We start from the raw sequence: 56,627 nt of genomic DNA, 5'->3' as shown, positions 1-56,627 counted from the left end.
GGGTGCACGGCCTGTTCGTGCTCGGCTCGACCTCCGAGGCGGCGTATCTGACGGACGCGCAGCGCAGGCTGGTGGTCGAGTCGGTCACGGCCCACGCGGGCGGGCAACTCCCGGTACTGGCCGGGGCGATCGACATGACGACGGCCAGGGTCGTGGACCATGTCGCGGCGGTGACGGCGGCGGGCGCGGACGCGGTCGTCGTCACCGCCCCGTTCTACGCCCGCACCCACCCGGCGGAGATCACCCGCCACTACCGCGCGGTCGCCGCCGCGAGCCCGGTCCCGGTGGTCGCCTACGACATTCCCGTCGCCGTCCACACGAAGCTGCCCGCGGACGTGGTCCTGGAGCTGGCCGCCGACGGTGTCCTGGCCGCGCTCAAGGACTCCAGCGGCGACCTGGCCGCCTTCCGCCAGGTCGTGACCGGGGCCAAGGCCCACCCGGGCATCAGCGGCTTCAGCGTGCTGACCGGCTCCGAGCTGATCGTCGACGCGGCGCTCGCTGTCGGCGCGGACGGCACCGTGCCCGGCCTCGGCAACGTCGACCCGCACGGCTACACCCGCCTGGACCGCCTGTGCCGCGCCGGGGAGTGGAAGGAGGCCCGTGCCGAACAGGAGCGGCTGTGCGCCCTGTTCGGCCTGGCCGGCGTCGGTGACCCGGCCCGCATGGGTCCCGGCTCCTCGGCGATCGGCGCCTTCAAGGCCGCGCTGCACCTGCGGGGCGTGATCGACTGCCCGGTCACGGCGGAGCCGCAGGTGCCGTTGTCACGGGACGAGGTGGAGCGGGTCGGCGAGTACCTGGCAGCGGCGGGGCTGCTCTAGAGGGGTCCGCAAAGAGCCGGTGTTGTAGGCCTCCTTGGAGTTCTCCTGCCACCAGTCGGCGAATCTCGCCTCGGTGGACTACCCGGTTGAACTCCTTGCGCAGCGCGGGCAGCGACCACGGCCGCCACGGCGTCAACTCCTCTTCACCGATGCCATGGGTGGCTTCGGCCTGGCGCTGCCACCACGAGGCGGTCACCCAGGACACGGCCCAGTTGTAGGCGGCACGAGCGGCACCGCAGTGCGAGCGCAGCGCCCGCTCCTGTGCGGCGTTCGGATCGAGAGCGAACCTGTAGGCCTGCACCACGCAACCGGGCTGCGGCCGGAACTTCCCGCTCATTCGGCAGCCTCACCCCCCGGTCGAAGACTCCCTCACCGCACCCAGCGCACAGCGCCCGCAAAGGCCACGCATTCGATGAGGGAACACTCGTTTCCGTCCACGGGGGCAAAGGCCAGGGCCACTACAAGGCAGGGCACGCCATGACGCACGATCCTCGGTCGGAGAGCTTCACGCCGTCACGACACAAGCCGAGAGGGGCTGATACGTACTGATGGATCGCGCGGCAGCCGTCAGCCCCCACTGTTCGGGCTCCCTCCGATCCGTGTCTGGAACGGTCTCCAGACTCCCGGCGCACGGGGGCGGATTCGTCCGGCCCGAGGCCGAGTCGGGGGTTACTGCGCAGGGCGGTTCGGGCGGCGGATTACTCCCCGGGGAGTAACGGCCCCGGGCGGCTGGGGCAGGGGCCCCGCTCTACGACGGCGTACGCGCCGCCGCCGCCAGCAGCCGCGTCACGTCGTCGGGGCAGATGGTGAGCGCCGCTCCCACCGTCGCGAGCACGTCCCGTTCGGCCGGGGTGTACGGCCCGTCCGCCAGGGCGATGCGCGCGCCCTGGAGCAGGATCGATTCGCGGCCGACCGCGGCGAGGTGCGGGGCGAGCGGGTCCAGCGCCTCGTGCAGCTCTATGGCCAGTCCGGCACCGCAGGGCTCCCCGGTGATCCGGCCGGTGTCCGCCTCCAGCGCCTCCACGAGGGCGGCCAGCTGTTCCTCCGTGCAGTCGTCGAAGCCGGCCACGCGCACGGCGAGCACCGCGGACTCCAGCGCCGTACGGGAACCGGCGCCGCCCGCGGCCAGCACGGCGAGGGCGACGGTGTGCACGGCGTCGCGGAGCATCGCGGAGAAGCGGGTGGTGGTCGGGTGGTCGAGGACGTCCGTGCCGAAGTGGCGGCGGCAGGCGGCGCACTCCACGACCGGGCCGGTCTCGCCGCGCGGCAGCACGGGCAGGCCGAGCAGGGTGAAGCGGCGTTGTCCGGTCAGCCGCTGGTAGTTGCGGTCGCCGCCGCAGCCGGGGCAGAAGAACTCCCCGTCACCCGCGGGCGTCCACGCGGTACGGGTGCCCAGGATGCTCGAGAACCTGGCGGCACGGCCGTTTCGTACCCGTCCTGGCAGCACGTCGCACCTCCGTCACGCCGCACGGCAGCGTCGCCGCGCTTGCGTGATGTTAGCCACATCCGTGAGGAGGAGTCAGTACCCCGGAGGAGACCTTTCCGTGACCCTCACAGGGATTGGCCGGTATGCGACGGGGCTCCGACCGCCGGACATCAGCGGACGGAGCCCTCAAATCGCCTACAGGGCTGGTCAGCGCGTCGCGCGGTTGACGGCCGAGACGACCGCCTTCAGCGAGGCCCGCGTGGTGTTCGCGTCGATTCCGATCCCCCACAGGACCTTGTCGTCGATCGCGCATTCGATGTAGGAGGCGGCCTGCGCGGAGGCGCCCTCGCTCATGGTGTGCTCCTGGTAGTCCAGCAGGCGTACGTCGATGCCGATGGACTGCAGCGCGTCGAAGAAGGCCGAGATCGGGCCGTTGCCCGAGCCGGTCAGGACGGTGTCCTGGCCGTCGACCGTGGCCTCCACCGTCAGCGTGTCCACGCCGTCGGTGTCGGTCGTCGACTGGTTGTTCTTGACCTGGATCCGGCCCCACGGGTTCTCGGGGTTGGGCAGGTACTCGTCCCGGAAGGCCGCCCAGATGTCCTTCGGCGTGACCTCGCCGCCCTCGGCGTCTGTCTTCGCCTGAATGATCTTCGAGAACTCGATCTGCATCCGGCGCGGCAGGTCCAGCTTGTGGTCGTTCTTCAGGACGTACGCGATACCGCCCTTGCCGGACTGCGAGTTGACCCGGATGACCGCCTCGTAGGAGCGGCCCACGTCCTTGGGGTCGATCGGCAGGTAGGGGACGGCCCACTCGATGTCGTCGACGGTGACGCCCTTGGCGGCCGCGTCGGCCTCCATCGCGTCGAAGCCCTTCTTGATGGCGTCCTGGTGGGAGCCGGAGAAGGACGTGTAGACCAGGTCGCCCACGTACGGGTGGCGCGGGTGGACCTCCATCTGGTTGCAGTACTCCCACGTGCGACGGATCTCGTCGATGTCGGAGAAGTCGATCTGCGGGTCGACACCCTGGGAGAAGAGGTTCATGCCCAGGGTGACCAGGTCGACGTTGCCGGTGCGCTCGCCCTGCCCGAACAGGCAGCCCTCGACACGGTCCGCGCCGGCCATCAGCGCCAGCTCGGCGGCGGCGACGGCCGTGCCGCGGTCGTTGTGCGGGTGGATCGACAGGCAGACGTGCTCGCGGCGGGAGAGGTTGCGGCCCATCCACTCGAAGCGGTCCGCGTGGGTCGAGGGGGTCGAACGCTCCACGGTGGCGGGCAGGTTGAGGATGATCTCGCGGCCCGGGCCGGGCTGCCAGACATCCATGACCGCCTCGCAGACCTCCAGCGCGAAGTCCAGCTCGGTGTCGGTGAAGATCTCCGGCGAGTACTGGTAGCCGAACTCCGTCTCAGGGCCCAGCAGCTTCTCCGCGTACTCCATCACCAGCCGCGTGCCGTCCACGGCGATCTGCTTGATGTCGTCCTTGGAGCCCCGGAAGACGACCCGGCGGAAGACGGGCGCGGTGGCGTTGTAGAGGTGGACGGTCGCGCGCTTGGCGCCCTTCAGCGACTCCACCGTGCGCTCGATCAGGTCCTCGCGGGCCTGGGTCAGTACGGAGATGGTGACGTCGTCGGGGATGGCCCCGGGCTCTTCGATGATGGAGCGTACGAAGTCGAAGTCGGTCTGGCCGGAGGCCGGGAAGCCGACCTCGATCTCCTTGTAGCCCATCTTGACCAGCAGGTCGAACATCGCGCGCTTGCGGGCGGGCGACATGGGGTCGATCAGGGCCTGGTTGCCGTCGCGCAGGTCCGTGGAGAGCCAGCGGGGGGCGGTGGTGATGCGCTGGTTGGGCCAGGTGCGGTCCGGGATGTCGACCTGCTCGTAGCGGCCGTACTTGTGGATCGGCATGGAACTGGGCTGCTGGCGGTTCGCCATGATGCTGTGGGCTCCTCAGAGGGTGTCCGGAAGGACGGCCGACGACGCAGCACCAAGCTCCGCGGGGAGGGAGTCGGCCTCGACTACAGGCCCTCGCCGCGGCAGCTAAGGAGAAGCAGCCCGAAACGCATGATGCGCAGCATGCTAGCCGAGGCCCTCCGGGGTGCGCGGGTCCGTATCAGTATGCGGGACCGGGCGCGCATACGGGACAAAAAGTGCCCTATACCACTTCGCCACGGAGCGTGAGGGCCCTTGTCCCGGTATTTCACCAATCATGGTGGCGACTAGTGACAGTAACGTCACGCAGTGCAAGGGTGCCGGGCATGACGACTCACGGGGGCTTCGAGCCCGTCTTCTGCACCATCGTTCCACCTCATGTCCTCGACAAGCTCGCCCAGGCCGGGGATCCCGCGCTCGCCGGACCCGCTCGCCGGACCCTGGAGCGCGACGCCCTGGAGCGCACTCACCGCCGGCTGACCACGGTCGTCGGCGCCCCGTCCGTGGCCCCGACCGCCGGGGCCGAGCCCGCCCGGCCGCACCGCACGGTCCACGACGCCCGGCACGGCACCGACCTGCCCGGACACAAGGTCCGCAGCGAGGGCGACAAGCCCGGCAAGGACGCCACCGTCAACCGCGCCTACGCCGGCCTCGGCGCCACCTTCGAGCTGCTCCTGAAGGCTTACCAGCGCGACTCGATCGACGGCAACGGCCTTCCGCTGGTCGCGACCGTGCACTACGACCGCGAGTACAACAACGCCTTCTGGAACGGCGAGCAGATGGTCTTCGGCGACGGGGACGGCGAGATCTTCCTCGACTTCACCCTCCCGATCGACGTCATCGGCCACGAACTCGTCCACGGCGTCACGCAGTACACCGCCAACCTCACCTACTTCGGCCAGCCCGGAGCGCTGAACGAGTCCGTGTCGGACGTCTTCGGCTCGCTGATCAAGCAGTACACGCTCGGCCAGACCGCCGCCGAGGCCGACTGGCTGATCGGCGCGGGCCTGCTCGCCCCACGGGTGACGGGCAAGGCACTGCGCTCCATGAAGGAGCCGGGCACGGCGTACGACGACGACGTCCTGGGCAAGGACCCGCAGCCGGCGACGATGGACGACTACGTGCGCACCGGCCGCGACAACGGCGGTGTCCACATCAACTCGGGCATCCCGAACCACGCCTTCTACCTGGCGGCCACGGCCCTCGGCGGCCACGCCTGGGAGCGCGCGGGGCTGATCTGGTACGACGTGCTGACCGGCGGCGAACTGAAGCAGCAGGCGATGTTCGCCGACTTCGCCACGCTCACCGTCAAGGCGGCCCGGGAGCGGTTCGGCGACGGGGAGGAACTGGACGCCGTGTCGAAGGCCTGGGAGCAGGTCGGGGTGCGGACCCTGTAGTTCCGTACTAGACAGGTGCCATGCGTATTCAGGTGAGGCGCACGGGCGGGTTCGCGGGCATCGAGCGGCATGCCGAGGTGGACACCTCCGGCCGCCCCGATGCCCCCGAATGGCACGCCCTGGCCGAGAAGGCGTTCGCCGCCGGCCGGCACACGCCGCCGATCGGGGTCCCGGACGGGTTCAGCTACCAGATCACCGTGGACGGGAAGACGGTGTACGCGGCCGACCCGCGACTGACGGACGAACAGCGGAAGCTGATCTCGCGCGTGCTGAAGGAAGGTGCGTAACAGGTCTTCCGCGGCGGCCTGTTGACTTCCGTTACCGGCGGTACGGATGATCCAGCGCATGGCGACTGACGCAGGCAATCCGATCCCCCGCTTCCCGGCCGGCTTCCTCTGGGGCGTGTCGACCTCGGCGCACCAGATCGAGGGGGCCGCGGACGAGCGCGAGCCGTCCGTGTGGGACGCCTTCACCGCCGGGCCGGGCCGGGTGAAGGACGGCTCGACGGCGGCGGTGGCCTGCGACCACTACCACCGCCACCGCGAGGACGTGGCCCTGCTGGCCGGCCTCGGCGTGAACGCCTACCGCTTCTCGGTCTCCTGGCCGCGGGTGCGCTCCGAGAAGGGCCTGGACTTCTACGACCGGCTGGTGGACGACCTGTGCGCGGCGGGCGTCCGCCCGGTGCCGACCCTGTTCCACTGGGACCTGCCGGCGGACCTCGACTGGCTGGAGCGGGACACGGCCGCGCGCTTCGCCGAGTACGTCTCGGTGGTCGCCGGCCGCCTCGGGGACCGGGTGACGAAGTGGATCACGCTGAACGAGCCCGCCGAACACACCCTGCTGGGCCACGCCCTGGGCGTGCACGCACCGGGCAGGCAGCTGCTGTTCGACGCGCTCCCCGCCGCCCACCACCAGCTGCTGGCCCACGGCCTGGCCGTACGCGCCCTGCGCGCCTCGGGCGCCACGGACATCGGCATCGCCAACTCGCACGGCCCGACCTGGGCGGCGTCGACCGAGGCGGAGGACGTGGAGGCGGCCGAGTTCTACGACGTGCTGCTGAACCGCCTGTTCGCGGACCCGCTGTTGCTGGGCCGGTACCCGGACGGCATCGGCGAGCTGATGCCCGGGGACGTCGAGGCCGACCTGAAGGTGATCGCCGAGCCGCTCGACTGGTACGGCGTCAACTACTACGCGCCGACGCGGGTGGGCGCCCCGCAGGGCACCGACATCACGTTCGGCGGTGTCGCCATGCCCGCCGAACTCCCCTTCGCGGTCCGGGAGATCACGGGCCACCCGGTCACCGACTTCGGCTGGCCGGTCGTGCCCGAGGGCCTGACCGAGATCCTCACCGCCTTCCAGGACCGCTACGGCGACCGGCTCCCGCCCGTCGTCATCACCGAGAACGGCTGCTCGTACCCGGACGTCGACGACCAGGACCGCATCGCCTACCTGGACGGCCACCTGAGGGCCCTGCACCGGGCGCTGGAGGCGGGCGTCGACGTGCGCGGCTACTTCGTGTGGTCCCTGCTCGACAACTTCGAGTGGGCGGAGGGCTACGCACGCCGTTTCGGCCTGGTCCACGTCGACTTCGAGACGCTTCGGCGGACCCCGAAGTCGTCGTACGGCTGGTACCGGGAGGTGCTGCGGGCCCAGGGGACTACGGCTTGATGCCCACCCCGGTCCACAGGCTGACCTCGGCGTCCGTCGGGGCGTCGCCGCCGGTGGCGTCGGGCCGCCAGCGGTGGCCGACGGTGACGCCGGGGTCGAGCAGTTCCAGGCCGTCGAAGAAGCGGGCGACGTCCGCCCGGGAGCGGAACTGTACGGGTGTCCCGGCCGAGGTGTAGATGTCGGTGACCTTCTGCCAGGTGGCCGGGTCGAAGTCGGGCGTGCAGTGGCTCAGCGCCAGGGCGCTGCCGGAGGGCAGGACGTCCAGCAGCCGGCGCACGATGCCGTACGGGTCCTGGGCGTCGGTGACGAAGTGCATCAGGGCGTTGAGGGAGAGCGCGACCGGGCGGCTCAGGTCCAGGACCTCGGCCAGCTCGGGTGCGGTCAGCAGCGCCTGGGGGTCGTTGACGTCCGCCTCCATGTACGTCGTACGGCCCTCGGACGTGCTGCGCATCAGGCGCTCGGCGTACTTGAGGACGAGCGGGTCGTTGTCGGCGTAGACCACACGGGCGTCGGGGACCACGGACTGGGCCACCTGGTGCAGGTTGGGCTCGGTGGGGATGCCGGTGCCGATGTCCAGCCACTGGCGGATGCCGTGCTCGCGGGCGAGGACGCGCGTGGCGCGGTGCATGAAGGCCCGGTTCTCGCGGGCGCAGACGAAGATGGCGGGGTAGGCCTCGGCGACCCGCTCGGCCGCCTGCTTGTCGACCTCGAAGTGGTCCTTGCCGCCGAGGTAGTAGTCGTACATGCGGGCGGAGTGCGGCCTGCTGGTGTCGATGTCGCGCGGGGCCTGCGAGTTGCTCATGGGGGGGTGCCTCTCGTGGGGGGGTGGTGGTGCGCGTTCGGCTCGGTGGGGCTCAGTGGGCCGAGTGGGCCGAGTGGGCCGTGAGGTGGTCGGCGAGGCCCTGCTTGACCCCCGCGACGAACGCGGTGATCTCCTCGGGCGTGTAGATCAGGGCGGGACCGGCGGGATCGGCCGACTGCCGAACCGCCACACGGCCGTCGGCCAGTTGCTTGGTCTCCACGCACTGGCCCCCGTTGGGGCCGCTCCACGGCCGCTCCCAGCCCTGTTCCCCGAGGTCCGACGCGGGCATTCCGTTGTAGACGGCGCCCTCGGCGATGGTCATGAGTACTCCTTCCGCATGCGGTTCAACAGCGCCTTGCTGTCCGCGGACGAGGTCTTCAGCGACAGCCGGTTGTGGGCCTCCAGATGGGCCACGACGTCGGCGCGCTGGTCGAGGTAGACGGACGCGGAGAGGATCTCGCTGTAGACGATGTCGGGCAGCTCCCGCTCCTCGAACCGGAAGTAGGTGAAGGGCGCGCACGCCCCGACGTGGGCGCCCGCGTCGAACGGCACGATGTCGACGCTGACGTGGTCCAGCTCGGACGCCTCCAGGAGCCGGTCGATCTGCTCGCGCATCACCTCGGGGCCGCCCACCACCCGGTGCAGCACGGCCTCCTCCATCACCACCCACAGCGTGGGCGCGTCCGGCTTCGTGAGCAGGTTCTGGCGGCGCAGCCGCAGCTCCACGCGCCGCTGGAGGTCCTCGTCGTTGTCGTTCGGGAAGCCTCCGCGCAGCACGGCACGCGCGTACCCGGGTGTCTGGAGCAGGCCCGTGACGTACTGCGGCTCATAGGTGCGCAGTGTTCTGGCGCCGGTCTCCAGGCTCACGTAGGCGGTGAACCAGGACGGCATCACATCGCGGTACGGGTGCCACCAGCCGGGCTCGTTGGCCCGCTCGGCCAGGGTGACGAACTCGTCGATCTCCTGCCGGCCGGCCCCGTAGGTCTGGAGCAGCTTCTCGACGTAGAGGATCTTCAGGCCGACCTCGGCCTTCTCCAGGCGGCGGATGGTCAGCGGTGTGACGCGCAGGGCCTTGGCGGCGTCGTCGAGGGAGAGGCCCGCGGTCTGCCGGGCCTCCTGAAGGCGACGTCCCAGGATCATGCGGAGAACGGTGGGCGCGCCGGCGCCGGTGCCTGATCGCGCGTCGCTCACGCCGTGCCTCCCGAGGGGTCGTCACCGGCGCAAGCCTGACAGGGAGTTGATCGTTCCACCAAGCGGCCCGGAGCAGCGATACCTTCCTCCTGAAATTATCAGGCAGATGGTTGCAGCGTGAACTGCTCTGCGAGCATAGTTACTTGTGCGAACAAGGCACCGGAACCCCCAACTCCCCTTTCGGCTGGTCCGATTCGCGCCTCGCCCCTTCCCTGACTGCGCCCACCCACCACGGAAGGCGAACGCCGTGTCCCCCCACACGACTTCCACCCCCCGGTTCCTGGACGCGGTGCGCCCGGGCCGCACGCACTGGCTGGAACTGCCGTCCCACCGGACCAGCGTCAGAGTCGCCCGTCATGCCACGCAGGCGCGGCTGGCCTCGTGGCAGGTGCCCGACGAGGTGTGCGCGAACGCCGTCCTGCTGGTGTCCGAGCTGGTGACCAACGCCGTTCTGCACACGCCCGGCGCCTGGGTCCTGTGCGGCGTCGGCCGCAGGACGGAGAGGCTTTTCCGGCTGGAGGTGCACGACGGCGACCTCACGGGCCGGGGCATCCCCGACCACTGCCCCGGCCTCGACGACGAGGGCGGCCGCGGCCTGCTGCTCGTCCGCGAGATAGCCGACAGCTGGGGAGTCACGCGCTCGCCCCTCACCGGCGGCAACGCGGTCTGGGCGAGCCTGGCGACGGCGTCATAGCGCGCCCTGGAACCTCAGAACCCCAGCTTGCGCAACTGCCTCGGATCCCGCTGCCAGTCCTTCGCCACCTTCACATGCAGGTCCAGGCTGCATCGATATGCGGCTACCGCCGCGCGGCCGGCGTGCCCAACTGCGCCCTCGCCCCCGCCTGGCGACGGCGTCATAACGCCCGGGAGCCTCAGAACCCCAGCTTGCGCAACTGCCGCGGATCCCGCTGCCAGTCCTTGGCGACCTTCACGTGGAGGTCCAAGAACACCGGGGTGCCCAGCAGGGCCTCGATCTGCTTGCGGGACTTGATGCCGACCTCCTTCAGGCGCTTGCCCTTGGGGCCGATGATGATGCCCTTCTGGCTGGGGCGCTCGATGTACACGAAGGCGTGGATGTCGAGCAGGGGCTTGTCGGCGGGGCGGTCCTCGCGGGGGAGCATCTCCTCGACGACCACGGCGATGGAGTGCGGGAGCTCGTCGCGGACACCCTCCAGCGCGGCCTCCCGGATCAGCTCCGCGATCATGACCTGCTCGGGCTCGTCGGTGAGGTCGCCCTCGGGATAGAGCGCCGGGCCCTCCGGGAGAAGCGGGACGAGCAGGTCGGCCAGCAGATCCACCTGCTGGTCGCCGACCGCCGACACCGGGACGATCTCCGCCCACTCGAAGCCCAGCTCCTTGCCGAGCTGGTCGATCGCGATGAGCTGCTCGGCGAGCGTCTTGCTGTCCACCAGGTCGGTCTTGGTGACAATGGCGATCTTCGGCGTCTTCTTGATGGACGCCAGTTCCTTCGCGATGAAGCGGTCGCCGGGGCCGAGCTTCTCGTTCGCCGGCAGGCAGAAGCCGATCACGTCCACCTCGGCCCACGTCGTGCGCACGACGTCGTTCAGCCGCTCGCCCAGCAGCGTGCGCGGCTTGTGCAGCCCCGGGGTGTCGACCAGGATCAGCTGGGCGTCCGGGCGGTGCACGATGCCCCGCACGGTGTGCCGCGTCGTCTGCGGCTGATTCGCCGTGATCGCCACCTTCTGGCCGACCAGAGCATTCGTGAGGGTGGACTTGCCCGCGTTGGGACGGCCCACGAAGCAGGCGAAGCCGGCCCTGTGGACAGCCTCGGCCGGCTCTTCGGATGACTGGGTACGAACGCTCATGGCGCCCATTCTCCCTGATCCACGGAGCCCCGCCGCACAGACGCCCGAACACCGCCGGCACCGTGAGGTTCACGAAACCCGCAAGCAACGAAACGTCACGGAAACACACCCGTACGCAACCGGAAACGCAGGACGGTGAACCTCTGACGAGCCCCCGGATCCCCACCTCGTTGGAGACACCGTGCCTCTGGCCGCCGCAAGCGCCGACACCGGCGACACCGCCTGGCTGCTCGCCGCCACCGCTCTCGTCCTGCTGATGACCCCGGGCCTGGCCCTGTTCTACGGCGGCATGGTCCGCACGAAGAGCGTGCTCAACATGCTGATGATGAGCTTCGTGTCGATCGCCCTGGTGACCGTGGTGTGGCTGGCCGCCGGGTACTCCCTCGCCTTCGGCGAGGACACCGCGGGCGGGCTCATCGGCGGGCTCGGCCACGCGGGCATGAGCGGCCTCGGGCCGGACAGCCTCCAGGGCACGGTCCCCACCCTGCTCTTCGCCACCTTCCAGCTCACCTTCGCGATCATCACCGCCGCCCTGGTCAGCGGCGCGGTCGCCGACCGGGCGAAGTTCGGGGCGTGGCTGGTCTTCGTGCCGGTGTGGGCGCTGCTCGTATACGTTCCGGTCGCGCACTGGGTCTGGGGCCCGGGCGGCTGGATCCTGGAGAGGCTCGGTGCCCTCGACTTCGCCGGCGGACTGCCCGTGGAGATCGTCTCCGGCGCCTCCGGGCTCGCGTTGTGCCTGGTCCTGGGCCCGCGGCTGGGCTTCAAGAAGGACGCCATGCGCCCGCACAACCTGCCCATGGTGATGCTCGGCGCCGGCCTGCTCTGGTTCGGCTGGTTCGGCTTCAACGCCGGCTCCGCCCTCGGCGCCAACGGCCTCGCGGCCGCCGCGTTCCTCAACACCCTCGCCGCGGGCTGCACCGGCCTGCTCGGCTGGCTCTTCGTCGAGCAGAAGCGCGACGGCCACCCCACCACCCTGGGCGCCGCGTCCGGCGCGGTCGCCGGCCTGGTCGCCATCACCCCGTCCTGCGGCTCGGTCTCCCTGCTCGGCGCCCTGGTCGTCGGCCTGACCGCCGGGGCCGTCTGCTCGTACGCCGTGAGCTGGAAGTTCAAGCTCGACTACGACGACTCCCTCGACGTCGTCGGCGTCCACCTGGTCGGCGGGATCATCGGCACGCTCCTCATCGGCGTCTTCGCCGTGGAGTCGATGACCGGCGGCGCCGAGGGCCTCCTCTACGGCGGCGGCCTGGGCCAGCTCGGCAAGCAGCTGCTGGCCGTGGTCGTGGTGGCGGTGTACGCGTTCGGTGTGACGTACGGGATCGGCAGGCTGATCGACGCCACGCTGGGCTTCCGCGCGAGCGAGGAGCAGGAGCAGACCGGCCTGGACCTTACGGTGCACGCCGAGACGGCCTACGATCACGGGGTCCTGGGCCACGGCGCCCCGGTCTCCTCCTCCGTCGTCCCCTCCGCCCAGAAGGTCACTCCCCAGGCATGAAGCTCATCACCGCGATCGTCAAGCCGTACCGCCTCGACGAGATCAAGGACGCCTTGCAGGAACTCGGCGTGCAGGGCCTGACCGTGAGCGAGGCCAGCGGCTACGGCCGGCAGCGCGGCCACACCGAGGTGTACCGCGGCGCCGAGTACCAGGTCGACCTGGTGCCGAAGGTCCGGATCGAGGTCGTCGTCGAGGACGCGGACGCCGAGGCCGTCATCGACGCGGTCGTGAGGGCCGCGCACACCGGCAAGATCGGCGACGGCAAGGTGTGGGCGCTGCCCGTGGACACGATCGTGCGAGTGCGGACGGGCGAGCGCGGGCCGGACGCGCTGTAGCCCGCGCCCGGCCCGGCCGGGATCAGTCGAACACGAACGGGCCCGGCGACTGCGGCCCGGACGCCGTGCAGGTGATGGTGATGCCGAAGACGGTCATCTTCAGCGAGCCGCCGAAGGCCTCCAGGCTGTCGCCGGAGGCCACGGTGCCGCCGAGGGGGCCGACCTCGACGGGGGCGCCGGCGGCCATCGCCGGGTTCTCCGCGCCGGTGAAGTCGACGGTGCCACCGCCGGCCTTCACCAGGGTGAGGGTGGACGCTATCGAGTCCTCGCCGAGGGCGATCGGCGCCGTGATCGCCGAGGACTTGACGGTGAATGTGGCGGCGGTGCCCTCCTGCGTGGCCGTGAGCGTGGCCTCGCCACTGCCGAAGGTGCCGCAGTCGGCGCTGATCGTCGCCGTCTGTGGGGTGACGGCGAGTGCGGCGGGGGCGAAGGCGAGCCCGGTGACGGCGAGTGCCCCGGCCGCCAGGGCCGCGCCTGCTCCGATTCGCTTGCATCTCATGGGATTCCGGCTCCGTTTCCGTGGGGGGACGCTCGGCACGTGAGTGCGGGCACGCCACACGAGCGCCGAACCTGACGGTCCGTCGGAATGTACGGATCCCATTGATGCGCGGGGGGCAGACGGCGGCAAGGTTGAATTCCCGCCTAATTACCGCCGGTTACAGCGAACTTCAGCCAGCGGTCACGGTCGTCCGCACCGTCCCGTCGGGCCCGGCCACCAACACCGGCGTCTGCGCGCCCCCGAGATCCCGTACCACCGCCCGGTCCTCCTCGGACGCGGACTCCGCCTCCGTCACCACGGCCGCGGCCTCCAGGGACTTCGCGCCCGAGGCCACCGCCATCGCCACGGCCGTCTGGAGGGCACTGAGCTTCAGGGAGTCGAGGGCCACGGTCCCCGCGACATACGTACGTCCGGTCTCGTCGCGCACGGCCGCCCCCTCGGGCACGCCGTTGCGGGCCCGTGCGGAGCGGGCCAGGGTGACGATCTTGCGGTCCTCGGGGTCGAGCGCGCTGCTGTCGGTCATGATGCGAGCATACGTAAGCGTCAGGGCCGGTCGAGGCGGAGGCGGTCCGCTCGCGGCAGGCCCGCGACGACGAGGTCGTACGAGTCCTCGATGAGCTCCCGGACCAGCCGGTCCGGGAGCCCCCCGTCGCACGTGACCGTGTTCCAGTGCCGCTTGTTCATGTGCCAGCCGGGGACGATCAGGCCCTCGTGCTCGCGGCGGAGCCGGATCGCGTCGTCCGGGTCGCACTTGAGGTTGGCCTTCAGGGGACGCGCGTCGAGGTGCGACAGGGCGAAGAGCTTGCCCCGAACCTTGAAGACCGAGATCTCCGGGCTGAACGGGAAGTCCTCGACCGCCGCGTTGAACGACAGGCAGAACGCGCGCAGTTCCTGCGGTGTCATTCCGGCTTCTCCTCCTCGTCCGGTGCAGGATCCGCCGGATCCACCGGCTCCACCAACACCGTCACGATCTTGTTCCGGCGGCCGGCCGCGGCCTCCGCGGTCAGGCGCAGTTCCCGGCCGTCCGGGAGGCCGACGACGGACGAAGCGCCGGCGATGGGAACCCGGCCCAGCGCCTTCGCCAGCAGACCGCCGACCGTCTCGACGTCCTCGTCGTCGAACGCCTCCAGGCCGTACAGCTCGCCCAGGTCGCCGATGTCCAGGCGGGCGGTGACCCGGTAGCGGTCCTTGCCGAGGTCCTCGACCGGCGGCAGTTCGCGGTCGTACTCGTCGGTGATCTCGCCGACGATCTCCTCGAGGATGTCCTCGATGGTGACGATGCCGGCGGTGCCGCCGTACTCGTCGACGGCGACGGCGACGTGGTTGCGTTCCTTCTGCATCTCGCGCAGCAGGTCGCCCGCGTTCTTGGTGTCGGGCACGAAGAACGCCGGGCGCATCGCCGTGGACACCTGCTCGGACTCGGCCTCGCGGCTGATGTGCGTCTTGCGCACCAGGTCCTTCAGATAGACGATCCCGACGATGTCGTCCTCGCTCTCGCCGGTCACCGGGATCCGCGAGAAGCCGGAGCGCAGAGCGAGGGTGAGGGCCTGGCGGATGGTCTTGTAGCGCTCGATGACCACCAGGTCCGTGCGCGGGACCATGACCTCCCGGACCAGGGTGTCGCCCAGCTCGAAGACCGAGTGCACCATGCGGCGCTCCTCGTCCTCGATGAGCGACTCCTTCTCGGCGAGGTCGACCAGTGCCCGCAGCTCGGCCTCGGAGGCGAACGGGCCCCGGCGGAAGCCCTTGCCGGGGGTGAGCGCGTTGCCGATGAGGATGAGCAGCGACGGGATCGGGCCCATGATCCTGGCCAGCGGCACCAGGACGTACGCCGAGACCGTCGCCGTGTTCAGCGGGTGCTGGCGGCCGATGGTGCGCGGGGAGACGCCGACGGCGACGTACGACACGAGGACCATGACCGCGATGGCGATCAGGAGGGCCTCGGTCGTGCCGTCGAACTCCTTGAGGCAGCCGTAGGTGATCAGCGCGGCGGCGGCCATCTCGCAGGCGACGCGGACCAGCAGCGCCACGTTGAGGTAGCGGGTGGGGTCGGCGGCGACCTGGGAGAGCTTGGCGCTGCCCCTGCGGCCGGAGCGCACGGCCTCCTCGGCGCGGAAGCTGGAGACGCGCGCGAGGCCCGCCTCCGCGCAGGCGGCGAGCCAGGCCACGACGACCAGGGCGATCGCGCCCAGGGCGAGTTGCGGACTCATCGGCGGGCTTAGGAGACCGTCGGCGCCGGGGAGGGGCCGGTCAGGCCCCGCTCCGCGCGCCAGCCGTCCACGATGGCCGCCTGGAGGCCGAACATCTCGGCCTTCTCGTCCGGTTCCTCGTGGTCGTAGCCCAGCAGGTGCAGCACCCCGTGGACGGTGAGGAGCTGGAGCTCCTCGTCCATGGAGTGCTGCGTGTCCGCTTCCTTGCCCTGCTTCTCCGCCACCTCGGGGCACAGCACGATGTCGCCGAGGAGCCCCTGCGGCGGCTCGTCGTCGTCCTTGGACGGCGGGCGCAGCTCGTCCATCGGGAAGGACATGACGTCCGTGGGGCCCGGCAGGTCCATCCACTGGATGTGGAGCTGCTCCATGGCGGCGGCGTCCACGACGATCACCGAGAGCTCGGAGAGCGGGTGGATGCGCATCCGCGCGAGCGCGTAGCGGGCGATGTCGAGGATCGCCTGCTCGTCGACCTCGGTACCGGACTCGTTGTTGACGTCGATCGACATGCTGGTGCTCGGTCTACTTCCCCTTGTGCCCGGACTTGCCGCGGCCCTTGTGCGCGCCGTTCTGGGTGCCGTGCTTGGTGTCGTACTGCTCGTACGCGTCGACGATACGGCCCACGAGCTTGTGCCGGACGACGTCGTGGGACGACAGCCGGGAGAAGTGGACGTCCTCGACGCCGTCCAGGATGTCCTGCACCTGCCGCAGACCGCTCTTCGTCCCGTCCGGGAGGTCGACCTGCGTCACGTCACCGGTGATCACGATCTTCGAGTCGAAGCCGAGGCGGGTGAGGAACATCTTCATCTGCTCGGGGCTCGTGTTCTGGGCCTCGTCCAGGATGATGAAGGCGTCGTTGAGCGTGCGGCCGCGCATGTAGGCCAGCGGCGCGACCTCGATCGTGCCCGCCGCCATCAGCCGCGGGATCGAGTCCGGGTCGAGCATGTCGTGCAGCGCGTCGTAGAGCGGGCGCAGATACGGGTCGATCTTCTCGTAGAGCGTGCCCGGGAGGAATCCGAGCCGCTCTCCGGCCTCGACCGCCGGGCGGGTCAGGATGATGCGGTTGACCTGCTTGGACTGCAGGGCCTGCACGGCCTTGGCCATCGCCAGGTACGTCTTGCCGGTGCCCGCCGGGCCGATGCCGAAGACGATCGTGTGCTTGTCGATCGCGTCCACGTAGCGCTTCTGGTTGAGCGTCTTGGGGCGGATCGTGCGGCCTCGCGAGGACAGGATGTTCTGTGTGAGCACCTGGGCCGGGGTCTCCTGGCCGTCGCTCTCCCCGTTCTCGCTCGCCTTGAGCATGGCGATCGAGCGTTCCACTGCGTCCTCCGTCATCGGCTGTCCGGTGCGGAGCACCAGCATCATCTCGTCGAACACGCGGGCGATGAGGGCGACGTCCACGGGGTCGCCGACCGCGCTGATCTCGTTGCCCCGGACGTGGATGTCGGCCGCCGGGAAGGCCTTCTCGATCACGCGCAGGAGGGCGTCGCCGGAACCCAGCACGGTCACCATGGGGTGCTGGGCGGGGACGGTGAACTGCGCTCTAGCCTGCTCCTGCGCGGGGGTGTGAGCTGTGGGTGTCTGAGTCATGGGCCGGCGCTGAAGGCCTGCGGTTCCTCCTCTTCACGGCCGCGTAGCTGAGGGCGGCCTCGCGATTCCCAGGGTACGACGGGGGACTGACAACGCCGTAGGGGTTTTGGGGGCGGGGTTGGAATCCGAGGCGACAGGGCCTCTCGGCCGAGCGATTCGGCCGGGACGGTCACGCCGAGCGCCGGAACCCGATCGTCGGCACGGCACGCCGCAACGGCCAGGGCCTGACCAACTCCTCCGAGACAAGCCCCGCCAGGAACCCGTACCGCTGCAGGGCCTCCGGGGCCTGCCCCGCCACCGACTGCACCCGCCGCCACCACGCCGCGATCTCCGACCACCCCGGCGCCGACAGCGACCCCCCGAACTCCTGCACCGACAGCGCCGCCGTCAGCCCGGCGAAGGCCAGCCGGTCCGCCAGCGGCCAGTTGGCCAGCGTCCCGGTCACGAACCCGGCGACGAACACGTCCCCCGCCCCCGTCGGATCGAGCGCCTCGACCTCGATCGCCGGCACCTCCGCGGTCTCCCCCGTACGCCGGTCCACCGCGTACGCCCCGTCCGCCCCGAGCGTGACCACCGCGAGCGGCACGTAGTCGGTCAGCGCGTGCGCCGCCGCCCTGGGGCAGTCCGCGCCGGTGTACCGCATGGCCTCCTCCGCGTTCGGCAGGAACGCCTCGCAGTGCCGCAGGTCGGGCAGCGCCGCCAGGTCCCACGCGCCGGTGTCGTCCCAGCCGACGTCGCCGAAGACCCGCGTGCCCTTGCCCGCGGCCTGGGCGATCCAGGGCGCGCTCACGCCGGGGGCGAGGGAGGCGACGGCGGCACGCGCGCGGGGCGGGCACTCGGGGGCGGGCTCCTCCGGGGGCGGCTCGTGGCCGTGGGAGACCATCGTGCGCTCCCCCTCGTAGGCCATGGAGACCGTCACCGGGGAGTGCCAGCCGGGCACCGTGCGCGACGGGGAGAGGTCGATGCCCTCGCCGTGTTCCAGGGCGTCCCAGCAGTAGTCGCCGTAGTGGTCGTCGCCGAAGGCCGCCGCGAGGGACGTACGCAGGCCGAGGCGGGCCAGGGCGGTGGCCATGTTGGCGACGCCGCCGGGGCTCGACCCCATCCCGCGCGCCCAGGACTCGGTCCCGCGCACCGGGGCGGAGTCGAGCCCGGTGAAGATGATGTCGAGGAAGACGGTGCCGGTGAGATAGACGTCCCAGGGCGGGTCGTCCGGCGCGCGCAGCGGGGCGAGGGGATCGACCTGGCTCTGGCGGTGCGATCCTTTTCCGGCCGGGCCCTTTCCTGCCGGGGCGGTGGACGCGATCACGATGCGCTCCCTGACGTGGTGCGGATCAGGCCAGTGTGCACCACTCCACCGACAACGTGACGCCGATCACGTCAGGCCCACTCGTTCCGTCAGCTCGCACCGGCCGCCGCGCGCCCCCACGCGACCGGGAGCGGGGGCTACCAGCGGGGCATCGAGGGCGTCACCCACTCCGGGTCGGCGACCCGCATGGCCGCCGCGTCGTCGCGGTCGCACAGCGCACCGTCGTCGTCCAGCCACCGCCGGTGCAGCACGGCCAGCCGCTCACGGTCGAGCTCCACACCGAGCCCCGGCGCGTCGGGCACGGCCACCGTGCCGCCCTCGAAGGTGAGCCGCTCGGTGAGCACGTCCTCCGACTGCCACGGGTAGTGGGAGTCGCAGGCGTGGTGGAGGTTCGGGACGGTGGCCGCCACGTGGGTCATCGCGGCGAGCGAGATGCCCAGGTGGGTGTTGGAGTGCATCGACACGCCGACGCCGAAGGTGCGGCAGATGGCCGCCAGCTGCTGGGTGTTGCGCAGTCCGCCCCAGTAGTGATGGTCGGAGAGCACCACCTGAACGGCGCCCCTGGTGAACGCCTCCTTGATCTCGGCGAAGGTCGTCACGCACATGTTGGTGGCGAGCGGCACCCCGGTCCGCTCGGCGACCTCGGCCATGGCGGGGGTGCCGAGGGTCGGGTCCTCCAGGTACTCCAGGACGTCCCCGAGCTCCCGCGCCACCTTCAGCGAGGTCTCCGGGGACCAGGCGCCGTTGGGGTCGAGCCGCAGCGGGTGCCCGGGGAACGCCTCGGCGAGCGCCCGCACGGCCGCGATCTCCTCGTCGGGCGGGAAGACACCGCCCTTGAGCTTGAAGGAGGTGAAGCCGTACCGCTCGGTGAACCGGCGGGCCTGTGCCACCACTCCGGCCGGGTCGACGGCGGCCCCCCAGTCGTCCTTCTCGCCGGCGACGCCCTCCGGGTGGCCGGCCCACTTGTAGAACAGGTAGGCGCTGTACTCGACGGCGTCGCGCACCTTGCCGCCGAGCAGCGCGTGCACGGGCAGTCCGAGGGCCTTGCCGAGGGCGTCGAGGCACGCGACCTCGAAGCCGGAGACGACGGAGAGACGCAGCTTGTCGGCCGTCTGGACGCCGCGCAGCCCGCCGACGTCCACGGCGTTCTCGACCCGGGAGCGGTCGACGGCGACCTGGTCCGCGACCGTGAACAGCCCGTTGAGGTCGCTGACCCGCCGTCCCTTCAGCCGCTCGGCGAAGGGCCGGGCCAGCTCCAGGTACTTGGTGTCACCGTAGGTCTCCCCCACGCCGGTAACCCCGTCCGCCGTGACGACCTCGACGATCAGCCGGGGCGTGTAGGGCTGGTGCACGCCCTGCGTGTTGAGCAGCGGCGGGTCCGCGACCAGGATCGGCGTCAGCCGTACGTCGGTGATGTCGAGGTTCACTGGGCGGCTCCTACGAGGTCGAGTCCCGCGGTGAGGAGGGCGGTGAGGGCGGCCAGGTGGGCGGGCGAGGGGTCGGTGAGCGGGGCGCGGACGGGCCCCACCGGGTGGCCGCGCAACCGGGCCGCCGCCTTCACCAGCGACACGGCGTACCCGGGGACGCGGTCGCGCAGTTCGACGAGCGGGACGTAGAAGCCGCGCAGCAGTTTGTCGACGGTGCCGTGGTCGCCGTCGCGCAGGGCGGTGAAGAAGGCGTCGGCGATCTCGGGGGCGAAGGCGTGGACGGCGGAGGAGTAGGCGGGGACGCCGACGGCGGCGTAGGCGCGGGCCTGGATCTCGGCGGTGGCGGCGCCGTTGAAGAAAAGGAAGTCCTCGGGCGCGGCGAGGGTGAGGCGCTGGAGCCGGTCGAGGTCGCTGTGGCCGTCCTTGAGGCCGATGACGCCTGGCAGGGCCGCGATGCGTCTGAGCGACTCGGCGGTGAACGTGACCTGGCCGCGCTGGTAGGCGATCAGGGGCAGCCGGGTGCGGGCGGCGATCTGTTCCAGCTGGGCGACGAGTCCGTCCTGCGGGGCTGCGACGAGGTAGTGCGGCAGCACGAGGAGCGCGTCGGCGCCGGCGTCCTCGGCGATGCGCGCGAACCGGACGGCCTGCGCCCAGCCGTAGCCGATGCCCGCGACGACGGGGACGCGGCCCGCCGCCTCCTCGACCGTGATGGTGACGACCTGCCGGTACTCGTCCTCGTCGAGCGAGAAGAACTCGCCGGTGCCGCAGGCGGGGAAGACGGCTCCGGGCGAGGCGGCGAGCCGGTCCGCGACGTAGGCGCGGAAGCCGTCCGGGTCGAGGCCGCCGTCGTCGCGGAAGCTGGTCAGCGGGAACGACAGCACGCCCCCCGCCATGCCCTTCCGCAGCCGGTGTGCGACCGCACCCGGGCCGGCGCTCACGGTCGTCTCCTCGGTCATCCCCTCGCCATCTCCTTATGTAGACGTCGTTTATGTATGAGAATGAAGGTTGAGTGGGCGAACGTCAACCGCACGGGGCGGCCCGATTACGATCGGCACATGTCAGACACAGGTGGCGTCCGCGAAGTGAAGTCCGCGGCCCGCACGGTCGAACTGCTGGAACTCCTGGCGGCGCGCGGCGACCGCCCGGCCCGGCTGCAGGAGCTGGCCGACGAACTCGGCGTGCCGCGCAGCTCGATGTACGCGCTGCTCCAGACCCTGGTCTCGCGCGGCTGGGTCCGCACGGACGTCACCGGCTCCCTGTACGGCATCGGCATCCACGCCCTGCTCACCGGCACCAGCTACCTCGACTCCGACCCCCGGGTCCGGGCCGTACGGCCGTATCTCGACGAGGCGTCCGAGGCACTCGGCGAGACGATCCACATGGGCCGGCTGGACGGCCGGGACGTGGCCTACCTGGCGACGCGGGAGTCGCACGAGTACCTGCGCACGATCAGCCGGGTGGGGCGGCGCCTGCCCGCGCACGCCGGAGCCCTGGGCAAGGCCCTGCTGGCACAGCGCCCGGACGCGGACCTGCCCGAGGGGCCGTACGAGGCGCTGACCCCGAACACGCACACCAGCCGGGCGTCCCTGGCGGCCGACCTCGCCCAGGTACGGGCGCGTGGCTGGTCCGTGGACCGGGAAGAGGGCGTGACCGGCATCGTCGGCTTCGGGTTCGCACTGCGCTACGACACCCCGGCGCTGGACGCGATCAGCTGCTCGGTGCCGGTGGCCCGGCTCACGCCGGAGCACGAGGAGCGGATCATCGCCGTGATGCGGGAGATCCGGGCGAAGGCGGAGGCGACGGTCCCGGGGGCCGGATCGGTGCACTGGCGTTAGCGGAAACGCCCCCGCCACCTGGCGAAAGGCCTTCGCCTACCCGGCCTTCACCGCATCAAACACAACGTGGTACACATCACAAGCTGCGGGTTAACTCGTACGACTACTTGCTTGATACAAATTGCCCGCGCGTTCCTGTCCGTCGACGGTCGTCGCCAATCCCCCACCTCCACCGCTCCTTTCGCATGCCCTGGGAACGCCCGTGCTCGCCCCCCGCACCACCCCCTGGCCCCTCGTCGCCCTTTTCACGGCCGGGTACCTCGCCCCGTACCTGCTGCCGACCACCGTCGGCAGACTCGACTCGGGCCTTCCGCTCTCCGCCACCCAGGCCGGCGCCGTCGGCAGTGCGCTGCTGCTGAGTTCGGCGGCCGCCGGGTTCGCCCTGGCCTCACGGGTCGAGGCCCTCGGAGCCCGCACGCTCGCCCGGCTCGGGCTCGCACTCGCCCTGCTCGGCTACGGCGCTGCCGCACTGACCACCGCCGTCCCGGCCGTCGTCGCGGGCGCGATGGTCGGCGGCTTCGGATCCGGCACGGCCACCACCGTGGCCGCCACCCTGATAGCCGCCCAGCGGGATCCGCACCGGGCCTCCACGGCCGGGTTGCTCACCGTCTCCGCCCTCGCGGGCGCCGTGTATCTGACGGTCCCGCACCTCGGCCCGGGGCACGGCCTGCCCCTGGCCGCGATCGCCCTCACGGCCCTGGCCGTATGGCCGTTGACCGGCCGCCTGCCCGCCGGCGCGCCCGCCGCGCCCACGCGGCACCACAAGGCCCGGCTGCCCCACGCCCGTTCGGGCCTGGTGCTGGCCGCCGCCATGCTGTGCTGGTCGCTCGCCCAGAACTCCCTGTGGGGCGTCAGCGGACAGATCGGGCTGACCCAGGCCCACCTCGGCGAGGCCACCGTCGGAGCGGTCTTCGCCGTGGCGCTGGGCGCCGGACTGACCGGTGTCCTCGCGGCGGGCGCGCTCGGGGCGCGGCTGGGACGCGCGGTGCCGATCGGAGCGGGCACGGTCCTGATCGCCGGCTGCATCGTGCTCAGCGCCTCCGCGACCGACCTGACGAGCTTCGCCACCGGCGAGATCGCCTGGAACACCCTGTATCCGGTGGTGCTGTCGTACCTGATCGGGCTCGCCGCCTCGCTCGACCCGCGCGGCCGCTGGGCGGTGCTCGTCGGCTCGGCGTCCTCGCTGGGCACGGCCGCCGGGCCGCTCGCCGGCAGCGTGCTGTCGGCGCAGGCCGGATTCCCGGTCATGGGCGCGATCCTGGCCGCCGGTCTGCTGGTGGTCGCCCTGCCGATGACCGCCGTCGCCCTGCACACGAGCGGGCGTCCGCTGCTCGCCGGGGCGATCCGCCGCCGCGGCGGCCACCCGGCCGCCCTGGTCGCCGCCACCACGGGCACCCCCACCGGCGCGGTCCCCGAGATCGGCGCCCGCGAACAGCAGGTGGTGGAGATCCCCGTGGAAGCCCCGGCCGTCCCGGCCCAGCGCGCCTACGGCAAGGCGGGGTCGCAGGTCCTGTGAGGCCGGGGGTCCTCCGAGGCCGGGGCGTCTGCCACGGCCGCGGGTTCCTCAGCGGAACTCGTAGGCCTCCACCTCGGCGAGATACCGCGCCCGCAGCTCCTCGTCGTCCTCCAGAAACGAGGCGAGGAAGGAGTTGCGGGCGAGCTCGCGCAGCCGCTCCTCGCTCAGGCCGAGGGTGTCGCGGACGGCGTCGAAATTGTCACCGGCGTACCCGCCGAAGTACGCCGGATCGTCCGAGTGCACCGTGCACATCAGGCCCGCCTCCAGCATGGCGGGCAGCGGATGGTCGGCGAGAGTGTCGACGGTGCGCAGCCGGACGTTCGACAGGGGGCACAGCGTCAGCGGCACCCGCTCCCGCACCAGCCTCTCCACCAGGCCCGGGTCCTCCACGCAGCGCAGCCCGTGGTCGACCCGCTCGACGCCGAGGACGTCCAGCGCCTCGGTGATGTACTCCGGCGGCCCCTCCTCACCGGCGTGCGCGACCCGCCGCAGACCGAGCGCGGCAGCGGCCTCGTACACCTCGCGGAACTTCGCCGGCGGATGCCCGACCTCGGCCGAGTCGAGTCCGACGCCGGTGATCCGGTCCAGGTACGGCTTGGCGGCGTCCAGGGTCGCCAGGGCCGACTCGGCGGACTCGTCGCGCAGGAAGCACAGGATCAGCCGGGTCGAGACGCCGTGCCGGGACTCGCTGTCGCCGAGCGCCCGCCACAGCCCCTCGACGACCGTGCCGAGCTCCAGACCGCGGCTGGTGTGGGCCTGCGGGTCGAAGAAGATCTCCGCGTGCCGCACGCCCTGGGCGGCGGCGCGTTCGAGGTAGGCGTTCGCGAGGTCCTCGAAGTCCCGCTCGGTGCGCAGGACGGCCATGAGCTCGTAGTACAGGTTCAGGAACGACTGGAGGTCCTCGAACCGGTAGGCCTCGCGCAGCTCGTCCGTGTCCGCGTACGGCAGCGTGAGGCCGTTGCGCGTGGCGAGCTCGAAGGCGAGTTCCGGTTCCAGGGTGCCTTCGATATGAAGGTGCAGTTCGGCTTTGGGGAGGGACATCAATTCATCGTACGGCCGTTTCACCGACGCTTCGGAACCGGCACCCTCAGCAGATCGTGCGCCACGGTCAGCTCCCCCTCGTAGCCCGCCGCCCGCGCCTGCCGCTCGAACTCGTCCGGGTCGGTGTAGCGCTGGCTGAAGTGGGTCAGCACGAGGTGCCGCACACCGCCGTCCCGGGCCACCCGGGCGGCCTGACCAGCCGTCAGGTGGCCGTGTTCCACCGCGAGTTGCTCGTCCTCGTCGAGGAAGGTCGACTCGATGACGAGCATGTCGCAGCCCTCGGCGAGCGCGTACACCCCCTCGCACAGCCGGGTGTCCATGACGAACGCGAACCGCTGCCCGCGCCGTACCTCGCTGACGTCCTCGAGGGAGACCCCGCCGAGCGAACCCTCGCGCTGGATCCGGCCGACGTCCGGTCCCTTGATGCCGTGCGCGGCGAGCCGCTCGGGCAGCATCCGGCGGCCGTCGTGCTCGACGATCCGGTAGCCGTACGACTCGATCGAGTGCGACAGCCTGCGGGCGTCCAGCGTGTACGACGGCGTGACCGCGAGCACGCCGTCCCCGTCGGCCGGGGCCTCGGTGATGAAGACGGTCGCGCGGTAGGGCGTGGCGTACTGGAGACGCTCGTAGAAGCGCTGCCCGGACTTCGGGTAATGGGCGGTGATCTCGTGCGGCACCTGGTCGAGGTTGATGCGCTGGATGACCCCGGGCAGACCGAGTGCGTGGTCGCCGTGGAAGTGCGTGACGCAGATCCGGTTCAGGTCGTGCGCGGCGACCCCGGCCCGCACCATCTGGCGCTGCGTGCCCTCGCCGGGGTCGAACAGGATGCCCTCGCCGTCCCAGCGGAGCAGGTAGCCGTTGTGGTTGCGGTGGCGGGTCGGGACCTGGCTGGCGGTGCCGAGCACCACGAGTTCGCGTACGGACAAGGCGTTGTCCCGTTATCCGGGGGGCCATTCGAGGCCGCGGCCGCCGAGCACGTGGCCGTGCACGTGCCAGACCGTCTGGCCGGCGCCGCTGCCGGTGTTGAAGACGAGGCGGTAGCTGTCCAGCTTTTCCTCGTCGGCGACGGCCTGGGCTTCGCGGAGCACGTCCGCGGTGAGGGCCGGGTCGGCGGCGGCGAGGACGGCGGCGTTCTCGTAGTGCGCCTTGGGGATGATCAGGACGTGCGTGGGGGCCTGGGGGTTGATGTCGCGGAACGCGACGGTGGTGTCTGTCTGGCGGACGATCGTCGCCGGGATGGTTCCGGCGACGATCTTGCAGAACAGGCAGTCTTCCTGGGGCTCCCCTGCCATTTTCCCTCCGAGGGTCAGCCGAATGCGGTCTTGGTCGGGCATCGTATCGTCGTCGGGTGCGGGCCGTTTGTGGCTGGTCGCGCCCACGCGGCGGAGCCGCACATCGACGCAGCCCCGCGCCCCTAAGAGGCCGGCAGACTCGGGGGCGTCTTGGCGGGACTGGACTCCAGGGCCTCCAACGCCAGCCGGATCGCCTCGTCCAGTTGGGTGTCCCTTCCCGCAGCATAGTCCTGCGGGCGTTGGAGGATCTCCACGTCGGGATCCACCCCGTGGTTCTCCACTCCCCACTCGTAGCCCTCCAGCCAGAAGGCGTACTTGGGCTGGGTGACCAGGGTGCCGTCGACCAGGCGGTAGCGGCTGTCGATGCCGATGACGCCGCCCCAGGTGCGAGTGCCGACCACCGGGCCGAGGCCCAGGGCCTTGATCGCGGCGTTGACGATGTCGCCGTCGGAGCCGGAGAACTCGTTGGCGACGGCCACGACGGGGCCGCGGGGGGCGTCCTCGGGGTAGCTGTAGGGGCGCATGCCGCGCGGGACGGCCCAGCCGACGATACGGCGGGCGAGTTTCTCGACGACCAGCTGGGAGGTGTGACCGCCGCGGTTCTCCCGGACGTCGACGACCAGGCCCTCGCGGGCCACCTCGACACGCAGGTCGCGGTGGATCTGGGCCCAGCCGGGGGCCTGCATGTCCGGGACGTGGAGGTAGCCGAGGCGGCCGCCGGACTTCTCGTGGACGTAGGCGCGCCGGTCGGCGACCCAGGCGTGGTAGCGCAGCGGCTCCTCGTCGGCGACCGGGACGACGACGGCGTGCCGCGGGTCGCCGCCGCCGGACGGGGAGATGGTCAGCTCGACCGGCTTGCCCGCCGTGCCGATCAGCAGCGGGCCGGGGCCGGTCACCGGGTCGACCGGCTGGCCGCTGATGGCGAGGATCGCGTCCCCGGGGCGTACGGCGACGCCGGGCGCGGCCAGCGGGCTGCGCGCGTCCGGGTCGGAGGTCTCGGAGGGCAGGATGCGGTCGACGCGCCAACTGCCGTCCTCGTGACGGGAGATGTCCGCGCCGAGCAGGCCCTGGCGGGGGCCGCCACCGAAGCCGCCGCGCGGGGTGACGTAGGCGTGCGAGGTGCCGAGTTCGCCCTGCACCTCCCACAGCAGGTCGACCAGGTCGTCGTGGGTGGCGAGCCGGTCCACGACCGGCCGGTAGCGGTCGAGGACGCCGGCCCAGTCGACGCCGCTCATGTCCGGCCGCCAGAAGTGGTCACGCATGATGCGGCCGTTCTCGTCGAACATCTGCCGCCACTCGGCGGCCGGGTCGACGAACTGGCGTACGCGGCCCAGATCGACGGTGATGTTGGTGTCGCTGTCGTCGTCGCCGGAGGCGCGCCGGTCGCTGGGGACGACCTTCAGCCGCCCGTCGGTCCACAACAGCACCCGCTTGCCGTCGCCGCTGACCTCGAAGTGGTCGGCGTCGACGGCGAGATGCTCGACGCGCTGCTGGGCGAGGTCGTAGCGCTCCAGCTCGGACTTGGGCTCGGGGTCGTCGGGGGTGGCCCGGGACGCGCCGAGCACACCGGCGACCGGGTGGCGCAGCCATAGCACGCCGTCCTTGGCGGCCCGCAGGTTGGAGTAGCGGGCGGCCTCGACCGGGAAGGGCACGATGCGGTCGGCGAGGCCTTCGAGGTCGATACGGGTGGTGGGGGTGCCCTCGCTGTCGGGGGTCTCCTCCCGGTCGGGCGTCTCGAAGGACCGGCCGTGCCGCTGCGGCCCGAACGGGGAGGGCGTGGTGGCCGCGAGCGTGATCAGATGCGGCCGGGCGCCCTCCACGAAGGCCAGGTCGAAGACGTGCTCGTCGTAGACCGGGTCGAAGGAGCGCGTCGACAGGAACGCGAGGTGCTTGCCGTCCGTCGTGAACGCCGGCGCGTAGTCCTGGAAGCGCAACGGGGTCGCCTCGGTGACCGACAGGTCGGTGGTGTTGGCGAGCTTCAGCTGCGACAGGGGCCGCGGGCCGGGGTGGGACCAGGCGAGCCAGGACGAGTCGGGGGAGAAGACCAGCCCCGAGACATCGCCGTCATCGCTGCGGTCCACCTCCCGCACTTCGCCCGTCTCCCTCTCGACGAGCAGCAGACGGCCGTCGTGGCAGGCCACGGCCGCGCGACTGCCGTCCGGTGCCATGGCGAGCTCCAGCACCCTGCCGAGCTGCCCGGCGGCGAGCCGGCGCGGTGTCGCCCCGGGTGCGAGGCCGGTGGCGGGCGCGAACTCCAGGGCGTCGTCGCCCTCCGCGTCCGTGACCCATACCACCCACTCCTCGCCGTCCGCGCGGAACGTCCGCGGCAGCCGGGCCCGGACGCCGGGCGTCGCGGCCAGGGCGCGGGCCGGGCCGGAGCGGTGGGTGACCCAGTGGACGCAGCCGCGCACGGACACGGCGCTGCCGCGCGCGGTGTGGTCCGGGGACGCCGACCCGAACCAGCGGGAGGCGTTCACGGGGAACGGCTGGAGGTCGACGCGCTGTCCGCCGAGCCGCACGTCGAGCCGCCGCGGCTCGGCCCCGTCCAGGTCGTCCAGCACCCACAGTTCACCGGCGCTGGAGTAGACGACACGGGTGCCGTCGGTCGCGGCATGCCGGGCATAGAAGCCGTCGAGCGGGGTGTGCCGGCGCAGGTCGGACCCGTCGGCGAGGGAGGAGTACAGCGCGCCGGTGCCCTCGTGGTCGGAGAGGAAGGCGATCCGGTCCCCCACCCACAGCGGATACTCGATGTTCCCGTCGAGCTCCTCGTGCAGCCGGGCGAACTCCCCGTCGCCGTCCCGGTCGATCCACAACTTGCCCGCCGTACCGCCCCGGTACCGCTTCCACCAGGCGGCCTCACGCCCCATCGGCGCGGACAGCAGGACGACGCTCGGCCCGTAGGCGATGTCACCGACCGGCCCGTACGGCAGGATGGTGGCCGGACCGCCGTCGAGCGGGACGGCACGCGCCCAGGTGCGGCGCAGGCTCGCCTGGCCCTGGGAGCTGATCGCGAGCACGTCGCCGTCCGGGGTCCAGCCGCGCACCTGGGTCTTCAGACTGCCCCAGTACGTCAGGCGCTTGGCGGGGCCGCCGTCGACCGGGGCGATGTGCACCTCGGGGGCACCGTCGCGGGTGGAGGTCCAGGCGACCGTGGTGCCGTCGGGCGAGATACGGGGCAGGGTCACCGGCACGTTCTCGGCGCTGACCCGCCAGGCCCGTCCGCCGTCGAGGGGAGCGAGCCACACGTCGTCCTCGGCGGTGAAGGCGACCAGGTCACCGTGCACGTGGGGGAAGCGGAGGTAAGCAGGCGATGCGGACTGTGTCACCCGATCACCCTATGCAGGGAGGCCGTCGTACGGACAGGGTTCGGATCACTTGCCCTCCACAGGGCGGCAGTCCGGGTACCGATCGCACCAGATGGTCTGCGTGACGGTCACGGTGACGGTGGGACCGGGCTGCCCGTTCGAGGGACCGCCTCCGACGGGCGGCGGGCTGGTGGAGTCGCAGTCACCGAGTCCGTCGACCTCGAACCACACCTTGCCGTCGACCTTGGCGGTGATGTTCCCGCGTACACAGGCGCCGTCCACAGCGTGGGTGACCTCGCCGTCGACGGTGATGTCCTTCCCGTCCTCCGTCTCCCCCTCGCAGTCGACGGTGACGACGGTCCTCTCACTCGCCGACGGCGACGGCTTCCCGCCCTGGCCGGAATCCCCGTAGGACCCGGTGCACGTCAGCCAGCGCACGCCCGCCTTCTGCCGGTTGAGCTCCTTGGTGACGGCTTCGTCGGTGGTGTACGCGACGGTCGCGGAGCTGATCCCGCCACCGGGTTCACACGCCACCACGCCGCCGACGACAGCCACCGCGCAGGTCACCGCGACCGCCACCGTACGGTTGCGCGGCCCTCGCCAAATCCTCCTCAGTGCCCCCATGGAGGGGAGCCTGCCACCGTCGGGGGCCGCGCGGTAGGGCGCAAAGGCGTCAGCCGCGCAGCAGCAACCACTCCTGCAGCTCGACCAAGTTGCCCTCGGGGTCCTTGAGGTGGGCGACGCGCAGGCGGTCGGTCAGGTGGGTCGGGCCGTGGAGGATCGTGGCGCCGCGCATCGTGATCTCCTCGCAGTACCCGTTCAGGGCGTCGACGCGCAGGACCACCAGGGAGCGGTGGCCGTTCGCCGTGTCGCCCAGCTCGTCAAGGATCTCGGCCATCATCGAGCGGTCCTGCAACGCGATCCCCGCGGAGCCGACGGCGGGGCTGAACTTCTCGTACGGCCCGTCCACCGCCCCCGACTGCGGCTTGAGGCCGAGGACCTCGCCGTAGAAGTGGTAGCAGGCGGCGAAGTCGGTCACGAGCAGTCGTACCTGTGCGAGTTCCACGGTGCCTCCGAGAAGGGTTCAGGTCCAGCGGCCGGTGCGAGCCAGGAGCACGGCCGCGGCCGCCGTCCCGGCAGTCGATGTGCGCAGCACACTGCGCCCGAGGCGATACGCCTTGCCCCCCGCTTGTGCGAACAGCGCCAACTCCTCCGGCGCCACGCCCCCTTCGGGTCCCACGACGAGCACGATGTCACCGGACGACGGCAGTTCGGCCGTCGCCAGTGCCTCGTCCCCGCTCTCGTGCAGCACGGCGGCGAAGTCGGCAGCGGCCAGCAGCGCGGCGACCTGCTTGGTCGTCGCCGCCTCCGCGACCTGCGGGAAGCGCACCCGGCGAGACTGCTTGCCCGCCTCCCGGGCCGTCGCCCGCCACTTGCCCAGCGCCTTCAGTCCGCGGTCGCCCTTCCACTGCGTGATGCAGCGCGCCGCCGCCCACGGCACGATCGCGTCGACGCCGACCTCCGTCATCGTCTCGACGGCCAGCTCCCCGCGGTCGCCCTTGGGCAGCGCCTGGACGACGGTGAGGCGGGGCTGCTCCGGCGGTTCCTCGATCACGGGGTCCAGCCGGACGATCAGCCGGTCCTTGCCCTCGGTGTCGAGCACCACGCCGTCCGCCCAGCGCCCGGCCCCGTCCGTGAGGACGACGTCCTCACCGGGCCGCAGCCGCTTCACGGAGACGGCGTGCCGCCCCTCCGGGCCGTCGAGGACATGACGGCCGCCCCCGGCCGCGTCGAAGTGCTCGACCACGAACACCGGAGCCGTCATCGGATTCCGCCTCCGCCCGACAGCGCTGTCCGCGCCGCGGCGAGTTCACCGGCCAGCACCTCCACCAGCTGCCCGGCGGGCAGCTCCCGCGCCATCCGGTGCCCCTGCCCGGCCCACAGCGCCATGCCCTGCGCGTCCCCCGCCTTGGCGGCGGCCTTGCGCAGCGGCGAGGTGAGGTGGTGGATCTCGGGATAGGCGGCGGGCGCGTACGGGCCGTGCTCGCGCAGGAAGCGGTTGACCAGGCCGCGCGCCGGGCGTCCGGAGAAGGCCCGGGTCAGCTCCGTACGGACGAACAGGGGGTTGGTCAGCGCCTGCTTGTGCAGGGCGTTCGCGCCCGACTCGGCGGTGGCGAGGAACGCGGTGCCGAGCTGGGCCGCGCTCGCGCCCGCCGCGAGGACCGCGGCGATCTGGCCGCCGCGCATGATGCCGCCGGCGGCGATGATCGGGATGTTCACGGTCTCCCGGACCTGGGCGACCAGCGACAGCAGCCCGATGCCGCAGCCGTCCGTCTCGGGGATGTCCCGGTGCGTGCCCTGGTGGCCGCCGGCCTCGACGCCCTGCGCGATGACCGCGTCCGCGCCGGACCGCTCGACGGCCCGGGCCTCGTCGGGGGTGGTGGCGGTGACCAGGACGAAGGTGCCGACCCGGTGCAGGGCGTCGACGACCTCCCGGCTCGGTGTGCCGAAGTGGAACGACACCACCGGCACGGGGTTGTCGCGCAGGACCGCGAGTTTGGTCTCGTAGCCGTCGTCGCGGCCGCTGTCGGGGTCGCCGAGCTCGGCCTCGTACCAGGAGGCCTCGCCGGCCAGCTGGTGGGCGTAGACGTCGATGGCGGCGGCAGAAGCGGGCGCGGCGCCAGCCGCTCCCGTGGAGCCGGTGCTCGCACCGGGGTACTCCGGCTGCGGCATGAAGAGGTTCACGCCGAAGGGCCTGCCGGTGAGGCTCCTCAGCTGCTTGATCTCCTCGTACATCCCGTCGGCGGTCTTGTACCCGGCGGCGAGGAACCCGAGCCCGCCCGCCTCGCACACGGCGGCGGCGAGTTTCGGCACGGAGACGCCGCCCGCCATGGGGGCCTGCACGATCGGGTGGGGGAAGAGATCGGTCAGCGCGGAGGACATGACCGCATGTTGTCACGTCCTCCGGACTACTCCGAAACCGGCCTGCCGTGTGGCATAGACCAGAGGAAAAGCCACCTGCCGCCCCCCTGGGAAGCCGGCGTCAGCGCCCGTTGAACGCGTCCTTCAGCCGAGAGAACAACCCCTGCTGCCCCGGCTGACCGCGCCCGCCCGGGGGCCGACCCCCGGACCCCCAGCAGCCACCGGGCCACCGACCTCAGCGCCCGTTGAACGCGTCCTTCAGCCGAGAGAACAGCCCCTGCTGCCCTGGCTGGAACTGACCCGTGGGCCGTTCCTCGCCGCGCAGCTTGGCCAGCTCGCGCAGCAGGCGCTCCTGCTCGACGTCCAGCTTGTTCGGGGTCTGGACCTCGACGTGGACGATGAGGTCGCCGCGTCCGCCGCCCCGCAGGTGCGTGACACCGCGCCCGTGCAGCGGGATCGACTGGCCGGACTGGGTGCCCGGGCGGATGTCGACCTCCTCCAGGCCGTCCAGCGTCTCCAGCGGCACCTTCGTGCCGAGGGCGGCCGCCGTCATCGGGAGCGTGACCGTGCAGTGCAGGTCGTCGCCGCGCCGCTGGAACTGCGAGTGCGGCAGTTCGTGGATCTCGACGTACAGGTCGCCCGCGGGACCGCCGCCGGGCCCGACCTCGCCCTCACCGGCGAGCTGAATCCGCGTGCCGTTGTCGACACCGGCCGGGATCTTGACCGTGAGCGTACGGCGGGACCGCACGCGCCCGTCGCCCGCGCACTCCGGGCACGGCGTGGGCACCACCGTGCCGAAGCCCTGGCACTGCGGGCAGGGGCGCGAGGTCATGACCTGGCCGAGGAAGGACCGCGTGACCTGGGACACCTCACCGCGACCGCGGCACATGTCACACGTCTGGGCGGAGGTGCCCGGCGCCGCGCCCTCACCGTTACAGGTGTTGCAGACGACCGCCGTGTCGACCTGGATGTCCTTCGTCGTGCCGAAGGCCGCCTCGTCGAGCTCCACCTCGATGCGGATCATCGCGTCCTGGCCGCGGCGGGTGCGCGAGCGCGGTCCGCGCTGCGACGCCGTGCCGAAGAACGCGTCCATGATGTCGGAGAAGTTCCCGAAGCCGCCGGCCCCGAAGCCGCCCGCGCCGCCGCCTCCGGCCTGCGAGAGCGGGTCGCCGCCGAGGTCGTAGACCTGCTTCTTCTGCGGGTCCGACAGCACCTCGTAGGCGGCGTTGATCTCCTTGAACCGCTCCTGGGTCTTCGGATCGGGGTTGACGTCCGGGTGCAGCTCGCGCGCGAGCCGCCGGAAGGCCTTCTTGATCTCTTCCTGCGACGCGTCGCGGCGCACGCCGAGTACGGCGTAGTAGTCCGTGGCCACTACGACTCCGCCAGGATCTGTCCGACGTACCGTGCCACTGCGCGTACCGCTCCCATCGTTCCCGGGTAGTCCATGCGGGTCGGTCCGACCACGCCGAGCTTGGCGACAGCCTCGCCGCCCGAACCGTAGCCGACCGACACGACGGACGTGGAGTTGAGTCCTTCGTGGGCGTTCTCATGACCGATCCGTACGGTCATGCCCGGATCCTGCGCCTCGCCGAGCAGCTTGAGGAGCACCACCTGCTCCTCCAGCGCCTCCAGCACCGGCCGGATCGTGAGGGGAAAGTCGTGCCCGAAGCGGGTCAGGTTGGCGGTGCCGCCGATCATCAGCCGCTCCTCGTTCTCCTCGACGAGCGTCTCCAGAAGTGTGGAGAGCACCGTGGAGACCGTACCCCGGTCCTCGTGCTCGAACGCCTCCGGCAGATCCTCCACCAGACTCGGCACATCCGTGAAACGGCGGTTCGCCACCCGGCTGTTGAGCCGCGCGCGCAGATCCGCGAGCGAGGCCTCGCCGAAGGGCGCCGGGCAGTCGACCACGCGCTGCTCGACCCGCCCGGTGTCCGTGATCAGCACGAGCATCAGCCGCGCGGGCGCGAGAGCGAGCAGCTCCACGTGCCGCACGGTCGAGCGGGTCAGCGACGGGTACTGCACGACGGCGACCTGGCGTGTGAGCTGGGCCAGCAGCCGTACCGTCCGCGCCACGACGTCGTCGAGATCGACGGCGCCCTCGAGGAAGTTCTGGATCGCGCGCCGCTCGGGCGCGGTCATCGGCTTGACGCCGGCCAGCTTGTCCACGAACAGCCGGTAGCCCTTGTCGGTGGGGATGCGCCCGGCGCTGGTGTGCGGCTGGGCGATGTACCCCTCGTCCTCCAGGGCCGCCATGTCGTTGCGGACGGTGGCCGGCGAGACGCCGAGGTTGTGCCGCTCGGTGAGGGCCTTGGAGCCGACCGGCTCCTCGGTGCCGACGTAGTCCTGGACGATGGCGCGCAGCACCTGGAGCCTGCGTTCACTGAGCATTCGCGCGCACCTCCAGAAGTCGTCCGCCTGGTGTCCTGCCTGTGGGCCTGGCACTCTGCGCGTGCGAGTGCCAGCATTCCCCGCCCAGTGTACGGCTGTGGGGTACGCCCCCGGCAAGGCTGGTCGCGTGCTGTCGTGCCCGGGGCGGCGGTCACCGCTAGCGTCGCTGTATGACGGTGACTTGGGAAGAGCTCGGATGGGAGCGCGTGGCCGCGGGGGTGGGGCGGTGCCGGCTCCCGGTGTGGGACTGCACGGCGGGGCTGGTCGCCGGTGAGGGCGCGGTCCTCATGATCGACGCGGGGTCGAGCCCGGCCGAGGGCGCGCGGTTGCGCGAGCAGGCGCGGTCCCTCACCGGTCACCGTGTGACGCATCTCGCGCTGACCCATCCCCACTTCGACCATGTCTTCGGGGTGGCGGAGTTCACGGACGCGGAGGTGTTCGGCGCGGTGGGCGTGGACGCGGTGCTGACGCGCCTGCGGGACCACGAGGAGCTCCGCGCGGACGCGGTGCGCCACGGCCTGGCGGAGACCACCGCGCGGGAGGCGGCGGACCGGCTGGTCGCGCCCCGCCACCTGGTCTCCGGCGAGTGGACCCTCGACCTGGGCGGCGGGCGCCAGGTCCTGCTGGCGAACGTGGGCCCCGGGCACACCGCGCACGACCTGGCGGTCCTGGTGCCGGGCGATCCGGAGGTCGTCTTCTGCGGCGACCTGGTCGAGGAGTCCGGCGAGCCGCAGGCGGGCCCCGACGCCGTGCCCTCGCACTGGCCGGCCGCCCTGGACCGGCTGCTCGACCTGGGCGGCGAGGACGCGCTGTACGTGCCCGGTCACGGAGCGGTGGTGGACGCGGCGTTCGTCCGCGCCCAGCGCGACGCGCTGGCCGCCGGTTTCGGCGTGTCTCCGTGACCACCCACCGGCTTCTCCTATCGTCATCAGAATGCGCCAGTACTCGCCCGATCTGACTCCGCCGTGGAAGAAGCCGCAGCCGGTCCCCGAGGTTCCGGCGGAGCCGGGCCTGGTGGTCGAGGAGACCGGGACAGGTTTCTGCGGCGCGGTGATCCGCTGTGAGGCGGGCACGGTGACCCTGGAGGACCGCTTCGGCAAGCACCGGGTGTTCCCCTTGGAGCCGCGCGGGTTCCTCCTGGAGGGCAGGGTCGTGACCCTGGTCCGCCCCTCGCCCGCAGGCCCCGCCCGTCCCACCCGTACGGCGTCCGGTTCGGTGGCCGTCCCCGGCGCCCGCGCCCGCGTGGCCCGCGCCGGGCGCATCTACGTCGAGGGCCGGCACGACGCCGAGCTGGTCGAGAAGGTCTGGGGCGACGACCTGCGCATCGAGGGCGTGGTCGTGGAGTACCTGGAGGGCGTCGACGACCTGCCGTCGATCGTCGCCGACTTCGCCCCCGGCCCGGACGCGCGGCTGGGCGTCCTGGTGGACCACCTGGTGCCGGGCTCGAAGGAGTGGCGCATCGCGCAGTCGGTGACGAGCGACCACGCCCTGGTCGTCGGCCACCCCTACATCGACATCTGGGAGGCGGTGAAACCGTCGTCCCTGGGCATCGAGGCGTGGCCCCGGGTCCCGCGCGGCCAGGACTGGAAGACGGGGGTGTGCAGGGCGCTGGGCTGGCCGGAGAACACGGGAGCGGCCTGGCAGCGGATCCTGTCGGGCGTCCGGTCGTACAAGGACCTGGAGCCGGAACTGCTGGGCAGAGTCGAGGAACTGATCGACTTCGTGACGGCTCCCTAGCTGCGGGCAGTCGTGCCGCTCCTGTTGCGAAAGTGGCCTCGTCGCCCGGAGGACGGCCGCGCGGCGTCCGGTGCGTGCTCTGGGGGTCCCCCCGGCCGAAGGCTGGGGGAGTGCCGCCCGGAAGCCCTCGTGCTGGGCGTACTCGGGCTTTCGGGCAGTGCGGCGAGTGGGGGCACCTCCCACGCCCTCAAGGCAGTGGGGGTGCCGGGCGTCGCGCGGCAGAGGGCACTTTCGCAACAGGCCCTAGGGGCGGCACGGGTGGGCGCAGCGGCACCCCGCTCCGCCGGGCTGCGGTCCCACCCGGCCCAGCACCAACGCCGCAGCACCTCAGTCCACGAGGTCCCTCACCACCGCATCGGCCAGCAACCGCCCCTGCAACGTCAGCACAGCATGCCCCTCCTCGTACGGAGCGGCATCCAGAAGCCCGTCCGACAACGCCCTGCGCGAGGCAGCCAGCCCCTCCTCCCGCAGCAACGACAACGGCACACCGTCCCGCAGCCGCAACTCCAGCAGAATCCGCTCGACCCGCCGGTCCTCCTCCGACAGCACCTCACGCCCCGCACCGGGCGACCGCCCCGCCGCCAGCGCCGCCGCATACGCCCCGGGATGCTTCACGTTCCACCACCGCACCCCGCCCACATGGCTGTGCGCGCCCGGCCCGGCCCCCCACCAGTCGGCTCCCCGCCAGTACAGCTCGTTGTGCAGACAGCGCCCCGCCTTCGACGTGGCCCAGTTCGACACCTCGTACCACTCGAAGCCCGCGCCCGAGAGAACCTCGTCCGCGATCAGGTACCGGTCGGCATGCACATCGTCGTCGGTCATCGGCACCTCGCCCCGGCGGATCCGCCGAGCCAGCTGCGTCCCCTCCTCGACGATCAGGGCGTACGCGCTGACATGGTCCGGCCCGGCCCCCAGCACCGCGTCCAGCGACGCCCGCCAGTCGTCGTCGGACTCCCCCGGCGTGCCGTAGATCAGGTCGAGGTTCACATGCTCGAACCCGGCCGCCCGGGCCTCCGCGACACACGCCTCCGGCCGCCCCGGCGTATGCGTCCGGTCCAGCACCTTCAGTACATGCTGCCGCGCACTCTGCATCCCGAAGGAGATCCGGTTGAAGCCCCCCTCACGCAGGGCCTCCAGATACGCCGGATCCACCGACTCCGGGTTCGCCTCGGTCGTGACCTCGGCGTCCTCCGCCAGCCCGAACTCGTCACGGACGGCCGCGAGCATCCGCACCAGGTCACCGGCGTCGAGCAGGGTGGGCGTCCCCCCGCCCACGAACACCGTACGAACGGGCCGCGGGTCGTCCCCGAGCACCTTCCGCGCCAGCCGGACCTCGTCGACCAGCGTCTCGGCGTAGTTGTCGCGTGAGGCCAGCACGCCACCGGTGCCGCGCAGCTCGGTCGCCGTGTAGGTGTTGAAGTCGCAGTAGCCGCAGCGGGTCGCGCAGTACGGGACGTGCAGGTAGAACCCGAGCGGACGGTCGGCGGCCCCGGCGAGGGCGGACGCGGGCAGCGCGCCGTCGTCGGGGACGGGCTCGCCGTCGGGGAGTGCGGAAGGCATACGTTCCATTGTCCAGCACCCGGGCGGTCACTCGGCCTGGAGCACCAGCAGCGCCAGATCGTCCGCCGGGGGCCGCGCCCCGAACTCGTGCACCAGCCGCTTGATCCGCTCGGCTATCAGCTGCGCGTCCAGCCCCGCGCACCCGGCCAGCGCCGTCGCCAGTCCGTCCCCGTCGTCGAACTGGCGCGAGCCGGAACGGCGCTCGGTGACGCCGTCGGTCACGCACAGCAGCGTGTCGCCGGACCGCAGCTCGAAGGTCTCACTGGCGTACGTGGCGTCCTCGACGACGCCCAGGAGCGTCTGGGGCTGCGCGGCCGTGTGGACCTCGCCGCCCGCCCCGAGCAGCAGGGGCAGCGGGTGCCCGGCGGAGGCGACGGTGCAGCGGACGCCGCCGTCGAAGGGGACGAGTTCGCCGTACAGCAGGGACAGGAAGCGCGTCTGGGGGCCGTCGCCTGGCGGGGTCGGCCGCGCGCCCGCCGCCACCAGCGCCCGGGCCGCCGCGTCCGCGGCCTCCGTGGCGTCGTCGAGCAGGAGCTGGTTGAGGCGGTCGAGGACGTCGGCGACCCGATAGCCCTCACGGGCCAGCAGCCGCAGCCAGGGCCGGGCCAGGCCGATCACGACGGCGGCCTCGGGGCCCTTGCCCTGGACGTCCCCGACGGCGAAACACCAGCGGCCGTCACCGGCCGGGAACAGATCGTAGAAGTCGCCGCTGGGCCCGCCCTTGTCGCACGGCTCGTAGACGAGGGCGCTGCGCACCCCGGGGATCTCGGCCACGGCGCCGGGCAGCAGTCCGCGCTGGAGTACGGCGCTGATGGTGGCCTGGCGGGCGTACTGGCGGGCGGCGCCGATGGCGAGCGCGACCCGGCGGCTGAGGTCCTCGACCAGGCCGGTGATCTCGTCGGGGAAACCGGCGGACCCGGACCGTCCGATGACGAGGGTGCCCAGCGGGCGTCCGCCGGCGACGAGCCGGTACGCCAGGGCCGAGCCCGGCTCGCCGGGGGCGTCACCGAGCGCCTCGCCGGGCCAGGGGTAGTCGGACGGCCCGGCCCCTGACGGGTCGGACGGGTGCGGTGTGTCCTTCTCCAGGGCCCGGCGCAGTTCCTCGATGCGGTTCTCGCTGCCGTGCCAGACCCGGGCCAGCCGGGGCCCGCCCGCTCCGGCCCCGCCGCTCCAGCCGCCGGCGGTGGCCTCGTCCTCCAGCCACACCGCGCACCAGTCGGCCAGCCGGGGCACGATCAACTGCCCGGCGAGCGCGGCGACCAGGTCCTCGTCGAGCTGTCCGGCGAGGAGGTCGGACGCCTCGGCGAGGAAGGACAGGGCCCCGCGGCCCAGCCAGGAGCCGTCGCGTCCGTCACGGCCGTCGCAGTCCTCGTACCGCTCCCGCCAGTCCCGCAGGTCCTGCCAGTCGCGCAGGTCGCCCGAGCCGCCGCCAGGGTCACGCGGTTCGCGTGCGTCCCTTGGCCCCCTCTCCGGGGCTTCCTGCCCGGGGGGCGGATCCGGCGCCAGGATCTCCGCCACGCGCAGCCCGCGCGCCAGCGCGTGCTCCCCGGCGTACGCCTCGATCTGATCGCCGGCGTCACATCCCCCGGCGGGCAGCCGCGCCCACACGGTCTTCCGGCCCGTGCGGTAGGTGATGCCCCAGGCCTCGGAGAGCGCGCCGACGAGCCGCAGTCCGCGCCCGTACTCCGGGGTGTCGTGCGGCGATTCCGGCTCGCCGCCGCGCGGGGCGCGTGAGGGGTGGTGGTCGGAGACCTCCACGAGGAGCGCGGCCGTGTCCTTGTCGTCGTCTTCCAGCCGGCATTCCAGCTGGACGTCGGTGCCGGCGTGCACGACGGCGTTGGTGACGAGTTCGCTGACGACGAGCAGGGCGTCGTCGGCGAGACGGTCGGTGAGATGCTCGGCGCCGGGCAGGCCGAGTCCGGTCCACTCGTCGATCGCCTCGCGCAGCAGAGCGCGAGCGGAGCCCGGCGCGAGAGAGCTGCCGGGCAGCGTCGCGTACGCCCGCGCACGCTCCATGGCAGGCGCCCCGGAAGCTACGACGGGCGCCTCGGGCCCGAGCGGGGTCCTCTCGGATGCGGCCACGGACGACTCGGAAGCCACCACGGCCCTCCCGGATGCGAGCACGGGCGCCTCCGCCCCGAGCGCCGGCGCCTCGGAAGGCGGCGCACACTCCTCGGAGACGGCCCCCTCGTGCTGGGCCCCAGGCACCTCCGAAGCGTGCGCAGGCGCCTCTGAGGCACGGGAAGCGGTCTCCCGTTGCGTCGGAATGGCCCCCATGGACAGCTCCCCGGGCAGTTCGTACGAATACGCCACAGTCGATGCCGACAGGGTGACAGACTGGCCACGCCCATAAGCGCCGAGTTACCGAAGTGGGCCGTCATGAGTGAGAACAGTGCTACTCCTGTGGTCGAAGACCGGTACGAAGACGGTCAGATTCGTGCATCCGATCTGCGTCCCCTGCTCGCAGCCATGACAGCCGCACGCGACGGCGACTTCACCAAGGTGCCGGAAACCGGCCACGGGATGGTGGCCGAACTCACCGCCGTCTTCAACCAGATCATGGACCGCAGCATCCACTTCACCACCGAGGTGCAGCGGGTCAGACGGGACCTGGTGCGGCACGGCCGGCTCGACGAGCGGCTTTCGGCCAGTCCGGGTCAGGGCCTGTGGACGTCCCGCGTCAACGACGTGAACCAGCTGCTCGACGCCCTCGTCGCCCCGGCGGCGAACGCCACGCGCGTCCTGGACGCCGTGGCCGGCGGCGATCTGACCCAGCGGGTCGACCTGCACGACGGGACGCGGGAGCTACGCGGCGACCTGCGGCGCCTCGGCCGGGCCGTGAACAAGATGGTGGACCAGCTCTCCCTGTTCACCGGCGAGGTGACGCGGGTCGCTCGCGAGGTCGGCACCGAGGGCCGGCTCGGCGGCCGGGCCAAGGTGCAGGGGCTGTCGGGCAGTTGGCGGGACGTGACCGAGGCCGTCAACACGATGGCGTCCCGGCTGACGGCCCAGGTGCGGGACATCGCGGCGGTCACGACGGCGGTGGCACGCGGCGATCTGACCCGCACGGTCACGGTGGAGGCGACCGGCGAGCTGCTGGAGCTGAAGCTGACCGTCAACACGATGGTCGACCAGCTCTCCGCCTTCGCCGACGAAGTGACCCGCGTCGCCCGCGAGGTCGGCACCGAGGGGCAGTTGGGCGGCCGGGCGCAGGTCCGGGGCGTCTCCGGCGTCTGGAAGGACCTCACCGACAACGTCAACTTCATGGCGTCGAACCTGACCTCGCAGGTCCGCAACATCGCCCAGGTGACGACGGCCGTGGCCAACGGCGACCTGTCGCAGAAGATCACGGTCAACGCCCGCGGCGAGATCCTGGAGCTCAAGTCGACGATCAACACGATGGTCGACCAGCTCTCCGCCTTCGCCGACGAAGTGACCCGCGTCGCCCGCGAGGTCGGGACCGAGGGCAACCTCGGAGGCCGGGCGCAGGTCCGGGGCGTCTCCGGCGTCTGGAAGGACCTCACCGACAACGTCAACTTCATGGCCGACAACCTCACCTCCCAGGTGCGCAACATCGCCCTCGTCTCCACCGCCGTCGCCCAGGGCGACCTCGGCAAGAAGATCACGGTGGAGGCCAAGGGCGAGATCCTGGAGCTCAAGTCCACGATCAACACGATGGTCGACCAGCTCTCCGCCTTCGCCGACGAAGTGACCCGCGTCGCCCGCGAGGTCGGCACCGAGGGCAACCTCGGAGGCCAGGCCCAGGTCCGGGGCGTCTCCGGCGTCTGGAAGGACCTCACCGACAACGTCAACTTCATGGCGGTGAACCTGACCTCGCAGGTCCGCAATATCGCCCAGGTGACGACGGCCGTGGCCAACGGCGACCTGTCGAAGAAGATCACGGTCGACGCCCGTGGCGAGATCCTCGAACTGAAGGACACCGTCAACACGATGGTGGAACAGCTGCGCGCCTTCGCCGACGAGGTCACCCGCGTCGCCCGCGAGGTCGGCACCGACGGCCGGCTCGGCGGCCGGGCCCAGGTGCTGGGCGTCTCCGGCGTCTGGCGGGACCTGACGGACAACGTCAACTCCATGGCCGACAACCTCACCTCCCAGGTGCGCAACATCGCCCAGGTCGCGACGGCCGTGGCGCAGGGCGACCTGTCCCGGAAGATCGACGTGGACGCCCGTGGGGAGATCCTGGAGCTGAAGACCACGATCAACACCATGGTCGACACGCTGTCCTCCTTCGCCTCGGAGGTCACGCGCGTGGCCCGCGAGGTCGGCTCCGAGGGGCAGCTCGGCGGCCAGGCCCGGGTCGAGGGCGTCTACGGCACCTGGAAGCGCCTGACGACGAACGTCAACGAACTGGCGTCGAACCTCACCACCCAGGTCCGCGCGATCGCCGAGGTCGCCTCCGCCGTGGCCCAGGGCGACATGTCCCGCTCCATCACGGTCGAGACCCGCGGCGAGGTCACCGAGCTCAAGGACAACATCAACCTGATGGTGGCCAATCTGCGCGAGACGACCCGCGCGAAGGACTGGCTGGAGTCCAACCTGGCGCGCCTGGCCGCCCTGATGCAGGGCCACCGCGATCTGATGGAGGTCGCCGACCTGATACTCCGCGAGCTGACGCCGCTGGTGAACGCCCAGTACGGCGCGTTCTACCTGGCCGATCCGGAGCAGGACGGAGCGACGGTTCCCACCAAGGGGCTCGCCTTCGTCGCCGGCTACGGCGCCGCCCAGGACGCGACCGTCGAGACCGGGGCCCTCCCGGTGCACGGCCTGGTCGCGCAGGCGGCCCGGCAGAAGAAGCGGATCCTGGTCGAGGGCGCCCCGACCGACTACATCAAGATCAACAGCGGCCTCGGCGAGGCGGCTCCCACGACGATCGTCATCATCCCGATCCTCTTCGAGAACAAGCTCCTCGGCGTCATCGAGCTCGCCTCCTTCTCCCGCTTCTCCGACGTGCACCTGGCCTTCTTCGACCAGTTCGTCAACACCATCGGCGTCGCCATCAACACGATCATCGCCAACTCCCGCACGGAGTCGCTGCTCGGCGAGTCCCAGCGCCTGGCCATGCAGCTCCAGGAACGCTCGGACGAACTCCAGAAGCAGCAGGGCGAACTCCAGCGTTCCAACGCCGAACTGGAGGAGAAGGCCGCCCTGCTGGCCACGTCCTCGCAGTACAAGTCGGAGTTCCTGGCGAACATGTCGCACGAACTGCGCACGCCGCTCAACTCCCTGCTGATCCTGGCCCGGCTGCTCTCCGACAACCCGGACGGTCATCTCTCCGACCAGGAGGTGCAGTTCGCGACGACGATCCACCGCTCGGGCTCGGACCTGCTCCAGCTGATCAACGACATCCTGGACCTGTCGAAGATCGAGGCCGGCCGGATGGACGTACGCCCCAAGCGGCTCCCCCTCATCAAGCTGCTGGACTACGTCCACGCCACGTTCCGTCCCCTGACCATCGACCGGGGGCTCGCCTTCGAGCTGGCGGTCGGCGAGGACGTACCGCGCGAGATGTACTCGGACGAACAGCGCCTTCAGCAGATCCTGCGCAACCTCCTCTCCAACGCGATCAAGTTCACCGCGTCGGGCAAGGTCGAGTTGCGGGTCGACCGGGTGAAGGACGCCGAGCACCGATGGGGGTCCGCCCGGGGAGAGGCCGAGAGCGGTGGAGTCCGGGACACCGACGACGTCATCGCCTTCACCGTGTCCGACACGGGAATCGGGATCGCGCCGGAGAAACTCCCCGTGGTCTTCGAGGCGTTCCAGCAGGCCGACGGCACCACCAACCGCAAGTACGGCGGCACCGGCCTCGGCCTGTCCATCAGCCGGGAGATCGCGGGCCTGCTCGGCGGCCGGATCGTCGCCGAGAGCGAACCCGGCAAGGGCTCCACGTTCACCCTGTACGTGCCGGTCGTAAGCCCCGGTCACACGGCGCCCGGACCGGCCCCCGAGGCTCCCCCCGGACCGCCCCCGACTCTCCAGCCGGCCACCGCGGGACCGTTCCCGGCCGCGTACGACACGGACGACGCCTGGCCCTCGCCGGCCAGGCTGGAGACGTGGACGTCCGGCAGGCCGGGCCGGATCCTGGCCGGGCGGCGGGTGCTGATCGTCGACGACGACATCCGCAACGTCTTCGCCCTCACCCACGTCCTGGGCCGCGTCGGCATGACCGTGCTGTACGCGGAGAACGGCCGTGAGGGCATCGAGATGCTGGAGCGCAGCGCGGACATCGAACTGGTCCTGATGGACATCATGATGCCGGAGATGGACGGCTACGAGACCATCTCCGCCATCCGCCGCACCCCGCGCTGGGCGGACCTGCCCATCGTCGCCCTGACCGCGAAGGCGATGCCCGGCGACCGGGAGAAGTCCATCGCCCGCGGCGCCAACGACTACGTGCCCAAGCCGGTGGACATCGACCGGCTGCTGACGGTCGTGTGCGAACTGCTGGACCCGGATGACACGCCGGAACCGGAGGACACGGAGGAGGCCCGACCGTCATGAGCACCGAACGCGCCGGAATCCTCCTGGTCGATGACATGGAGGACAACCTGACCGCCCTGGAGGCCGTCCTGGCCTCCCTCAACGAGCCTCTGATACGCGCCCGTTCAGGCGAGGAGGCGATGAAGGCCGTACTGCGGCAACCGGTCGCCCTCGTCCTGCTCGACATCCGCATGCCCGGCATGGACGGCTTCGAGACGGCCGCCCACATCAAACGCCTGGACCAGACCCGCGACGTCCCGATCATCTTCCTGACGGGCGCGGACGACGACTCGGGCTACGCCTTCCGCGGCTACGCGACGGGCGCCGCCGACTACGTGACCAAGCCCTTCGATCCCTGGGTCCTCAGGGCAAAGGTCGGCGTCTTCCTGGACCTCTACCGCAAGGGCAGAGAGGTGGAGCGCCTGCGCAGGGAGGTCCAGGAGCTCAAACGCCGAGTGGAAACAGGTACTTAGGGGCGCGGGGCTGTGTCGATGTGCGGCTCCGCCGCGTGGGCGCGAACGACCCGCAGCCGCCGACGCATCCCCGCGCCACCCCGGTTACGCCTCGCGAGACCCCTCGTACATCTCCTCGATCAGATGCTTGTACTCCCGCTCCACAACCGGCCGCTTCAGCTTCAGGCTCGGCGTGATCTCCCCGTGCTCCACATCGAGATCCCGCGGCAACAACCGGAACTTCTTGATCGTCTGCCACCGCTGCAGCCCCTCGTTGAGCTGCTTCACGTACCCGTCGACCATCTCCACCGTGACCGGCGAGGAAACGATCTCCTCGTACGACTTCCCCGCCAGCCCGTTCTCCTTCGCCCACTCCGTGATCGCGACCTCGTCGAGCGCGATCAGCGCCGTGCAGAAGTTCCGGTCGGCGCCGTGCACGAGGATGTTGGACACGTACGGGCACACCGCCTTGAACTGCCCCTCGACCTCGGCGGGCGCGATGTACTTGCCGCCGGAGGTCTTGATGAGGTCCTTCTTGCGGTCGGTGATCCGCAGATACCCGTCGGGCGACAGCTCCCCGATGTCCCCGGTGTGGAACCAGCCGTCCGCCTCCAGCACCTCGGCGGTCTTCTCGGGCAGCTTGTGGTAGCCCTCCATGATGCCCGGACCGCGCAGCAGGATCTCCCCGTCGTCGGCGATCCGCACCTCCGTGCCGGGCAGCGGCTTGCCGACCGTGCCGGTGCGGTAGGCCTCGCCCGGGTTGACGAACGACGCCGCCGAGGACTCGGTCAGGCCGTAGCCCTCCAGGATGTGGATGCCGGCACCGGAGAAGAAGTACCCGATCTCGGGTGCCAGCGCCGCCGAGCCCGAGACGCAGGCCCGCAGGTTGCCGCCGAAGGCCTCGCGGATCTTGGCGTACACCAGCGCGTCGGCGACCTTGTGCTTGGCGCCGAGACCGAACGGCACGGACATGGTCCCGGTACGCCGGAAGTTGTCCTGCGCGACCTTGGCGTACTCGCGGGCGACCTCGGCGGCCCACTGGAAGATCTTGTACTTGGCGCCACCGCCCGCACGGGCCTTCGCGGCGACACCGTTGTAGACCTTCTCGAAGATGCGCGGCACGGCCGCCATGTACGTCGGCTGCACCACCGGCAGATTCTCGATGATCTTGTCGACGCGGCCGTCCACCGCGGTGACGTGCCCGACCTCGATCTGGCCGGAGGTGAGGACCTTGCCGAAGACGTGCGCCAGGGGCAGCCACAGGTACTGCACGTCCTCGCCGCTGATCAGCCCGGTCGCGGCGATCGCCTTCGCCATGTACGACCAGTTGTCGTGCGGGAGGCGCACGCCTTTGGGGCGGCCGGTGGTGCCGGAGGTGTAGATGAGGGTGGCCAGCTGGTCCTTGGTGATCGCGCCGACCCGCTCCTTGATCAGGTCGGGATCCTTCTCCAGCCGGGCCGCGCCGCGCTTCTCCAGCTCGTCCAGGGTGAGGATCCAGTCGGCGGTCTCGACCCCGGCCGGGTCGACGACCACGACATGGGTGAGGTCGGGCAGCTCGGCGCGCTTCTCCTGCGCCTTGGCCAGCTGCTCGACGTTCTCCGCGATCAGCACCCGGCTCTCGGAGTCCGAGAGGATGTAGGCCGACTCCTCGGCGTTGGTCTGCGGATACACCGTGGTCGTGGCGGCGCCGGCGCACATGATGCCGAGGTCGGCGAGGATCCACTCGATGCGGGTGCTGGACGCGAGGGCGACGCGCTGCTCGGACTGCACGCCGAGCTCGATGAGCCCGGCCGCGATGGCGTAGACCCGCTCGGCGGCCTGCGCCCAGCTCAGCGACTTCCAGTCGTCCGGCCCCTGCCCCGAGGACGCGGGCACCGGATAGCGGTAGGCCTCGGCGTCCGGCGTGGCGGCCACGCGGTCCAGGAAGAGGCCCGCCACGGACGGCGGACGGTTCTCGATCAGTGTCTGTGTGTCGCTCACGACATCCTCCGGGGCCCGCGACGGCGCGGCTGGCTCAAATGCGGCTGGTTTTCACTCACGAGCTGCTGTTCGCGAGCCTTTGTTTAACTCACGAGTAACTATCGAGCAGGGATCAGAGTAAAGGCCGACCGGCCCCGGCGTAAGGGTCCGCGGCCTGTCACTTCCTACAGAGAGCTACCCCGCGTACGCACAGGGCCCGCCGCACTTTCGCACGACGGGCCCCTGTTCTACCCGGTTTGCCGTGTAACCCGCGGTAATCCGTGATTACTTCTTGCCCTTGCCCGACCCCGCGCTGTCATCGCTCGACAGGACGGCGATGAACGCCTCCTGCGGAACCTCCACGGAACCCACCATCTTCATCCGCTTCTTGCCCTCCTTCTGCTTCTCCAGCAGCTTCCGCTTACGGGAGATGTCACCGCCGTAGCACTTGGCGAGGACGTCCTTGCGGATGGCGCGGATGGTCTCGCGGGCGATGACCCGGGAGCCGATGGCGGCCTGGACCGGCACCTCGAAGGCCTGCCGCGGGATGAGCTCCTTGAGCTTCGCGACGAGCCGCACGCCATAGGCGTACGCCTGGTCCTTGTGGGTGATCGCCGAGAACGCGTCGACCTTGTCGCCGTGCAGCAGGATGTCGACCTTGACCAGGCTGGACGTCTGCTCACCGGTGGGCTCGTAGTCGAGCGAGGCGTAGCCGCGGGTCTTGGACTTCAGCTGGTCGAAGAAGTCGAAGACGATCTCGGCGAGGGGCAGGGTGTAGCGGACCTCGACCCGCTCCTCGGAGAGGTAGTCCATGCCGAGCAGGGTGCCGCGCCGGGTCTGGCACAACTCCATGATCGAGCCGATGAACTCGCTGGGCGCCAGGATGGTGGCCCGCACGACCGGCTCGTAGACCTCCGAGATCTTGCCCTCGGGGAACTCGCTCGGGTTGGTGACCGTGTGCTCGCTGCCGTCCTCCATGACGACGCGGTAGACCACGTTCGGGGCGGTCGCGATCAGGTCGAGCCCGAACTCGCGTTCCAGTCGCTCACGGATCACGTCCAGGTGCAGCAGGCCGAGGAAACCGACGCGGAAGCCGAAGCCGAGGGCGGCGGAGGTCTCCGGCTCGTAGACCAGCGCGGCGTCGTTGAGCTGGAGCTTGTCGAGGGCCTCGCGCAGCTCCGGGTAGTCCGAGCCGTCCAGGGGATAGAGGCCGGAGAAGACCATGGGCTTGGGGTCCTTGTAGCCACCCAGCGGCTCCACGGCACCCTTGGACTGGCTGGTGACGGTGTCACCGACCTTGGACTGGCGGACGTCCTTCACGCCGGTGATGAGGTAGCCCACCTCGCCGACACCGAGACCGTCGGACGCCAGCATCTCCGGCGAGTTGGTGCCGATCTCCAGCAGCTCGTGCGTGGCACCGGTGGACATCATCTTGATGCGCTCACGCTTGTTGAGCTGCCCGTCGATGACACGGACGTACGTCACCACGCCCCGGTAGGAGTCGTAGACGGAGTCGAAGATCATGGCGCGCGCGGGGGCGTCCTTCACGCCGACCGGAGCGGGGACCTGCTCGACGACCTTGTCCAGCAGCGCCTCGACGCCGAGCCCGGTCTTGGCGGAGACCTTGAGCACGTCGTCGGGCTCGCACCCGATGAGGTGGGCGAGCTCCTCGGCGAACTTCTCGGGCTGCGCGGCCGGCAGGTCGATCTTGTTCAGCACGGGGATGATCGTGAGGTCGTTCTCCATCGCCAGGTAGAGGTTGGCGAGGGTCTGCGCCTCGATGCCCTGGGCGGCGTCGACCAGGAGGATGGTGCCCTCGCATGCGGCGAGTGATCGCGAGACCTCGTAGGTGAAGTCGACGTGCCCCGGGGTGTCGATCATGTTCAGGATGTGCGTCTTGCTCTTGTCGTGGGACGGGGCCCACGGGAGTCGCACCGCCTGGGACTTGATCGTGATACCGCGCTCACGCTCGATGTCCATGCGGTCGAGGTACTGAGCACGCATCTGCCGCTGCTCGACCACTCCGGTCAGCTGGAGCATCCGGTCGGCGAGCGTGGACTTGCCGTGGTCGATGTGCGCGATGATGCAGAAGTTGCGGATCAGAGCCGGGTCGGTACGGCTCGGCTCGGGCACATGGCTAGGGATCGCGGGCACGCAGGGTCCTGATTCTTGAGGCGTCCGCAGTGTCTGCGGTCTCGGGTCGGATCGGATCGATACGTAGCCTCCATGGTCCCACGGGTGGGGACCATGGACGGGTTTGGGCCATGAATGAGCCCGCTGGTACCGTGGGGGGCTGTGCCTCATGCCCTCTCGCAGGAGGCACTCCTCAAGAAATCACCCGGTACAGGACCGTGCGGCACTCGTGCGGCCCCGTGCCAGAACCTGAGAAGGCTCATTCGTGGCGAACATCAAGTCCCAGATCAAGCGGATCAAGACCAACGAGAAGGCGCGGCTGCGCAACAAGGCCGTCAAGTCCTCCCTCAAGACCGCGATCCGCAAGGCCCGTGAGGCTGCTGCCGCGGGTGACGTCGAGAAGGCCACCGAGTACCAGCGCGCTGCCGCGCGTCAGCTCGACAAGGCCGTCTCGAAGGGCGTCATCCACAAGAACCAGGCTGCCAACAAGAAGTCGGCGCTGGCTCAGAAGGTCGCCGCGCTCAAGGGCTGACGTCTGATGTGACGCCGGAGGGAATCGAGCGGGCCCTCTCTCATCCGCTCCCGTCCGGCACCCCGCGGGTCCGCGCGCGGCCTGCGTTCGCCACGCGGGCGCGGATCCAACAGCTTGAAGCGAAGGCCGGGTGTCCTCCTGTTCCCCATGGGAGGGCACCCGGCCTTCGGCCTGTTCAGGACCAGAACTCGTTGTTCTTGTCGATGTCCTCGACACACTCGTCGAGGTCGGTGACCTTGTCCCCGACGATCCGGAAGATGATGCAGCCGGTGTCGTCCAGGTGCTTGCCGTTGCGCTCGGCCGTGAAGCGGGTCATGCCGACCGCGTGGCCGCGGCCGTCGACAGCGACGCCTATCAGGTCGGCACGCGCCGTCCCGTTGGTCTCCGCTCCGAGCCGCTCGTACATCTCGATGATCGAGTCCACCCCTTTGAAGTCGCCCGACAACGGGTGATCTCCGGGCACGTGGTGTGTGGCGTCCCCGGCGATCAGCCCGCGCAGGGTGTCCATGTCACCGCGCGAGAAGGCCTCGAATCCCTTGCGGACCAGCGCTGCGTGCGGGTGCTCAGCCATGGCCTTCGCCACCTCTCCGTCGCTTGGCGGGTACGGCTGACACTCCCGATTCTCCCTCCGGATGACTCTCGCGGCGCAGTGGGGAGATGAACGCGGACGACGGGGCGGACGGCGGAGCTCAAGCGGCGCGGCGTGGTCTTCGAGGAGGTCGATGTGCCCGGCTTCCGCACGGTGGGCGGGATCGCCGAGGTCGAGGGGGACTACCCGAGCAAGGGCGCCCGGGGGGGAGCGCGGCGCCTGGTTCCACGACAGCGAGGGGAACCTGCTGGGGATCGAGCCGGTCTACTGAGACACCCTCCAGGGCCAGCTCGGCCGGCGGATGCCTATCCGCGTCCCCTGGAGCGAGCCGCCCGCGCGATCGTGACCACCGCCTTCTCCAGGGCGTACTCGGGATCGTCCCCGCCGCCCTTCACGCCCGCGTCCGCCTCGGCCACCGCCCGCAGCGCCACCGACACCCCGTCCGGGGTCCAGCCCCGCATCTGTTGCCGCACCCGGTCGATCTTCCACGGCGGCATGCCCAGCTCCCGCGCGAGATCGGCCGGACGTCCGCCACGCGCCGACGACAGCTTCCCGATCGCCCGGACGCCCTGTGCCAGCGCGCTCGTGATCAGCACCGGCGCCACCCCGGTCGACAGCGACCAGCGCAACGCCTCCAGCGCCTCCGCCGCACGCCCCTCGACCGCCCGGTCGGCGACCGTGAAGCTCGACGCCTCGGCCCGGCCCGTGTAGTACCGCCCGACGATCGCCTCGTCGATCGTCCCCTCGACGTCCGCGACCAGCTGCGAGACCGCCGACGCCAGCTCCCGCAGATCGCTCCCGATCGCGTCGACGAGGGCCTGGCACGCCTCCGGCGTGGCGGACCTGCCCACCGCCCGGAACTCGCCCCGCACGAACGCCAGCCGGTCCGCCGGCTTCGTCATCTTCGGGCAGACCACCTCGCGCGCCCCGGCCTTGCGGGCCGCGTCGAGCAGCCCCTTCCCCTTGGCCCCGCCGGCGTGCAGCAGCACCAGGGTGATCTCCTCGGCGGGCGCCCCGAGATAGGCCTTCACGTCCTTGATCGTGTCGGCCGACAGGTCCTGCGCATTGCGTACGACGACGACCTTGCGCTCCGCGAACAGCGACGGGCTCGTCAGCTCGGCGAGCGTGCCGGGCTGCAACTGGTCCGGGGTCAGGTCCCGTACGTCCGTGTCGGCGTCGGAGGCCTTCGCGGCGGCCACCACCTCCTGCACGGCACGGTCGAGCAGCAGCTCCTCCTGGCCCACGGCGAGCGTCACGGGGGCGAGAGGGTCGTCATTCGCAGTCTTCCTGGCCATCGTGACAAGCATCCCACGCGGCACTGACAACCGGGCCGGACGGTTCTTGAGGGGCCTACGGTTCCTCCCGCCAGCCCTCCCACTCACCGGCGAACCGGTCCAGCTCGCCGGGATCCAGCCGCTCTTCCTCGTCCCTCAGGACGACCAGCCACTGCGCGTCCTCGGCGTCGTCCTCACCGGCCAGCGCGTCCCGCACCAGCCGCGGCTCCTCGACGACGCCGAAGCGCTCGGCAAGCGCCTGCACCACCTCTTCCGCCGCGTCCCTGTCGGGCAGCACCAGCACATGTCGCACATCACTCACGCCGGCCATTGTCCGACACCGGCTCACGAGCCGGCCGCTCAGCCCTTGCGGACGACCTGCACGTCGAGGTTGACCTTGATGCTCGGCCCCACCACCGCGATGCCGCGGGCCAGCATCGTCTGCCAGCTCACCGTGAAGTCGTCCCGGTGCAGTTCGGTCGTGGCCCGGCAGGCCGCCCGCACCTCGCCCTCCATGCCGTTGCCCAGCCCCAGGTACTCCGTGTCCAGCGTGACCGTGCGCGTCACGCCGTGCAGCGACAGCGCCCCCGTCACCGCCCACCGGTTCCCGCCCTTGTGCACGAACCGTTCGCTGTAGAACTCGAGGGTCGGGAACCTCGCGACGTCCAGGAAGTCCGCCGACCGCAGATGGTCGTCACGCATCTTCATGTTCGTGTCGATGGACGCCGCGTCGATCACCACGTGCATCGCCGACCGCTCCAGCGGCTCGCCGAGCCGGATGACGCCCGCGAAGGACTTGAACTGGCCGTGGATGCGGGCCATGCCGATGTGCCGCGCGGTGAACCCGATCGAGGAGTGCGCCGCCTCGATCTCCCAGTCGCCGGGCTCGGGCAGCTCCGGCGGCCGGGCCACCTGGAGCGTCACGTCACCGAGCGAGGCGAGCGAGTTCTCGGCGACCTGCGTGGTCGCCCGGTACGGCGTGTACCCCTCGGCCGACACCGCGATCCGGTATTCCCCGGCGGGCACCGTCGTCATGAACGACCCGAAGGGGTCCGCTCCCCCGCTGACCACCGGACGCCCCGCGGCGTCGGTGACCGTGAACTCGGCATGCCTCACCGGCTCGTTGACCGGGTCGAGCACGCGGCAGGCCAGCACGCCGGCGCTGGGCGGCGTCAGCACCGCCGCCAGGGGGCCCGTCCGTTGCACCCGGTTGGTTCTGTTTCCCAGCCAGCGGCCGATCATCTGGACACCTCGTCCGACTCGAAGTCAGCGGTTTGATCACTGTTCACCGGAGAGGCATTCGACCACCGATGAGGCTTTCGAGGCAACACGGGACCACATCACGGGAATCCAGCACTTGTGCTGGGACTACGCACGAGTAGCACCCATGTGGGCCAAGTGGGGTGTCTGGCCCCTCTGCCCCTTCTGGTCCTGCCGCTCCCGGCCCGCGCCCGCGGCCCGGATCAGCCGTCCTGGCCGGTGCCCCGAACCGTCGGCACCGAGCCGAGCTCGATCCCGAACCGCTCCCGGTACACCCCGAGCACCTCCTCGTCCGTCCCCAGCTCCCGCTCCTCCCGGGTCCCGTCGGCTCCGGTCACCGTGAACCTGCGGCCGCTGAGCGTGATCCTCCCTCCGTCCTCCGTGACCCGTGAGCAGACCAGCGACCGCGTGAAGTGCGAGACCGGCGACGTGCTGTGCCACCACGCCCCGGCCACGAAGTCCCCGAGCACCCGCGGCCGTACCTCCAGGCGGTACTGCGGTCTGCCGTCGCGGATCACGTCCAGGTCCGCCGCCTCCACCGTGTCGTGCCCACCGCGCACCCCGGCCGCGTCCGGCTGCGCCTCGACGATCCGGAACGTGCCCCCGGGGTCTTCCTGCTCTCCCCGCTCCCCGAACGCCAGCGGCAGGTGGCTGTGCGCCCCGAACCCGACATCGGCCAGCCAGTCGCCCCCGTCCACCGTCCGCACCCGCAGCGCGAGATGGTCGTACGGGATGCCGAGCCGCTCCCCGTCCCCGTACACCCGCCCCGCGAGCAGCGCCACGTCGTACCCCAGCGCGGCGAGCAACGCCCCGAAGGCGCCGTTGAGTTCGTAACAGAACCCGCCCCGCCGGGCGCCCACCACCTTGTCCAGCAGCCGCTTCTCCTCCAGCACGATCTCCTCGCCGAGATGGATCGACAGGTTCTCGAACGGCACGGATCGGAGGTGGCACAGATGCAGTTCGCGGAGCACGTCGACGGTGGGCCACGCCGGGTGATCGACTCCCAGACGGCGGAGATAGGCGTCAACCTGTGCTGAGTTCATGCCCTCAGTCTCGCGCCACCCTCAGCTTCCCGCCCCCTCCTACGACCGCCAGCGCGCCGTCCCGGTCCGTCCGCAGCACCATCGCACCCCCGGCGCGCAACGCCGCGACCGTGCCGGGCGCCGGATGCCCGTAGCTGTTGCCGGCGCCGCAACTGATCAGAGCCAGCCGCGGGGCCGCCCGACCCATCAGGCCCGGGTCCTGATACGCCGATCCGTGATGGGCGACCTTCAGCACGTCCACGCTCTCCAGGGACTCGGCCACCGGTGATCTCGCCAGCGCCCGCTGGGCCGGGGGTTCGAGGTCCCCGAGGAGCAGCAGGCGCAGTCCGGCCGACCGGACCAGCATGGCGACACTGGCGTCGTTCGGCCCCTCCGGCGCCGGGTGGGGCGGGAGGGCCGGGAGCACCTGCGGATGGGGGCCCGGTGGAGGGGCCGGGAGCCGGCCTGATGGAGGGCTCGGGGGCGGCCACACCACCTGCCAGGACAACTCCCCCGCGCGGCGCTGTTCCCCGGCGGCGGCCCGCGTCACGGGAACCCGCCGGGCCGCCGCGTGTCTGCGTACGAACGCGGCCTGGTCCGCGGGCTCTTCGAAGCCGGTCGTCTCGATCCCGGCCACCGCCCGCCCGCGCAGCACACCGGGCAGGCCCGCCACGTGATCGGCGTGGAAGTGGGTGAGCACGACCAGCGGGATCCTCGTGATGCCGAGTGAGCGCAGGCAGTGGTCGACGAGCTGCGGATCGGGCCCCGCGTCCACCACCACACCGGCGCCCCCGCCCGCCGCGAGCACCATGGCGTCGCCCTGCCCCACGTCGCACATCACCAGCCGCCAGCCGGGCGGCGGCCAGCCCGTGATCACCCGGGTCACCGGTGGGGGCTGCACCAGCACCAGCACCAGCACCAGGCCGCAGACCCCGCACCACCAGGGATGCCCGAGCAGCCGCCGCCCCACGAGCAGCACGACCAGCGTCACGGCCGCGAGCAGCGCCGCACCCGCCCAGCTGCCCGGCCAGTCCACTCCCGCTCCCGGCAGCGCGGCCCCCGTACGGGCGACCTCCGCGATCCACTCGGCCGGCCACCGCGCGCACCACGCCAGGGCCTTGCCCACGGGCATCGCCATCGGTGCCGTGGCCAGCGCGGCGAAACCCAGCACCGTGGCCGGAGCGATCGCGAACTCCGCGATCAGGTTGCACGGCACCGCCACCAGGCTCACCCGCGCCGACAGCACGGCGACGACGGGCGCGCACAGGGCCTGCGCGGCGGCAGCGGCCGCCAGCGCCTCGGCGAGCCGCGGCGGCACCCCGCGCCGTCGCAGCCCGGCGCTCCAGCGCGGCGCGATCGTGAGCAGGGCGCCGGTGGCCGCGACGGAGAGCAGGAACCCGTAACTCCGCGCCAGCCACGGGTCGTACAGCACCAGCAGCAGGACCGCCGTCGCCAGCGCCGGGACGAGTGACCTGCGACGGCCGGTCGCGAGGGCGAGCAGCGCGACGGCTCCGCAGGCGGCGGCCCGCAGCACGCTCGGATCCGGTCTGCACACGACGACGAACCCGAGGGAGAGCACGCCCCCGAGCACGGCGGTCGCCCGCAGGGAGACCCCGAGGCGAGGCGCGAGCCCCCTCCGCTCGACGTGCTGCGCCAGGCCCGGCGGGCCGAGCAGCAGGGCGAGCAGGATCGTGAAGTTGGCCCCGGACACCGCCAGTGTGTGGGTGAGGTCGGTCTCCTTGAAGGCCTCCTCCAGCTCCGGGGTGATCCGCGAGGTGTCCCCCACGACCAGCCCCGGCAACAGTGCCCGGGCATCAGCCGGCAGCCCGTCGGTCGCCTCCCTCAGCCCGGCCCGCAGCCGCCCGGCGAGCCGCTGAGCGGCCGAGGGTTCCCCGACCACGTCCGGTTCCGCCCGGCCCCGGACCCGCAGCACCGCAGCGATCCGGTCACCGCCTGTCATCGCGGGAGCCAGCCGCGCGCTGACCCGCAGCCGCGTCGACGGCAGCAGCCCCATCCACGGCGACCGCCCCGGCCCGCCGGCGGCAGACCGCCCGCCTTCGACGGCCCCGGTCGCGGGGGCCGACCGCCCGCCCCCCACGCCCCCCGTGGCCTCATCCGCGGGTGCCGGCCGCCCGTCCTCGGCCGTCCGGCCGGCCGGCCCCAAGTCGACGATCATCAGCACCGGCGTCCGCGTCCCCACGGTCGCGCCGCCGGCCTCCTGCAGGCGCCGCACCTCGGCCTCGATCAGCAAGGCGGTCGGAGCGACGTGATCGCCCCGGACCTTCGGCCGGGTGAGCCGGGGATCGGAGGTCAGCTCCACCTCGGCGGTCGCCGTCGCGTACTCCCGCGCCAGGCCGGGCACAGGTCCCCGGCGCAGATCGGCCCCGTGCAGCCCGGCCGAGGCGGCAGCCGCGGCCACGCACAGCAGCACGGCTGCGGCCGAAGCTCGCGGCCAGGAGGCCCATCCCGCCCGCCGGGCGAGCGGCAGCAGGCCGACGACGGCCAGACAGCCGGCCACGATGCCGAGGACCCACCCCGGCGGCGCGTCGAGCACCAGCGCCGCCGTGCCCCAGGCCGCCAGGGCGGGTGGGACGAGCCGCAGGTCCGTGGGTCCTTCCTGCCGTGGACGGGAGCTGCCCAGCCGCTTACCGGAGGAGGCGTGCACGGACGAACGGGCGGGAGAGGCGGACCCGGCGGGAAGGACCGACCCGCCGGTGCAGGCCTCAGGCGTCGACTCGTCCTGCCGCGCCGGCGGCTCATGGGCCCTCCTCATGGCCGTACGAGGTTCCGCAAATCGGCGAAGCGGCGGTCGCCGATGCCGTTCACCTCACGCAGCTCGTCCACCGATCGGAAGCCGCCGTGCTGCGTGCGGTAGTCGATGATGTGCTGCGCCAGCACCGGGCCGACCCCTGGCAAGGTGTCGAGCTGGTCGGCGGTGGCCGTGTTGAGCGAGACGGGAGCCCCCGGCATCACACCGCCCGCCCCCACACCGCCCGTTCCCCCGGCAGCCGTACCGCCCGTCCCGGTCCCCGCCCCGGTGCCCGCAGCGGGAGCCGGTGCCCCGACAATCACCTGCTCTCCGTCCACGAGGAACCGGGCGCGGTTGAGACCGTCGGTCTTCGCGCCGGGCTTCACCCCGCCCGCCGCGCGCAGCGCGTCCGCGACACGTGAGCGCTGCTGCTCGTAGGGGGCTGCCGCGCGCACCACCTCGGGTGGCCGCACGGACTGGGTCCGGCCCGCCCAGAAGTGCTGCACGGCGAAGGCCGCGGCGACGACGAGAACCACTGTCAGCGCGAGCACGCTCCGCGGCTCCAGGCCACACCTCGCCTGCAACCACACGGGCATCCGCTCCCGCACCGCGAGCCCGGCCCGCTCCCGCCAGGCCCCTTCCCGAAGACGGCC

Annotated in this window: 51 protein-coding genes and 1 pseudogene (2 of these 52 cut by a window edge); 15 read left to right on the top strand and 37 right to left on the bottom strand. The window is 71.5% G+C overall.

Features of this window, described 5'->3' with window-relative positions; translation table 11 throughout:
- A protein-coding gene (locus AC07F0_RS13580) for a dihydrodipicolinate synthase family protein (protein ID WP_478978128.1) crosses the window boundary here: on the top strand, nt 1–818 show its 3' portion. The gene continues 115 nt to the left of window position 1, outside the view; 818 of the gene's 933 nt are visible here — the last part of the coding sequence; its start codon lies off the left edge, out of view; its stop codon occupies nt 816–818.
- Here AC07F0_RS13580 and AC07F0_RS13575 read toward each other — a convergent pair.
- The 3 genes from AC07F0_RS13575 to leuA all read right to left on the bottom strand — a co-directional run bounded on the left by AC07F0_RS13575 (nt 736) and on the right by leuA (nt 4,173).
- Nucleotides 736–1,155, bottom strand: a complete 420-nt coding sequence (locus tag AC07F0_RS13575; protein ID WP_478978125.1) for a helix-turn-helix domain-containing protein — start codon at nt 1,153–1,155, stop codon at nt 736–738. The genes AC07F0_RS13580 and AC07F0_RS13575 overlap by 83 nt on opposite strands.
- Nucleotides 1,156–1,566: 411 nt before the next feature.
- On the bottom strand, nt 1,567–2,265 hold the full coding sequence (locus AC07F0_RS13570; protein WP_478978122.1) for a tellurite resistance TerB family protein: 699 nt from the start codon (nt 2,263–2,265) through the stop codon (nt 1,567–1,569).
- 186 nt (nt 2,266–2,451) lie between these two features.
- On the bottom strand, nt 2,452–4,173 hold the full coding sequence (leuA, locus tag AC07F0_RS13565) for a 2-isopropylmalate synthase (protein WP_478978119.1): 1,722 nt from the start codon (nt 4,171–4,173) through the stop codon (nt 2,452–2,454).
- Nucleotides 4,174–4,496: 323 nt separating this feature from the next.
- On the opposite strand from leuA, the gene AC07F0_RS13560 reads away from it, so the two are divergent.
- From AC07F0_RS13560 to AC07F0_RS13550, 3 genes are read left to right on the top strand one after another with little or no spacing between them, the layout of a single operon-like run.
- Nucleotides 4,497–5,567 (top strand): M4 family metallopeptidase, encoded by a 1,071-nt coding sequence (locus tag AC07F0_RS13560; protein ID WP_478978116.1) that lies wholly within the window; start codon nt 4,497–4,499, stop codon nt 5,565–5,567.
- Between the two features lie 20 nt (nt 5,568–5,587).
- On the top strand, nt 5,588–5,854 hold the full coding sequence (locus AC07F0_RS13555; RefSeq protein WP_436729144.1) for a protealysin inhibitor emfourin: 267 nt from the start codon (nt 5,588–5,590) through the stop codon (nt 5,852–5,854).
- A 58-nt stretch (nt 5,855–5,912) separates the two neighbouring features.
- Complete coding sequence (locus AC07F0_RS13550) at nt 5,913–7,235, top strand: GH1 family beta-glucosidase (RefSeq protein WP_478978113.1); 1,323 nt, start codon at nt 5,913–5,915, stop codon at nt 7,233–7,235.
- Here AC07F0_RS13550 and AC07F0_RS13545 read toward each other — a convergent pair.
- From AC07F0_RS13545 to AC07F0_RS13535, 3 genes are read right to left on the bottom strand one after another with little or no spacing between them, the layout of a single operon-like run.
- Nucleotides 7,225–8,037, bottom strand: coding sequence for an SAM-dependent methyltransferase (locus AC07F0_RS13545; RefSeq protein ID WP_478978110.1), 813 nt, complete (start codon nt 8,035–8,037; stop codon nt 7,225–7,227). The genes AC07F0_RS13550 and AC07F0_RS13545 overlap by 11 nt on opposite strands.
- A gap of 52 nt (nt 8,038–8,089) precedes the next feature.
- Complete coding sequence (locus AC07F0_RS13540) at nt 8,090–8,359, bottom strand: DUF397 domain-containing protein (protein ID WP_478978107.1); 270 nt, start codon at nt 8,357–8,359, stop codon at nt 8,090–8,092.
- Nucleotides 8,356–9,228 carry a helix-turn-helix domain-containing protein gene (locus tag AC07F0_RS13535; RefSeq protein ID WP_478978104.1) on the bottom strand — a complete coding sequence of 291 codons (873 nt, stop codon included), beginning with the start codon at nt 9,226–9,228 and terminating at the stop codon, nt 8,356–8,358. The genes AC07F0_RS13540 and AC07F0_RS13535 overlap by 4 nt, the downstream gene beginning before the upstream one ends.
- A 247-nt stretch (nt 9,229–9,475) precedes the next feature.
- Here AC07F0_RS13535 and AC07F0_RS13530 point away from each other — a divergent pair, with 247 nt between their 5' ends.
- Entirely contained in the window at nt 9,476–9,922 is a 447-nt protein-coding gene (locus AC07F0_RS13530) for an ATP-binding protein (RefSeq protein ID WP_478978101.1), read from the top strand.
- 178 nt (nt 9,923–10,100) lie between these two features.
- Here AC07F0_RS13530 and era read toward each other — a convergent pair whose 3' ends face one another.
- Nucleotides 10,101–11,063 carry a GTPase Era gene (gene era / locus AC07F0_RS13525; RefSeq protein WP_436731182.1) on the bottom strand — a complete coding sequence of 321 codons (963 nt, stop codon included), beginning with the start codon at nt 11,061–11,063 and terminating at the stop codon, nt 10,101–10,103.
- A gap of 172 nt (nt 11,064–11,235) precedes the next feature.
- Between era and AC07F0_RS13520 the strand changes: the two genes are divergently transcribed.
- Complete coding sequence (locus AC07F0_RS13520) at nt 11,236–12,546, top strand: ammonium transporter (RefSeq protein ID WP_478978098.1); 1,311 nt, start codon at nt 11,236–11,238, stop codon at nt 12,544–12,546.
- Complete coding sequence (locus AC07F0_RS13515; protein ID WP_478978095.1) at nt 12,543–12,881, top strand: P-II family nitrogen regulator; 339 nt, start codon at nt 12,543–12,545, stop codon at nt 12,879–12,881. Before AC07F0_RS13520 ends, AC07F0_RS13515 begins: the two co-directional genes overlap by 4 nt.
- Before the next feature lie 22 nt (nt 12,882–12,903).
- Here the strand turns inward: AC07F0_RS13515 and AC07F0_RS13510 are convergent, their stop codons facing one another.
- From AC07F0_RS13510 to AC07F0_RS13470, 9 genes are all read right to left on the bottom strand, one after another.
- Nucleotides 12,904–13,380 carry a hypothetical protein gene (locus tag AC07F0_RS13510; RefSeq protein WP_478978092.1) on the bottom strand — a complete coding sequence of 159 codons (477 nt, stop codon included), beginning with the start codon at nt 13,378–13,380 and terminating at the stop codon, nt 12,904–12,906.
- 169 nt (nt 13,381–13,549) lie between these two features.
- The gene (locus AC07F0_RS13505; RefSeq protein ID WP_436731178.1) at nt 13,550–13,903 is read right to left on the bottom strand and encodes a cytidine deaminase; all 354 of its coding nucleotides are present in this window, start codon (nt 13,901–13,903) and stop codon (nt 13,550–13,552) included.
- Nucleotides 13,904–13,923: 20 nt separating this feature from the next.
- Nucleotides 13,924–14,283, bottom strand: coding sequence for an MmcQ/YjbR family DNA-binding protein (locus AC07F0_RS13500; RefSeq protein ID WP_436731177.1), 360 nt, complete (start codon nt 14,281–14,283; stop codon nt 13,924–13,926).
- Nucleotides 14,280–15,590, bottom strand: a complete 1,311-nt coding sequence (locus AC07F0_RS13495) for a hemolysin family protein (protein WP_436731176.1) — start codon at nt 15,588–15,590, stop codon at nt 14,280–14,282. Before AC07F0_RS13495 ends, AC07F0_RS13500 begins: the two co-directional genes overlap by 4 nt.
- An 8-nt stretch (nt 15,591–15,598) precedes the next feature.
- Nucleotides 15,599–16,096 (bottom strand): rRNA maturation RNase YbeY, encoded by a 498-nt coding sequence (gene ybeY / locus AC07F0_RS13490; RefSeq protein ID WP_059414063.1) that lies wholly within the window; start codon nt 16,094–16,096, stop codon nt 15,599–15,601.
- A 13-nt stretch (nt 16,097–16,109) separates the two neighbouring features.
- A complete protein-coding gene (locus tag AC07F0_RS13485) occupies nt 16,110–17,177 on the bottom strand; it encodes a PhoH family protein (protein ID WP_078945087.1) in 1,068 nt (355 codons plus the stop codon).
- 169 nt (nt 17,178–17,346) lie between these two features.
- Nucleotides 17,347–18,483: a carbohydrate kinase family protein gene (locus tag AC07F0_RS13480; protein WP_478978089.1), complete on the bottom strand. Its 1,137-nt coding sequence runs from the start codon at nt 18,481–18,483 to the stop codon at nt 17,347–17,349.
- Nucleotides 18,484–18,620: 137 nt separating this feature from the next.
- Nucleotides 18,621–19,910 (bottom strand): glucarate dehydratase family protein, encoded by a 1,290-nt coding sequence (locus AC07F0_RS13475; RefSeq protein ID WP_478978086.1) that lies wholly within the window; start codon nt 19,908–19,910, stop codon nt 18,621–18,623.
- On the bottom strand, nt 19,907–20,866 hold the full coding sequence (locus tag AC07F0_RS13470) for a 5-dehydro-4-deoxyglucarate dehydratase (RefSeq protein ID WP_478978083.1): 960 nt from the start codon (nt 20,864–20,866) through the stop codon (nt 19,907–19,909). Before AC07F0_RS13470 ends, AC07F0_RS13475 begins: the two co-directional genes overlap by 4 nt.
- 99 nt (nt 20,867–20,965) lie before the next feature.
- Here AC07F0_RS13470 and AC07F0_RS13465 point away from each other — a divergent pair, with 99 nt between their 5' ends.
- Together AC07F0_RS13465 and AC07F0_RS13460 are read left to right on the top strand one after the other, a co-directional pair.
- Nucleotides 20,966–21,745 (top strand): IclR family transcriptional regulator, encoded by a 780-nt coding sequence (locus AC07F0_RS13465; RefSeq protein WP_478978080.1) that lies wholly within the window; start codon nt 20,966–20,968, stop codon nt 21,743–21,745.
- Between the two features lie 202 nt (nt 21,746–21,947).
- Nucleotides 21,948–23,261, top strand: coding sequence for an MFS transporter (locus AC07F0_RS13460; RefSeq protein ID WP_478978077.1), 1,314 nt, complete (start codon nt 21,948–21,950; stop codon nt 23,259–23,261).
- Between the two features lie 48 nt (nt 23,262–23,309).
- On the opposite strand, the gene AC07F0_RS13455 is transcribed toward AC07F0_RS13460, so the two are convergent.
- The 10 genes from AC07F0_RS13455 to hrcA all read right to left on the bottom strand — a co-directional run bounded on the left by AC07F0_RS13455 (nt 23,310) and on the right by hrcA (nt 34,209).
- Nucleotides 23,310–24,302: an adenosine deaminase gene (locus AC07F0_RS13455; RefSeq protein WP_478978075.1), complete on the bottom strand. Its 993-nt coding sequence runs from the start codon at nt 24,300–24,302 to the stop codon at nt 23,310–23,312.
- Nucleotides 24,303–24,322: 20 nt separating this feature from the next.
- Entirely contained in the window at nt 24,323–25,228 is a 906-nt protein-coding gene (locus tag AC07F0_RS13450; protein ID WP_478978072.1) for a ribonuclease Z, read from the bottom strand.
- A gap of 12 nt (nt 25,229–25,240) precedes the next feature.
- Nucleotides 25,241–25,594 (bottom strand): histidine triad nucleotide-binding protein, encoded by a 354-nt coding sequence (locus tag AC07F0_RS13445; protein ID WP_478978069.1) that lies wholly within the window; start codon nt 25,592–25,594, stop codon nt 25,241–25,243.
- Between the two features lie 122 nt (nt 25,595–25,716).
- Entirely contained in the window at nt 25,717–28,920 is a 3,204-nt protein-coding gene (locus AC07F0_RS13440; RefSeq protein WP_478978066.1) for a S41 family peptidase, read from the bottom strand.
- 45 nt (nt 28,921–28,965) lie between these two features.
- Entirely contained in the window at nt 28,966–29,523 is a 558-nt protein-coding gene (locus tag AC07F0_RS13435) for a hypothetical protein (protein ID WP_478978063.1), read from the bottom strand.
- A 49-nt stretch (nt 29,524–29,572) separates the two neighbouring features.
- A complete protein-coding gene (locus AC07F0_RS13430) occupies nt 29,573–29,965 on the bottom strand; it encodes a VOC family protein (RefSeq protein ID WP_436731073.1) in 393 nt (130 codons plus the stop codon).
- Between the two features lie 18 nt (nt 29,966–29,983).
- Complete coding sequence (locus AC07F0_RS13425) at nt 29,984–30,724, bottom strand: 16S rRNA (uracil(1498)-N(3))-methyltransferase (RefSeq protein ID WP_478978060.1); 741 nt, start codon at nt 30,722–30,724, stop codon at nt 29,984–29,986.
- Nucleotides 30,721–31,842 carry a nitronate monooxygenase gene (locus tag AC07F0_RS13420; RefSeq protein ID WP_478978057.1) on the bottom strand — a complete coding sequence of 374 codons (1,122 nt, stop codon included), beginning with the start codon at nt 31,840–31,842 and terminating at the stop codon, nt 30,721–30,723. The genes AC07F0_RS13425 and AC07F0_RS13420 overlap by 4 nt, the downstream gene beginning before the upstream one ends.
- 214 nt (nt 31,843–32,056) lie before the next feature.
- Nucleotides 32,057–33,193, bottom strand: a complete 1,137-nt coding sequence (gene dnaJ / locus AC07F0_RS13415; RefSeq protein ID WP_020270536.1) for a molecular chaperone DnaJ — start codon at nt 33,191–33,193, stop codon at nt 32,057–32,059.
- A complete protein-coding gene (hrcA, locus tag AC07F0_RS13410; RefSeq protein ID WP_478978054.1) occupies nt 33,193–34,209 on the bottom strand; it encodes a heat-inducible transcriptional repressor HrcA in 1,017 nt (338 codons plus the stop codon). The genes dnaJ and hrcA overlap by 1 nt, the downstream gene beginning before the upstream one ends.
- Before the next feature lie 170 nt (nt 34,210–34,379).
- Here hrcA and AC07F0_RS13405 point away from each other — a divergent pair, with 170 nt between their 5' ends.
- Nucleotides 34,380–35,111 (top strand): MBL fold metallo-hydrolase, encoded by a 732-nt coding sequence (locus AC07F0_RS13405; RefSeq protein ID WP_478978051.1) that lies wholly within the window; start codon nt 34,380–34,382, stop codon nt 35,109–35,111.
- 31 nt (nt 35,112–35,142) lie between these two features.
- Complete coding sequence (locus AC07F0_RS13400; RefSeq protein ID WP_478978048.1) at nt 35,143–35,946, top strand: DUF3097 domain-containing protein; 804 nt, start codon at nt 35,143–35,145, stop codon at nt 35,944–35,946.
- A gap of 327 nt (nt 35,947–36,273) precedes the next feature.
- Here AC07F0_RS13400 and hemW read toward each other — a convergent pair whose 3' ends face one another.
- Both hemW and AC07F0_RS13390 read right to left on the bottom strand, forming a co-directional pair.
- Nucleotides 36,274–37,506 (bottom strand): radical SAM family heme chaperone HemW, encoded by a 1,233-nt coding sequence (gene hemW, locus AC07F0_RS13395; RefSeq protein ID WP_478978045.1) that lies wholly within the window; start codon nt 37,504–37,506, stop codon nt 36,274–36,276.
- 27 nt (nt 37,507–37,533) lie between these two features.
- Nucleotides 37,534–39,522, bottom strand: coding sequence for a SpoIIE family protein phosphatase (locus tag AC07F0_RS13390; RefSeq protein ID WP_478978042.1), 1,989 nt, complete (start codon nt 39,520–39,522; stop codon nt 37,534–37,536).
- A gap of 453 nt (nt 39,523–39,975) precedes the next feature.
- On the opposite strand from AC07F0_RS13390, the gene AC07F0_RS13385 reads away from it, so the two are divergent.
- Both AC07F0_RS13385 and AC07F0_RS13380 read left to right on the top strand, forming a co-directional pair.
- Nucleotides 39,976–44,025 carry a HAMP domain-containing protein gene (locus AC07F0_RS13385; protein WP_478978039.1) on the top strand — a complete coding sequence of 1,350 codons (4,050 nt, stop codon included), beginning with the start codon at nt 39,976–39,978 and terminating at the stop codon, nt 44,023–44,025.
- Nucleotides 44,022–44,477, top strand: coding sequence for a response regulator (locus AC07F0_RS13380; RefSeq protein ID WP_436730551.1), 456 nt, complete (start codon nt 44,022–44,024; stop codon nt 44,475–44,477). The genes AC07F0_RS13385 and AC07F0_RS13380 overlap by 4 nt, the downstream gene beginning before the upstream one ends.
- Nucleotides 44,478–44,561: 84 nt before the next feature.
- Here AC07F0_RS13380 and AC07F0_RS13375 read toward each other — a convergent pair whose 3' ends face one another.
- Together AC07F0_RS13375 and lepA are read right to left on the bottom strand one after the other, a co-directional pair.
- Nucleotides 44,562–46,436 (bottom strand): AMP-dependent synthetase/ligase, encoded by a 1,875-nt coding sequence (locus AC07F0_RS13375; RefSeq protein ID WP_478978036.1) that lies wholly within the window; start codon nt 46,434–46,436, stop codon nt 44,562–44,564.
- A 264-nt stretch (nt 46,437–46,700) separates the two neighbouring features.
- Complete coding sequence (gene lepA / locus AC07F0_RS13370; RefSeq protein WP_436730549.1) at nt 46,701–48,569, bottom strand: translation elongation factor 4; 1,869 nt, start codon at nt 48,567–48,569, stop codon at nt 46,701–46,703.
- A gap of 244 nt (nt 48,570–48,813) precedes the next feature.
- Here lepA and rpsT point away from each other — a divergent pair, with 244 nt between their 5' ends.
- Entirely contained in the window at nt 48,814–49,080 is a 267-nt protein-coding gene (rpsT, locus tag AC07F0_RS13365) for a 30S ribosomal protein S20 (protein WP_010042013.1), read from the top strand.
- 175 nt (nt 49,081–49,255) lie between these two features.
- Here the strand turns inward: rpsT and AC07F0_RS13360 are convergent, their stop codons facing one another.
- Entirely contained in the window at nt 49,256–49,651 is a 396-nt protein-coding gene (locus AC07F0_RS13360; RefSeq protein WP_436730548.1) for a nuclear transport factor 2 family protein, read from the bottom strand.
- A 111-nt stretch (nt 49,652–49,762) separates the two neighbouring features.
- On the opposite strand from AC07F0_RS13360, the pseudogene AC07F0_RS13355 reads away from it, so the two are divergent.
- A pseudogene (locus AC07F0_RS13355) lies at nt 49,763–49,940 on the top strand (VOC family protein); the annotation flags it as partial.
- 34 nt (nt 49,941–49,974) lie between these two features.
- Here AC07F0_RS13355 and holA read toward each other — a convergent pair.
- The 6 genes from holA to AC07F0_RS13325 form a co-directional block, all read right to left on the bottom strand.
- Nucleotides 49,975–50,964 (bottom strand): DNA polymerase III subunit delta, encoded by a 990-nt coding sequence (gene holA / locus AC07F0_RS13350; RefSeq protein WP_478978033.1) that lies wholly within the window; start codon nt 50,962–50,964, stop codon nt 49,975–49,977.
- Between the two features lie 55 nt (nt 50,965–51,019).
- Nucleotides 51,020–51,265, bottom strand: coding sequence for a ubiquitin family protein (locus AC07F0_RS13345; protein ID WP_306967019.1), 246 nt, complete (start codon nt 51,263–51,265; stop codon nt 51,020–51,022).
- A 38-nt stretch (nt 51,266–51,303) separates the two neighbouring features.
- The gene (locus tag AC07F0_RS13340) at nt 51,304–52,185 is read right to left on the bottom strand and encodes a YceI family protein (RefSeq protein WP_478978031.1); all 882 of its coding nucleotides are present in this window, start codon (nt 52,183–52,185) and stop codon (nt 51,304–51,306) included.
- Between the two features lie 221 nt (nt 52,186–52,406).
- The gene (locus AC07F0_RS13335; RefSeq protein WP_478978028.1) at nt 52,407–53,246 is read right to left on the bottom strand and encodes an arylamine N-acetyltransferase family protein; all 840 of its coding nucleotides are present in this window, start codon (nt 53,244–53,246) and stop codon (nt 52,407–52,409) included.
- Between the two features lie 4 nt (nt 53,247–53,250).
- Nucleotides 53,251–55,998, bottom strand: a complete 2,748-nt coding sequence (locus tag AC07F0_RS13330) for a ComEC/Rec2 family competence protein (protein WP_478978025.1) — start codon at nt 55,996–55,998, stop codon at nt 53,251–53,253.
- Nucleotides 55,995–56,627: the 3' portion of a ComEA family DNA-binding protein gene (locus tag AC07F0_RS13325; protein ID WP_478978022.1), read on the bottom strand. It continues 384 nt past the right edge of the window; only the last 633 of its 1,017 coding nucleotides appear in the window; the start codon falls outside the window, past its right edge — the gene reads right to left on this strand; it ends in the stop codon at nt 55,995–55,997. Before AC07F0_RS13325 ends, AC07F0_RS13330 begins: the two co-directional genes overlap by 4 nt.

Source organism: Streptomyces sp. NPDC045955 (assembly GCF_056430805.1).
This window is presented reverse-complemented; position numbering and strand designations above follow the sequence as displayed.

Coding starts and splice junctions, on each gene's coding strand:
- AC07F0_RS13330 (WP_478978025.1), bottom strand. CDS start 55,998: ATGAGGAGGGCCCATGAGCCGCCGGCGCGGCAGGACGAGTCGACGCCT.
- hemW (WP_478978045.1), bottom strand. CDS start 37,506: ATGCCTTCCGCACTCCCCGACGGCGAGCCCGTCCCCGACGACGGCGCG.
- holA (WP_478978033.1), bottom strand. CDS start 50,964: ATGGCCAGGAAGACTGCGAATGACGACCCTCTCGCCCCCGTGACGCTC.
- AC07F0_RS13470 (WP_478978083.1), bottom strand. CDS start 20,866: ATGACCGAGGAGACGACCGTGAGCGCCGGCCCGGGTGCGGTCGCACAC.
- AC07F0_RS13495 (WP_436731176.1), bottom strand. CDS start 15,590: ATGAGTCCGCAACTCGCCCTGGGCGCGATCGCCCTGGTCGTCGTGGCC.
- AC07F0_RS13455 (WP_478978075.1), bottom strand. CDS start 24,302: ATGTCCCTCCCCAAAGCCGAACTGCACCTTCATATCGAAGGCACCCTG.
- AC07F0_RS13400 (WP_478978048.1), top strand. CDS start 35,143: ATGCGCCAGTACTCGCCCGATCTGACTCCGCCGTGGAAGAAGCCGCAG.
- AC07F0_RS13510 (WP_478978092.1), bottom strand. CDS start 13,380: ATGAGATGCAAGCGAATCGGAGCAGGCGCGGCCCTGGCGGCCGGGGCA.
- AC07F0_RS13360 (WP_436730548.1), bottom strand. CDS start 49,651: ATGGCTGAGCACCCGCACGCAGCGCTGGTCCGCAAGGGATTCGAGGCC.
- AC07F0_RS13550 (WP_478978113.1), top strand. CDS start 5,913: ATGGCGACTGACGCAGGCAATCCGATCCCCCGCTTCCCGGCCGGCTTC.
- hrcA (WP_478978054.1), bottom strand. CDS start 34,209: ATGCTCAGTGAACGCAGGCTCCAGGTGCTGCGCGCCATCGTCCAGGAC.
- AC07F0_RS13420 (WP_478978057.1), bottom strand. CDS start 31,842: ATGTCCTCCGCGCTGACCGATCTCTTCCCCCACCCGATCGTGCAGGCC.
- leuA (WP_478978119.1), bottom strand. CDS start 4,173: ATGGCGAACCGCCAGCAGCCCAGTTCCATGCCGATCCACAAGTACGGC.
- ybeY (WP_059414063.1), bottom strand. CDS start 16,096: ATGTCGATCGACGTCAACAACGAGTCCGGTACCGAGGTCGACGAGCAG.
- AC07F0_RS13425 (WP_478978060.1), bottom strand. CDS start 30,724: ATGACGGCTCCGGTGTTCGTGGTCGAGCACTTCGACGCGGCCGGGGGC.
- AC07F0_RS13560 (WP_478978116.1), top strand. CDS start 4,497: ATGACGACTCACGGGGGCTTCGAGCCCGTCTTCTGCACCATCGTTCCA.
- AC07F0_RS13405 (WP_478978051.1), top strand. CDS start 34,380: ATGACGGTGACTTGGGAAGAGCTCGGATGGGAGCGCGTGGCCGCGGGG.
- AC07F0_RS13465 (WP_478978080.1), top strand. CDS start 20,966: ATGTCAGACACAGGTGGCGTCCGCGAAGTGAAGTCCGCGGCCCGCACG.
- AC07F0_RS13505 (WP_436731178.1), bottom strand. CDS start 13,903: ATGACCGACAGCAGCGCGCTCGACCCCGAGGACCGCAAGATCGTCACC.
- AC07F0_RS13555 (WP_436729144.1), top strand. CDS start 5,588: ATGCGTATTCAGGTGAGGCGCACGGGCGGGTTCGCGGGCATCGAGCGG.
- AC07F0_RS13545 (WP_478978110.1), bottom strand. CDS start 8,037: ATGAGCAACTCGCAGGCCCCGCGCGACATCGACACCAGCAGGCCGCAC.
- AC07F0_RS13575 (WP_478978125.1), bottom strand. CDS start 1,155: ATGAGCGGGAAGTTCCGGCCGCAGCCCGGTTGCGTGGTGCAGGCCTAC.
- AC07F0_RS13515 (WP_478978095.1), top strand. CDS start 12,543: ATGAAGCTCATCACCGCGATCGTCAAGCCGTACCGCCTCGACGAGATC.
- AC07F0_RS13335 (WP_478978028.1), bottom strand. CDS start 53,246: ATGAACTCAGCACAGGTTGACGCCTATCTCCGCCGTCTGGGAGTCGAT.
- era (WP_436731182.1), bottom strand. CDS start 11,063: ATGGGCGCCATGAGCGTTCGTACCCAGTCATCCGAAGAGCCGGCCGAG.
- AC07F0_RS13385 (WP_478978039.1), top strand. CDS start 39,976: ATGACAGCCGCACGCGACGGCGACTTCACCAAGGTGCCGGAAACCGGC.
- AC07F0_RS13500 (WP_436731177.1), bottom strand. CDS start 14,283: ATGACACCGCAGGAACTGCGCGCGTTCTGCCTGTCGTTCAACGCGGCG.
- AC07F0_RS13445 (WP_478978069.1), bottom strand. CDS start 25,594: ATGGCAGGGGAGCCCCAGGAAGACTGCCTGTTCTGCAAGATCGTCGCC.
- AC07F0_RS13435 (WP_478978063.1), bottom strand. CDS start 29,523: ATGGGGGCACTGAGGAGGATTTGGCGAGGGCCGCGCAACCGTACGGTG.
- AC07F0_RS13390 (WP_478978042.1), bottom strand. CDS start 39,522: ATGGAGCGTGCGCGGGCGTACGCGACGCTGCCCGGCAGCTCTCTCGCG.
- AC07F0_RS13485 (WP_078945087.1), bottom strand. CDS start 17,177: ATGACTCAGACACCCACAGCTCACACCCCCGCGCAGGAGCAGGCTAGA.
- AC07F0_RS13340 (WP_478978031.1), bottom strand. CDS start 52,185: ATGATCGGCCGCTGGCTGGGAAACAGAACCAACCGGGTGCAACGGACG.
- AC07F0_RS13380 (WP_436730551.1), top strand. CDS start 44,022: ATGAGCACCGAACGCGCCGGAATCCTCCTGGTCGATGACATGGAGGAC.
- AC07F0_RS13540 (WP_478978107.1), bottom strand. CDS start 8,359: ATGACCATCGCCGAGGGCGCCGTCTACAACGGAATGCCCGCGTCGGAC.